Source organism: Flavobacterium sp. PL11 (genome assembly GCF_035985025.1).
Classification (GTDB): Bacteria; Bacteroidota; Bacteroidia; order Flavobacteriales; family Flavobacteriaceae; genus Flavobacterium.
Map to the genome: position 1 here is coordinate 1 of NZ_JAXCIA010000004.1, position 57671 is coordinate 57671.

General features: G+C 33.2%; 48 protein-coding genes and 1 tRNA gene (1 of these 49 running past the window's edge). 17 read left to right on the forward strand and 32 right to left on the reverse strand.

Annotated features, from left to right (window positions below; genetic code table 11):
- Positions 1 to 253 precede the first annotated feature (253 nt).
- The 6 genes from RCH18_RS03150 to ahcY all read right to left on the reverse strand — a co-directional run bounded on the left by RCH18_RS03150 (position 254) and on the right by ahcY (position 3663).
- Positions 254 to 586: a DMT family transporter gene (locus tag RCH18_RS03150; protein ID WP_326935316.1), complete on the reverse strand. Its 333-nt coding sequence runs from the start codon at positions 584 to 586 to the stop codon at positions 254 to 256.
- 113 nt (positions 587 to 699) lie between these two features.
- Positions 700 to 900, reverse strand: a complete 201-nt coding sequence (locus RCH18_RS16120) for a type II toxin-antitoxin system YoeB family toxin (RefSeq protein ID WP_442788141.1) — start codon at positions 898 to 900, stop codon at positions 700 to 702.
- A 62-nt stretch (positions 901 to 962) separates the two neighbouring features.
- Entirely contained in the window at positions 963 to 1187 is a 225-nt protein-coding gene (locus tag RCH18_RS03155; protein WP_326935317.1) for a hypothetical protein, read from the reverse strand.
- A 331-nt stretch (positions 1188 to 1518) separates the two neighbouring features.
- On the reverse strand, positions 1519 to 1761 hold the full coding sequence (locus RCH18_RS03160) for a hypothetical protein (RefSeq protein WP_326935318.1): 243 nt from the start codon (positions 1759 to 1761) through the stop codon (positions 1519 to 1521).
- On the reverse strand, positions 1758 to 2033 hold the full coding sequence (locus tag RCH18_RS03165; RefSeq protein WP_326935319.1) for a hypothetical protein: 276 nt from the start codon (positions 2031 to 2033) through the stop codon (positions 1758 to 1760). The genes RCH18_RS03160 and RCH18_RS03165 overlap by 4 nt, the downstream gene beginning before the upstream one ends.
- A 313-nt stretch (positions 2034 to 2346) precedes the next feature.
- Positions 2347 to 3663: an adenosylhomocysteinase gene (gene ahcY, locus RCH18_RS03170; protein WP_326935320.1), complete on the reverse strand. Its 1317-nt coding sequence runs from the start codon at positions 3661 to 3663 to the stop codon at positions 2347 to 2349.
- A 276-nt stretch (positions 3664 to 3939) separates the two neighbouring features.
- On the opposite strand from ahcY, the gene RCH18_RS03175 reads away from it, so the two are divergent.
- On the forward strand, positions 3940 to 4587 hold the full coding sequence (locus tag RCH18_RS03175; protein ID WP_326935321.1) for a 4'-phosphopantetheinyl transferase family protein: 648 nt from the start codon (positions 3940 to 3942) through the stop codon (positions 4585 to 4587).
- Positions 4588 to 4777: 190 nt separating this feature from the next.
- A complete protein-coding gene (locus RCH18_RS03180; protein WP_326935322.1) occupies positions 4778 to 6148 on the forward strand; it encodes a saccharopine dehydrogenase family protein in 1371 nt (456 codons plus the stop codon).
- Positions 6149 to 6211: 63 nt separating this feature from the next.
- Here RCH18_RS03180 and RCH18_RS03185 read toward each other — a convergent pair whose 3' ends face one another.
- From RCH18_RS03185 to RCH18_RS03195, 3 genes are read right to left on the reverse strand one after another with little or no spacing between them, the layout of a single operon-like run.
- Positions 6212 to 7678 carry a M56 family metallopeptidase gene (locus RCH18_RS03185; RefSeq protein WP_326935323.1) on the reverse strand — a complete coding sequence of 489 codons (1467 nt, stop codon included), beginning with the start codon at positions 7676 to 7678 and terminating at the stop codon, positions 6212 to 6214.
- Positions 7675 to 8049: a BlaI/MecI/CopY family transcriptional regulator gene (locus RCH18_RS03190; protein ID WP_326935324.1), complete on the reverse strand. Its 375-nt coding sequence runs from the start codon at positions 8047 to 8049 to the stop codon at positions 7675 to 7677. Before RCH18_RS03190 ends, RCH18_RS03185 begins: the two co-directional genes overlap by 4 nt.
- A gap of 2 nt (positions 8050 to 8051) precedes the next feature.
- A complete protein-coding gene (locus RCH18_RS03195) occupies positions 8052 to 8480 on the reverse strand; it encodes a hypothetical protein (protein WP_326935325.1) in 429 nt (142 codons plus the stop codon).
- A gap of 618 nt (positions 8481 to 9098) precedes the next feature.
- Here RCH18_RS03195 and RCH18_RS03200 point away from each other — a divergent pair.
- Positions 9099 to 9671 carry a hypothetical protein gene (locus tag RCH18_RS03200; protein WP_326935326.1) on the forward strand — a complete coding sequence of 191 codons (573 nt, stop codon included), beginning with the start codon at positions 9099 to 9101 and terminating at the stop codon, positions 9669 to 9671.
- A 404-nt stretch (positions 9672 to 10075) separates the two neighbouring features.
- On the opposite strand, the gene RCH18_RS03205 is transcribed toward RCH18_RS03200, so the two are convergent.
- A complete protein-coding gene (locus tag RCH18_RS03205; RefSeq protein ID WP_326935327.1) occupies positions 10076 to 11464 on the reverse strand; it encodes a dipeptidase in 1389 nt (462 codons plus the stop codon).
- A gap of 153 nt (positions 11465 to 11617) precedes the next feature.
- Between RCH18_RS03205 and RCH18_RS03210 the strand changes: the two genes are divergently transcribed.
- From RCH18_RS03210 to RCH18_RS03245, 8 genes are all read left to right on the forward strand, one after another.
- Positions 11618 to 11699 (forward strand) — tRNA-Leu (locus RCH18_RS03210).
- Between the two features lie 320 nt (positions 11700 to 12019).
- A complete protein-coding gene (locus RCH18_RS03215) occupies positions 12020 to 13567 on the forward strand; it encodes a type I restriction-modification system subunit M (RefSeq protein ID WP_326935328.1) in 1548 nt (515 codons plus the stop codon).
- 3 nt (positions 13568 to 13570) lie between these two features.
- A complete protein-coding gene (locus tag RCH18_RS03220; RefSeq protein ID WP_326935329.1) occupies positions 13571 to 14614 on the forward strand; it encodes a virulence RhuM family protein in 1044 nt (347 codons plus the stop codon).
- Positions 14611 to 15882, forward strand: a complete 1272-nt coding sequence (locus RCH18_RS03225) for a restriction endonuclease subunit S (RefSeq protein ID WP_326935330.1) — start codon at positions 14611 to 14613, stop codon at positions 15880 to 15882. Before RCH18_RS03220 ends, RCH18_RS03225 begins: the two co-directional genes overlap by 4 nt.
- Positions 15875 to 16750, forward strand: a complete 876-nt coding sequence (gene fic / locus RCH18_RS03230) for a protein adenylyltransferase Fic (protein ID WP_326935331.1) — start codon at positions 15875 to 15877, stop codon at positions 16748 to 16750. Before RCH18_RS03225 ends, fic begins: the two co-directional genes overlap by 8 nt.
- 22 nt (positions 16751 to 16772) lie before the next feature.
- Positions 16773 to 19880: a type I restriction endonuclease subunit R gene (locus RCH18_RS03235; protein ID WP_326935332.1), complete on the forward strand. Its 3108-nt coding sequence runs from the start codon at positions 16773 to 16775 to the stop codon at positions 19878 to 19880.
- 37 nt (positions 19881 to 19917) lie between these two features.
- Positions 19918 to 20385 carry a hypothetical protein gene (locus RCH18_RS03240; RefSeq protein WP_326935333.1) on the forward strand — a complete coding sequence of 156 codons (468 nt, stop codon included), beginning with the start codon at positions 19918 to 19920 and terminating at the stop codon, positions 20383 to 20385.
- Between the two features lie 150 nt (positions 20386 to 20535).
- On the forward strand, positions 20536 to 20706 hold the full coding sequence (locus RCH18_RS03245; RefSeq protein ID WP_326935334.1) for a hypothetical protein: 171 nt from the start codon (positions 20536 to 20538) through the stop codon (positions 20704 to 20706).
- Between the two features lie 1081 nt (positions 20707 to 21787).
- Here RCH18_RS03245 and RCH18_RS03250 read toward each other — a convergent pair.
- From RCH18_RS03250 to RCH18_RS03265, 4 genes are all read right to left on the reverse strand, one after another.
- Positions 21788 to 22102: a helix-turn-helix domain-containing protein gene (locus RCH18_RS03250; RefSeq protein ID WP_326935335.1), complete on the reverse strand. Its 315-nt coding sequence runs from the start codon at positions 22100 to 22102 to the stop codon at positions 21788 to 21790.
- Positions 22084 to 22422 carry a type II toxin-antitoxin system RelE/ParE family toxin gene (locus RCH18_RS03255; RefSeq protein ID WP_326935336.1) on the reverse strand — a complete coding sequence of 113 codons (339 nt, stop codon included), beginning with the start codon at positions 22420 to 22422 and terminating at the stop codon, positions 22084 to 22086. The genes RCH18_RS03250 and RCH18_RS03255 overlap by 19 nt, the downstream gene beginning before the upstream one ends.
- A gap of 495 nt (positions 22423 to 22917) precedes the next feature.
- Entirely contained in the window at positions 22918 to 23100 is a 183-nt protein-coding gene (locus tag RCH18_RS03260) for a hypothetical protein (RefSeq protein ID WP_326935337.1), read from the reverse strand.
- A 1057-nt stretch (positions 23101 to 24157) separates the two neighbouring features.
- Positions 24158 to 25921 carry a DUF885 domain-containing protein gene (locus tag RCH18_RS03265; protein ID WP_326935338.1) on the reverse strand — a complete coding sequence of 588 codons (1764 nt, stop codon included), beginning with the start codon at positions 25919 to 25921 and terminating at the stop codon, positions 24158 to 24160.
- A gap of 176 nt (positions 25922 to 26097) precedes the next feature.
- On the opposite strand from RCH18_RS03265, the gene RCH18_RS03270 reads away from it, so the two are divergent.
- Positions 26098 to 28245 carry a M3 family metallopeptidase gene (locus tag RCH18_RS03270; protein WP_326935339.1) on the forward strand — a complete coding sequence of 716 codons (2148 nt, stop codon included), beginning with the start codon at positions 26098 to 26100 and terminating at the stop codon, positions 28243 to 28245.
- Positions 28246 to 28319: 74 nt separating this feature from the next.
- Here RCH18_RS03270 and RCH18_RS03275 read toward each other — a convergent pair whose 3' ends face one another.
- The 6 genes from RCH18_RS03275 to RCH18_RS03300 all read right to left on the reverse strand — a co-directional run bounded on the left by RCH18_RS03275 (position 28320) and on the right by RCH18_RS03300 (position 33592).
- Positions 28320 to 28682, reverse strand: a complete 363-nt coding sequence (locus tag RCH18_RS03275) for a nuclear transport factor 2 family protein (protein ID WP_326935340.1) — start codon at positions 28680 to 28682, stop codon at positions 28320 to 28322.
- 81 nt (positions 28683 to 28763) lie between these two features.
- Positions 28764 to 29672 (reverse strand): pseudouridine synthase, encoded by a 909-nt coding sequence (locus RCH18_RS03280; RefSeq protein WP_326935341.1) that lies wholly within the window; start codon positions 29670 to 29672, stop codon positions 28764 to 28766.
- A 572-nt stretch (positions 29673 to 30244) separates the two neighbouring features.
- Positions 30245 to 31171 (reverse strand): geranylgeranylglycerol-phosphate geranylgeranyltransferase, encoded by a 927-nt coding sequence (locus RCH18_RS03285; RefSeq protein ID WP_326935342.1) that lies wholly within the window; start codon positions 31169 to 31171, stop codon positions 30245 to 30247.
- Positions 31172 to 31291: 120 nt separating this feature from the next.
- Positions 31292 to 32230: a mevalonate kinase family protein gene (locus RCH18_RS03290; protein WP_326935343.1), complete on the reverse strand. Its 939-nt coding sequence runs from the start codon at positions 32228 to 32230 to the stop codon at positions 31292 to 31294.
- Positions 32231 to 32274: 44 nt separating this feature from the next.
- Positions 32275 to 32469 carry a hypothetical protein gene (locus RCH18_RS03295; RefSeq protein ID WP_326935344.1) on the reverse strand — a complete coding sequence of 65 codons (195 nt, stop codon included), beginning with the start codon at positions 32467 to 32469 and terminating at the stop codon, positions 32275 to 32277.
- Positions 32470 to 32509: 40 nt separating this feature from the next.
- A complete protein-coding gene (locus tag RCH18_RS03300; RefSeq protein WP_326935345.1) occupies positions 32510 to 33592 on the reverse strand; it encodes a diphosphomevalonate/mevalonate 3,5-bisphosphate decarboxylase family protein in 1083 nt (360 codons plus the stop codon).
- A gap of 112 nt (positions 33593 to 33704) precedes the next feature.
- Between RCH18_RS03300 and RCH18_RS03305 the strand changes: the two genes are divergently transcribed.
- Positions 33705 to 34181 (forward strand): TspO/MBR family protein, encoded by a 477-nt coding sequence (locus RCH18_RS03305; protein ID WP_326935346.1) that lies wholly within the window; start codon positions 33705 to 33707, stop codon positions 34179 to 34181.
- 40 nt (positions 34182 to 34221) lie between these two features.
- Here the strand turns inward: RCH18_RS03305 and RCH18_RS03310 are convergent, their stop codons facing one another.
- The 11 genes from RCH18_RS03310 to RCH18_RS03360 form a co-directional block, all read right to left on the reverse strand.
- The gene (locus RCH18_RS03310; protein ID WP_326935347.1) at positions 34222 to 34959 is read right to left on the reverse strand and encodes a hypothetical protein; all 738 of its coding nucleotides are present in this window, start codon (positions 34957 to 34959) and stop codon (positions 34222 to 34224) included.
- Between the two features lie 177 nt (positions 34960 to 35136).
- Entirely contained in the window at positions 35137 to 35412 is a 276-nt protein-coding gene (locus tag RCH18_RS03315; RefSeq protein WP_326935348.1) for a Txe/YoeB family addiction module toxin, read from the reverse strand.
- Entirely contained in the window at positions 35394 to 35615 is a 222-nt protein-coding gene (locus RCH18_RS03320) for a DUF2683 family protein (protein WP_326935349.1), read from the reverse strand. Before RCH18_RS03320 ends, RCH18_RS03315 begins: the two co-directional genes overlap by 19 nt.
- 148 nt (positions 35616 to 35763) lie before the next feature.
- Positions 35764 to 36984, reverse strand: a complete 1221-nt coding sequence (locus RCH18_RS03325; RefSeq protein WP_326935350.1) for an NAD(P)/FAD-dependent oxidoreductase — start codon at positions 36982 to 36984, stop codon at positions 35764 to 35766.
- Entirely contained in the window at positions 36981 to 37658 is a 678-nt protein-coding gene (locus RCH18_RS03330; RefSeq protein WP_326935351.1) for a glycerophosphodiester phosphodiesterase, read from the reverse strand. Before RCH18_RS03330 ends, RCH18_RS03325 begins: the two co-directional genes overlap by 4 nt.
- A 95-nt stretch (positions 37659 to 37753) precedes the next feature.
- Positions 37754 to 39592 carry a glycoside hydrolase family 13 protein gene (locus RCH18_RS03335; protein WP_326935352.1) on the reverse strand — a complete coding sequence of 613 codons (1839 nt, stop codon included), beginning with the start codon at positions 39590 to 39592 and terminating at the stop codon, positions 37754 to 37756.
- A gap of 169 nt (positions 39593 to 39761) precedes the next feature.
- The gene (locus RCH18_RS03340; RefSeq protein WP_326935353.1) at positions 39762 to 41876 is read right to left on the reverse strand and encodes a glycoside hydrolase family 97 protein; all 2115 of its coding nucleotides are present in this window, start codon (positions 41874 to 41876) and stop codon (positions 39762 to 39764) included.
- A 33-nt stretch (positions 41877 to 41909) separates the two neighbouring features.
- Positions 41910 to 44207 carry a glycoside hydrolase family 65 protein gene (locus tag RCH18_RS03345; RefSeq protein ID WP_326935354.1) on the reverse strand — a complete coding sequence of 766 codons (2298 nt, stop codon included), beginning with the start codon at positions 44205 to 44207 and terminating at the stop codon, positions 41910 to 41912.
- Between the two features lie 95 nt (positions 44208 to 44302).
- Positions 44303 to 44962: a beta-phosphoglucomutase gene (pgmB, locus tag RCH18_RS03350; RefSeq protein ID WP_326935355.1), complete on the reverse strand. Its 660-nt coding sequence runs from the start codon at positions 44960 to 44962 to the stop codon at positions 44303 to 44305.
- Complete coding sequence (locus tag RCH18_RS03355; RefSeq protein WP_326935356.1) at positions 44955 to 46484, reverse strand: MFS transporter; 1530 nt, start codon at positions 46482 to 46484, stop codon at positions 44955 to 44957. The genes pgmB and RCH18_RS03355 overlap by 8 nt, the downstream gene beginning before the upstream one ends.
- A gap of 242 nt (positions 46485 to 46726) precedes the next feature.
- The gene (locus RCH18_RS03360) at positions 46727 to 47758 is read right to left on the reverse strand and encodes a LacI family DNA-binding transcriptional regulator (RefSeq protein WP_326935357.1); all 1032 of its coding nucleotides are present in this window, start codon (positions 47756 to 47758) and stop codon (positions 46727 to 46729) included.
- A gap of 233 nt (positions 47759 to 47991) precedes the next feature.
- Here RCH18_RS03360 and RCH18_RS03365 point away from each other — a divergent pair, with 233 nt between their 5' ends.
- The 4 genes from RCH18_RS03365 to RCH18_RS03380 all read left to right on the forward strand — a co-directional run bounded on the left by RCH18_RS03365 (position 47992) and on the right by RCH18_RS03380 (position 56325).
- Entirely contained in the window at positions 47992 to 50967 is a 2976-nt protein-coding gene (locus RCH18_RS03365; RefSeq protein ID WP_326935358.1) for a SusC/RagA family TonB-linked outer membrane protein, read from the forward strand.
- Between the two features lie 34 nt (positions 50968 to 51001).
- Positions 51002 to 52609 (forward strand): RagB/SusD family nutrient uptake outer membrane protein, encoded by a 1608-nt coding sequence (locus RCH18_RS03370; protein WP_326935359.1) that lies wholly within the window; start codon positions 51002 to 51004, stop codon positions 52607 to 52609.
- Positions 52610 to 52631: 22 nt separating this feature from the next.
- Entirely contained in the window at positions 52632 to 53384 is a 753-nt protein-coding gene (locus RCH18_RS03375; protein ID WP_326935360.1) for a SusE domain-containing protein, read from the forward strand.
- Positions 53385 to 53448: 64 nt separating this feature from the next.
- Entirely contained in the window at positions 53449 to 56325 is a 2877-nt protein-coding gene (locus RCH18_RS03380; RefSeq protein WP_326935361.1) for an alpha-amylase family glycosyl hydrolase, read from the forward strand.
- Positions 56326 to 56433: 108 nt separating this feature from the next.
- On the opposite strand, the gene acs is transcribed toward RCH18_RS03380, so the two are convergent.
- On the reverse strand, positions 56434 to 57671 hold the 3' portion of the coding sequence (gene acs, locus RCH18_RS03385) for an acetate--CoA ligase (protein WP_326935362.1). Its footprint extends 670 nt past the window's final position; only the last 1238 of its 1908 coding nucleotides appear in the window; its start codon lies off the right edge, out of view; the stop codon is at positions 56434 to 56436.

The window sequence follows — 57671 nt, forward strand, 5'->3', positions numbered from 1 at the left end:
GGGAAAAGAATTTATTTTCTTTTCTCTCTTTCTGTAAAAATTTAATATACTTGCAACTCTTTTCTCAAAAGTTGCATTTATAAGTTGAATTCAAGAAATTTAATCAACCATATGTTGCATGAGGGATAGCAGCGGCATCCTTTTGTGAAGCTTAAGCGGAACAAAAGATACAGCGCATAGCCCGACCTGAAGGGACATGCCTAAAAGAACCCTCAATAAATATGAAGGAAATCCAGTGTCTAAACTTACTCAATTAATATCCTGTAGTTTTTGAAAAAACATTAATTACGGTAACGCCAATTAAAATTAACGATAATCCGATAATTGCGGGTAAATCTGGAATTTGTTTAAAAAAAATAGCACCAATTATAGTAATTAAAACAATTCCAACTCCAGACCATATTGCATAAGCAATTCCAATTGGAATGGTTCTTATAGCAAAACTCAAAAAGTAAAATGCACCACAATAACCTACAATTGTAATGAGGCTTGGAATCAATTTAGTGAATTCTTCCGATTTTTTTAATGCTGAGGTTGCAATAATCTCGCAGATGATAGCAATACCTAAAAATAAAAAGTTTTTCATATTTCCTGTTTTTTACAAATTTAGGATTTGTTTTGGTATTGCTGATAAAGAAAAACCCTCATATCACTACAAAGGTTCTTAAAATATTAACGTTGTGTTCTAGAATTCAAAGTTTATTTATCATTGTAATGACCCAAGGCAGAAATATTAATTACGACAACTTCTTGGTCAATAATTTCATATCTTAAATGGTCTTTTTTGTTGATTTGTCTCGACCAGACGTTAGTGTCTTTGTATTTAAGTTTTTCAGGCTTACCAATTCCAGTGGTTGGATGAGTTTCTAATTTTAAATGTATTTTTTCGATTTTTGAAATAACTGTTTTCGTACCAGATTATTTTATTTTCGATAAATCAGCAAGTGCTTCTTTACTTATTTCTATTGAATATCTGCCCATATATTTTTGGTATCTACTTTGGTGTAGTTTTCTTCTCTATAAGCAGGTTCTTGAAAATGATCATGATGCTTTTCAAGTCTTTTAATTATCTGAGCATTTGTGATTTCATTGTTTTGCTCAATTACTTCCACATCAAAATCTTTCAAAATTTTTTTGATAATGGCAATTTGAGAAATATCTTTTATGTTAACAGTAAGTGTAGTCATTTTGATGCGTAATAAAGTTACATAGATATAAAATAGTAAAGTTTAGATTTTATAAATTGATTGCTAAAACAAACCTTGCTGATTTGATAGAGAAAATTTTGGCTTTGCTTGAAACTTTTTCATCTTAATTTTTCATTTTTAACTCTCACCAAATCATACACTTTAATTCCATAGGCTATTGCATAATCTGAGAGCTGTGAGTCTGATGTAATAAGGAGTTTGCATGATTTTGCTTGCTCAAGAACCAACGAGTCGGTAAGTCCAATTTCTAAAAAGCTTTCACATTCACTACCCGTTTTTGAATCTAAATAGTTTTCCGAGGTAATTTTAATTATTTCACGTATTCTTTGAATGTAGGCATATTTATAGTTGCAACAAAAGTATTTAATAGATTGTCAACTTCAGTCCAAATATTTGGTAAAACAAGTATTTCTTCAAGGTCTCCAATAACATTTAACAACTCATAAAAATCATCTTCATCATATATAGACGTAGCTTTATGAGTTTCAAATAATTTTGGATCAATAAATCCAATCAACAGAACTATTAAAGCATTAGAGTCAACCAGAATCATGCTTTGTTATCATGCATAAAAAAACTAACCAATTGATTTTCTTCATTAATTTCTAATTTTTTATATATTCTTAGAAATTGAAATTCAGAGGCTAATGCGGCAAAAACTTTAGATGGTTTATTAGTGTTTTCTACTAAATAGGACACAACAATTTCCCATATTTTTTTGTCTTTTAAAAAAACAGCTTGCTCAAGTTTGAAATCAGGGTTTGGAACAGCCGATAAATCTGCTAATTCAGATTCTGCAATTTTTAAAATATCTTTAAGTTTCATGTTATGTAAATTGTTAAAATTGTTTTCAATGTAAAAATAAGCAACTTATTTCATTGATGAGGGATAAACAGGTATTTTTCAAGCGTGAGGGATAGCAGCGGCATCCTTTTGTGTAATCCCGATAACAATCGGGACTACACAAAAGATACAGCCAATAGGTATTATCTTGAGTTCCTAACTTATTTCAATAGATAAAAGTTGTGCAGCGAGGTCACGCCCAAAAACAAAAAACCCTTTCACTATCGGAAGTGAAAGGGTTTGTCTATTTAAAATTTTAGCTAATCACTATTTACTAATGACTATTCACTGAAATCTAATATCTGTAGTATTCTGGCTTGAACGGTCCTGAAACTTCTACACCAATGTAAGCTGCTTGATCGTCACGCAAAGTTTCTAATTCAACGCCTAATTTAGCTAAGTGTAAGAAAGCTACTTTTTCATCTAAATGTTTAGGTAACATATACACATCATTATTGTATGCTGCGCTGTTTTTCCACAATTCGATTTGAGCAAGAGTCTGGTTTGTAAATGAGTTACTCATTACAAAACTTGGGTGACCTGTAGCACAACCTAAGTTTACTAAACGACCTTCAGCAAGAATCAAGATGTCTTTTCCTGCAATAGTATATTTATCAACTTGAGGTTTAATCTCTACTTTAGAAGCACCGTGATTAGTATTTAACCATGACATATCAATTTCGTTGTCAAAGTGTCCAATATTACAAACGATCGTTTTATCTTTCATTTGCTCAAAGTGAGAACCAAGAACGATATCTTTATTTCCAGTTGATGTAATTATAATATCAGCATTACCAACGACTGAGTTTAATTTTTTAACCTCAAAACCATCCATTGCAGCTTGTAGCGCACAGATAGGATCAATTTCAGTAACCGTAACAATAGATCCCGCACCTCTAAAAGAAGCTGCAGTTCCTTTTCCTACGTCGCCATATCCACAAACAACCACTCTTTTACCAGCAAGCATAATATCTGTTGCACGACGAACTGCATCAACAGCACTTTCTTTACAACCGTATTTGTTGTCAAATTTCGATTTAGTAACCGAGTCATTTACATTAATTGCAGGCATTGGTAATGTTCCCGCTTTTACTCTTTCATAAAGTCTATGAACTCCAGTTGTAGTTTCTTCAGATAAACCTTTGATACCACTAATTAATTCTGGGTAACGATCAATAACCATATTAGTCAAATCTCCACCATCATCAAGAATCATGTTCAATGGTTTTCTGTCTTCACCAAAGAACAATGTTTGCTCAATACACCAGTCAAAATCCTCTTCATTCAGTCCCTTCCAAGCGTAAACCTGAATTCCAGCAGCAGCGATTGCAGCAGCAGCTTGATCTTGAGTAGAAAAAATATTACAAGATGACCAAGTAACCTCAGCACCAAGAGCAATTAATGTTTCAATTAGAACGGCAGTTTGGATTGTCATGTGCAAACATCCTGCAATACGAGAACCTGCAAGGGGTTGTTCATCTTTATATTCAGCACGAAGTGCCATTAAACCTGGCATTTCAGCTTCAGCTAATTCAATTTCTTTTCTTCCCCAAGCCGCTAGAGAGATGTCTTTTACTTTGAAAGCCACAAAAGGCATAGTTGTAGTACTCATTTATAGTATATTTGTATTGTAAATTTTTTGCAAAATTACGTAATAAACTTAGGATTTTAAAAGGATTTCTAAATATTTATGAATTGTTTAATTCTGTAAAGTTTTAGAAATCAGTAAAATAATTTTATTTAACTGATAATTTTTAATTTAAGGAGCCATTTCCCGCTTTCCACTATATATTTTATAAAGTTTCCAGCCCTCTGAAGACTGGAAGTTTTATAAAAAGATGCCTCCCGAAGATTTGGGACAATCAGGACAAGGGATCACGATACTAATATGCCATTATTTAAGACAATACCCTTTAGTGCCACCACAAAAATTCTAGTTTGGAAGATTTCTGAATCTTATGAAGAGTTATTTGGAACCATTTCTCTAAACGAAAAAAACAGCATCCGACTTGCATCAATGAAATCCCAAGTACACCAACGTGCTTTTTTGAGTGTTCGCAAATTATTACAACTAGCTGGTTATTCTGATTTTGATTTGTATTACGATGATCTTGGAAAGCCACACTTAAAGGATGGAAAATTTATTTCGATCACCCATTCTCATGATTTTTCAGCAATTATAATTAGCAGTGAAATCGTAGGAATTGATATTGAATTGCAAAGAGATAAAATAATTAAAATTGCCAATAAATTTTGCAATGCTGAATTTCAGTATTTAAATCCGAGTGAGCAACAGGAATTCATTAGAAAACTAACAATCATCTGGGGCGCTAAAGAAGCTATTTTCAAAATTAGAAATGAAAAAGGGATTAGTTTTAAAAATCATATCATAGTCAGATCCTTCGACTTAAAAAGTAAAGAAACTATTGCCGAATTGCATTTTGATAATCTAATAAAGGAATTTAAAATTTATTTTGAAGAATTCCAAGGATTTGGTCTGGTTTACGCATTTTCAGCCGCTACAAGAAATATTTAAATTAAAATAGTCATAGCTTTTATGACTATTGTCCAAAAAAAGTAAGTAAATATTTTTCATTAGAGATATAGATTTCAATCAAGCTCTTTCAGGTTTAATTTATAAAATAGCTCAAGCTTTTAAAATCTTTAGCAGACTGATGTGTTATAAATACAACATTTTTGTATGTTTGTGTTATAAATATCAAAAAATGAGAACAATCCTTATCGTTGGAGCAGGAAGATCAGCATCATCGTTGATTCAATATCTTTTAAATAAATCAAAAGAAGAGAACTTGCATCTTGTTATTGGTGATTTGTCATTGGCCTTAGCCCAAAAAAAAACGAACAATCATTCTAACGCAACGGCTATTGCGATTGATATTTTTGATAAAAATCAGCGACAAGATGCCATCCAAAAAGCAGATATTGTGGTTTCAATGTTGCCCGCTCACTTACATATTGATGTGGCAAGGGATTGTTTAGTTTTTAAAAAGAATTTAGTCACCGCTTCTTATATTAGCGATGAAATGCAGGAGTTAGACGTAGCTGCAAAAGAAAATAATCTTATATTCATGAATGAGATAGGACTTGACCCTGGACTTGATCACATGAGCGCAATGAAAGTGATCAATGCGATTAAAGAAAAAGGTGGTAAAATGATATTGTTTGAGTCATTTTGTGGCGGACTCGTAGCCCCAGAATCAGATACTAATCTTTGGAATTATAAATTTACTTGGGCACCTCGCAACGTGGTTCTTGCGGGTCAAGGTGGTGCGGCAAAGTTTATCCAAGAGGGAACCTATAAATACATTCCATATTGTAATTTATTTCGCAGGACTGAGTTCCTAGATGTGGAAGGTTACGGACGATTTGAGGGTTACTCGAATAGAGATTCATTGAAATATCGTTCTGTCTATGGACTGGATGATGTGCTCACTTTATATAGAGGTACAATCAGGAAAGTGGGTTTTTCTAAGGCGTGGAATATGTTTGTACAGCTTGGTATGACTGATGATAGTTATGTGATGGAAAATTCAGAAACGATGAGTTACAGAAATTTTGTTAACTCCTTTTTGCCTTACCATCCTACAGATAGTGTTGAAATCAAAACACGCTTGATTTTAAAAATCGATCAGGATGATATTATGTGGGACAAACTTTTAGAACTAGACCTTTTCAATCGCGATAAAATTGTGGGTTTAAAGAATGCGACGCCTGCGCAAATGCTGGAAAAAATATTAAGTGATAGTTGGACCTTACAACCAGAAGACAAAGATATGATTGTGATGTATCATAAATTTGGTTATGAAATAAATGGAGAAAAAAAACAAATTGATTCAAAAATGGTTTGTATTGGCGAGGATCAAACCTATACTGCTATGGCCAAAACCGTAGGTTTACCAGTGGCAATGGCAACTTTATTGATATTAAATGGTAAAATAAAAACAGCTGGTGTTCAAAGACCTATTCTTAAAGAAATTTATGTACCCATTTTAAAAGAGTTAGAACAATATGGAGTCGTTTTTAAGGAGCAAACGATGTCCTATTTAGGATATAATCCAGATAAAAGTAGTAGTTAGAATTTTCTTAGTTATTGTAGTTTTTTTTAAAATCCGCTTCTTTTTCGAAGCGGATTTTTTTTTCTAGTTACTAGACTGTACTGTGATTGGTAAACTATACATAACTCGTACGGGTTCGTTATTTACTTTTCCTGGGATCCATTTTGGACTTAATTTAATTACTCTAATCGCTTCTTCTCCCGTCCCGTATCCAATGTCTCTAATAGACCTTACGTTAGTTATGCTGCCGTCTTTTTCTATTATAAAGGTGATGTAAATTTTTCCTTTAAGATTTTTAGGATTTTCGGGAGCTTTAAAATTTAGACCTACAAACTTGTAAAACTCCTCTATACCATTTGGAAAGTCAGGTCTTTCACTAATTTCACTCGTGTTGTAAATTTCACCGTCAGCTTTTTTTATTTTTTTATTTTCTGGACTAAAAACATCTACTTCAATTATGGCAGCAGCTCCTTTTTGTAATTCAGCTATAAGTTCTTCGTTTGTTGGTAAACGCTTATTTTTTGATATGATTGAAGGTACCGCTCTCTGTTCAAGCACCGTTAATTCGTCATATTTTTTATCTTTTACAATCTTTCCACTTTCATCTTTTATTTTAAAAGTAGTTTTCTCGTAATATTTATTAAATATTCCTTCTGATTTTTTAGCGGTGCTTGCTTGCTTTTTAGTCGTTTCTTGCGCTACAACTTTAGTACAAATTGTAAATACTAAAGCTATTAAAACAGGAACTAATAATCCCTTTTTTAATATTGCGCTTGCCGTTGAGGTGGTTTTTGTCATCATAATTAATCTTTTTTTAGTTACTGAATAGTTTAAATTACTGGCCAAGCAATAAGTTGGGTTTGCATTCGCTTTTGAGAGTAACAAATTTTGGTAAAACGAAACATTGTTATATGATTGTACGACTTTCTCGTCAGCAAGAAATTCGTGGTTGAGTTGAATGGCGCTTTTATAAAAAATGAAGATAGGGTTAAACCAAAAAATAACTTTTAAAGTTTCAATAAATAATATATCCAATGTATGTTTTTGCGTTACATGAATTAATTCATGCGTGTACAATTCATCTTCTATCTCTCTGTTCTTATAAGCAGTTTCGTAAACAAAAATATTATTTAGAAAGGTGTAGGGAAGTGTTTTTTCTCCGATCAATGCCAGCTGTGCACTCTTATGTTTAATAGTTACCGCAGATTTTGCTTTTAAATGTAATTTGAATATGTTTCTAATAAATCGAAATAATAAAATAGAAGTAACAAATCCGTAAATATTATACAGCGCAATTAGCCAGTAATTTGTAGATTCTGTAATACTGGTAGCAATTCCATTTTCATTAACAAATAGATTTTGCAAAGATGCTTTTGTTGTAATTTCTTGAATTATTTCTATGGTTAGAAATGGAATTGATAATGAAAAAACTACGGCAAATAAAAGGTAAAATCGATTAAATTGATGGATTTTTTCGTTTTCTAGTACTAAATGATAAACAACAAGTAGCACAATTAATGAAACGGTTGATTTAATTAAAAAGTCTATCATTTTTTCTTGTTTTGAATGGCACGATCTACTATTTTTTTGAGCTCTTGTAATTCTTTTTCTGACAGATTCGTTTCTGTAGTAAAGAAGGAAGCAAACTGCGAAGCGGAATCGTTAAAGAAATTCTTTATTAATCCGTTGACGTGTTTAGAGAAATAAACTGTTTTTAAAACCAGTGGATAATATTCTCTTGAGTTCCCATATTCAGTGTAAGCGACATAATCCTTATCAATCATTCTTTTAAGCAAGGTGGCAACTGTCGTTGTTTTGGGTTTTGGCTCTGGATATGCCTGTAGTAAATCTTTCATAAAAGCTTTCTCAAGTTTCCAGAGATGTTCCATCAATTGTTCTTCGGCGTTCGTGAGTTGTTGCATTGTTATTTTTTTAGTTTGGTTTCAGAAACAAGTTTGCCTTTGTCATAAAATCGTTTCATTATTAATTTCCCTTTTTCATTATAAAAATTCCAGTTACCGTTGTAATACCAGTGATCATATTTCGCACTACTATCGAAAACTGTTTTTCCTTTCGCTTGAATCTTGCCGTTTTCAAAATAAATTCGAGTGTAGCACTGATTGCCTTTGTAATTTTCTTTTTTTATTAATTTAGAATCTTTGTAGTGCCTCCATTTTTTTACGGGATCATCATTTATATAGTGTCCAAAAGATTTATAAATGGAACTATCTTGAGTATATTTTTCTATCCAATAACCTTCTCTTTTCTTATTTATTTTTTGATTTGGCACACTAGTTTTACAAGCAGTTACACTCAAAATCATCAAACTTAAAACAATCAAAACTTTTCTCATTAAGACTTTTGTTCTACAAATTATAACATTGCTCTACAAATGTAGAGATATTTTATTGATTTGCAAATTTATTTTAAGATAATTGATAATGAATTTTTTAACTCAAAACAAATTGTATTAAAATTTATAGGTGTAGTATCTAATACATATTATCGTGCAGTGCTTTTTATATAAAGTTGTTTTAAATTAGATTTTTAGCGATAAGAATAATTATTTATTAGAAATTCAGGATCAAAAAAACCAGAGTATTAACATAATCTAATTTATTATTAAGTATTAATTGCTGTCAAGCTGAATAAAGCACAAGGGACAAAAGTTAGTGGTTAGAAAGCATTTACCACGATAAAAAACGATATTAAATATTTTAGGTTACAAAAGAAAATATAAAGTTATAAGTCGGGAATTATTCTTTTTTAAAGAAATTAAAAGAAAATTATTTTGTTTTAGTATCGAAAAAAACATAGAAACAGAGACCGTTATGAATGTTCATTTCTTAATAATGACACTGTTTTTTATGACAGAATTAAAACTTTCATTTATTAAAAAACAATGATTGATGGTTAGTACGTAAATAACTTGAATTGAACTAAATTTGCTCGAATAATAATTAAAAACATCATGAACACTAAAATATTATTAATTGTATTTGCATTCTTTGGTTTCCAGTTGGCAATTGCACAAGAGACCAAAACGGTTGTTATTGATTCCATGAGTGTGGTTTCTGTTGATTTGGTACAGCAGAAAATGCTTAATAAACAAGCCAATAAAGAGAAAGATGCGGCTGCAAAAGCATTGAAAGATGCTGAAAAAGATCGAAAAAAAGCGCAAAAAGAATTAGACAAGGCAGAAAAAAGCCGCGAGAGAGCAGAAAAAGAAAGAGCCAAAGCAGAAAAAGTGCGGGATAAAGCCCAAAAAGAAAAAGAAAAAGCGGTTAGAAAAATAGAAAAAGAGCAGAAAAAAATCGCGAAAGCAGACAAATCAGTCGAAAAATTAAATAGTAAAATTGGCAAAGCTGAGAAAGACTATACTAAAATGCAAGCCAAATTAGACAAGTCCGTTGCAAAAGGGAAACTTTCAGAGGTCGACATTCAAAAAGGGAATATCAAAATTTCTAAGAAGCAACTTCAAATAAAAGAGTTAGAAGCTGATCTAATTAAAGCAAAAGAGAAGTTAGAAAAACTTCAAAAGTAATATACTAATCCTCAGCTTCGGTTGGGGATTTTTTTTGGATTTTTCGCAAATCAAAAACTGTTTTATAATTATAAAATTTTATTGAATCTAAAGCACCCGCGTAAGGCTTGCAGTGGAAATCCTTTGTATGCGTAGGAACGGAGCATAAAAAGATTACTTCATTATAATTTTATTTTAATTTTGGTATTCAGTGTATTTCATTTTCAGCGGAAAACCTGACCTTGTTACTAGCAGAATCGTGAGTTTTGCTGGAAAGTGCTGCAACAAGGGAACGCCCAATTAAAAAATCCGATTATTATAGAAGTGCGTTTTCCTGAAAAGTATTGCAACAAGGGAACGCCCAAATAAAAAATCCGTTTATTCAATTAAGAACAAACGGACTTTTAATACATATTTGATAATTTCTATTTACTCAATTCCACAAAATATTTATAAAACAACGGAATGGTTTCGATTCCTTTTAGGTAATTGAATATCCCAAAATGCTCGTTTGGCGAGTGAATAGCGTCACTGTCTAAGCCAAATCCCATTAAGATTGTTTTGCTTTTTAGTTCTTTCTCGAACAACGCCACAATAGGAATACTGCCGCCAGAACGCACTGGAATTGCCGGCACGCCAAAGGTTTCTGTATAAGCCATATTAGCCGCTTTATAACCAATACTGTCAATAGGAGTTACGTATCCTTGCCCGCCGTGATGCGGTTTTACTTTTACGGTAACGCCAGCAGGAGCGAGGCTGGTGAAATGTTTTGTGAACAGTTCAGTGATGTGTTCCCATTCTTGATTGGGTACTAAACGCATTGATATTTTGGCAAAAGCTTTGCTAGCGATAACTGTTTTTGCACCTTCGCCAGTGTAACCACCCCAAATTCCGTTTACATCAAGCGTAGGACGAATAGAGTTTCGCTCATTAGTCACATAGCCTTTTTCGCCATAAATGTCATTTAGGTCAAGTGCTTTTTTATAATTTTCTAAGTTGAAAGGCGCTTTGGCCATTTCAGCTCTTTCTTCTAGCGATAAATCTTCGACATTATCATAGAACCCTGGAATGGTAATGTGATTGTTTTCATCATGCAGTGACGCAATCATTTTGGCCAAAATATTGATTGGATTCGCAACTGCACCACCGTATAAACCCGAGTGTAAATCACGGTTTGGCCCAGTAACTTCTACTTCTACATAACTTAGTCCACGAAGACCTGTTGTGATAGACGGCTGCTGATTAGAGATCATTCCGGTATCTGAAATTAAAATCACATCATTTTTAAGCTTCTCCACATTGTTTTCAACGAAAGTTTTCAGGTTTACACTTCCTACTTCTTCTTCACCTTCAATCATAAACTTCACATTACACGGCAAAGTATTGCTTTGAATCATATACTCAAAAGCTTTTATGTGCATATACATTTGGCCTTTATCATCGCAGGCACCACGAGCAAAAATCGCTCCTTCAGGATGAATTTCGGTTTTTTTAATTACGGGTTCGAATGGAGGAGAAGTCCAAAGTTCGATAGGATCTGGTGGTTGAACGTCATAATGACCGTACACAAGAACTGTGGGTAAACTTGGATCTATTATTTTTTCACCGTACACAATAGGATAACCTGCGGTCTCGCAAATTTCGACATGGTCGCATCCTGCTTTTTCTAAACTTGCTTTTACGGCATCGGCGGTGTCGATAACATCTTGGCAATACGCTGTGTCGGCGCTTACAGATGGGATTTTTAATAATTCAATTAATTCGTTTATAAAACGATCTTTATGTTGTTGAACGTACGATTTTATAGTATCCATTGGTTTTTTTTTATAATTTCAAAAGTACAAAAAAGAGAATGAATATTTTTATAAAAATTTCTTTGTAGAGTCGAACTTATGTTTATCTTTGCACCCACAAACACTAGTTCAATGAACACCGCTTTTTCAATAAGAGCACAGTGAATTAATTGAGCGGATATGGTGAAATTGGTAGACATGCCAGACTTAGGATCTGGTGCCGCAAGGCGTGTAGGTTCGAGTCCTATTATCCGCACTAAAACCCTAACTATCATATAGTTAGGGTTTTTTGTTTTAAGAATTGCCCAACCGTTGCCCAACCGGTTGAGAAAAGGGATGAAACGTAGAATAATTTAACCGCTATTTCTCAAAAGAAAGGGGCTTCTTAATTGGTTCGCCTTTTGTGTTTTATTTGAAAAAAAATAATATCTCAAACTCATATCTTTTTTTTTTACTCATTTCCTCCTTTCATCTTAGGTTTACGGTTATACTCATTTTCTTACCAGACCTTTTTTGTATGTTTGTTTAAATTAGAGACCATTAAAATTAACCCAATAGAATTACACAAATAAAATAATGACAAGCACAGCACAAAGAGCAGAATTACAAGCAAAAATATGGAGAATAGCCAACGAAGTACGCGGCTCAGTAGATGGATGGGATTTCAAACATTTTGTTTTAGGAGCACTTTTCTACCGATTTATAAGTGAAAATTTTACAAAATATATTGAGGGTGGTGATGAAAGTGTAGATTACGCCAATTTTGCAGATGATCAAATAGCAGCAGAAATAAAAGACGATGCGATAAAAACAAAAGGGTATTTTATCTATCCTAGTCAACTTTTTGCAAATGTCACTAAAACGGCTAATACCAATCCAAACCTGAACACCGATTTAAAAACTATTTTTAATGCTATTGAAAGTTCAGCGAATGGCTATCCATCAGAACAAGATATAAAAGGATTGTTTGCCGATTTTGACACTACAAGTTCACGATTAGGAAATACAGTTGAAAACAAAAATAGCCGTTTAGCAGCAGTGATAAAAGGCGTAGAAGAACTAAATTTCGGAAATTTTGAAGACAACGAAATTGACCTTTTTGGGGATGCCTATGAATTTTTAATCTCCAATTACGCAGCTAATGCTGGTAAATCAGGAGGTGAATTTTTTACACCACAACATGTATCGAAATTGATTGCACAGTTGGCAATGCACAAGCAAACCACTGTAAATAAAATTTATGACCCTGCAGCAGGTTCTGGTTCTTTACTCCTACAAGCCAAAAAACATTTTGATAATCACATTATCGAAGATGGTTTTTATGGCCAAGAAATAAACCACACCACCTATAACTTGGCGCGTATGAACATGTTTTTACACAACATCAATTACGATAAGTTTCATATTGTACTGGGAGACACGCTAAAAGACCCGCAATTAGGCGATGAAAAACCCTTTGATGCAATTGTATCCAATCCTCCCTATTCGGTAAAATGGATTGGAGATGAAGACCCAACATTAATCAACGACGACCGTTTTGCTCCTGCTGGGGTATTAGCACCAAAATCAAAAGCAGATTTTGCCTTTGTGCTTCATGCATTGCATTATCTATCTCCAAAAGGAAGAGCTGCATTGGTTTGTTTTCCCGGTATTTTTTACCGTGGTGGTGCCGAACAAAAAATTAGAAAATACTTAATAGATAATAACTTTGTAGAAACCATTATATCCGTAGCTCCCAATTTGTTTTATGGAACTACTATAGCGGTTACACTTTTGGTACTTTCTAAACATAAGACAGATACTACCACGCAATTTATCGATGCCAGCGGCGAAGATTTCTTCAAAAAGGTAACCAACAACAATATGATGAGTGATGTACATATTGAAAAAATAATGGACTTATTTGATCGTAAAGAAGATGTGCCTCATGTTGCCATTTCTATCGACAATGCAAAGATTGGGGAAAACGATTACAACCTATCGGTGAGTTCTTATATAGAAGCAAAAGACAATCGTGAAAAGATTGACATTACCGAATTGAATAAGGAAGTTGCCAAAACAGTAAAAAAAATTGATAAGCTGCGTGTGGATATTGATGCCATTATAAACGAAATAGAAAGCTAAATCATGGACGAGAAGAAAACAAATAGCAAATCAATTAGTAGATCTTCTGCTGCAGAATACTTAACATTTATTGCTGCCACAGGAGATGGAGGTGTAGATGTTATTTATGCAGATGAAAACATTTGGCTGTCACAAAAAATGATGGGCATTTTGTATGATGTAAATACACGCACCGTAAATGAGCACTTAAAGCATATTTTTGCCGATAATGAAGTGGATGAAAATTCAGTTGTCCGGAATTTCCGGATAACTGCCACCGATGGAAAAAATTACCAAACCAAACACTACAACCTCTCTGCAATTATTGCCGTAGGTTACAAGGTAAACTCTGAACGAGCCGTATTATTTAGAAAATGGGCAACGCAAATTGTAAAAGAATTTACAATTAAAGGTTTTGCTATGGATGATGAACGTTTAAAAAATGACGGTACCATTCTGGGTAAAAAATACTTTGAAGAACAGCTACAACGAATAAGAGAAATTCGAATAAGCGAACGAAAATTCTATCAAAAAATAACCGATATATACGCCACAGCAATTGACTATGACGTAACTGCCAAAGCAACCCAACGCTTTTTTGCCACCGTACAAAACAAATTACATTGGGCAATTCACGGCAATACTGCAGCAGAACTCATTGTAAACAGAGCCAACCATCAAAAAGAAAACATGGGTTTAGCTACTTGGAAGGATGCACCAAGGGGTAAAATTCAAAAATTTGATGTTGCTGTTGCTAAAAATTATTTATCCGAAAAAGAGATGCAACAACTACAGCGTTTGGTTTCTGCTTATTTGGACCTTGCCGAAGATATGGCTTTGAGACAAATTCCGCTAACTATGGAAGATTGGGAAACGCGCTTGAACAGATTTATAGAAGCAACTGATAGAGAAATACTCCAAAATGCAGGCAAAGTAACGGCAGAAATTGCCAAAGCACATGCCGAGACCGAATTTGAAAAATATAGAATCGTACAAGACAACTTGTTTGAAAGTGATTTTGACAGAATGCTTAATAAACAATTACCTAACAAAGAAGATCAGGCATGAGTTATTTAGATAAATTATTAGAAGGTGTTGAGGTGGAATGGAAACCGCTGGGAGATGTGGCTGACTATGTTCGTGGTCTTACATATAACAAAAATAACGAAAGTGGAGATAATTCGGGTTATAGAGTAATTAGAGCAAATAATATAACTCTTTCAAGACATACAATAAATTTTGAAAATATTAAATATATAAAATCTGACACTAAAGTTAAAGAAAGTCAGAAACTCTTTAAAAATGATATTTTAATTAGTGCAGCAAGTGGTAGTCGTGAACATGTAGGTAAAGTTGCTTATATTTTTGAAGATTTAGAATATTTTTTTGGAGGATTTATGGGCGTCGTAAGAAGCTCAGTACAAATAAATTCACGTTTTTTGTTTCATATTTTGACTAGCAGTATTTTTCAAAAATATTTAGATGAAATGCTTAATAGTTCTACTATTAATAATTTAAGTTCATCTGTTATGAATGCATTCTTAATACCCATTCCATGTCCAGAAAATCCTAAAAAATCACTCGAAATACAACAAAAAATAGTTGCCATTCTCGATTCATTTGCGGAGCTTACAGCGGAGCTTACAGCGGAGCTTACAGCGGAGCTTACAGCACGAAAAACGCAATATAGTTATTATCGAGAGAAATTGTACTACTTCGATGAAAAGGAGGTGCAACATCTACCTATGGGAGATGAAAATAATGGTAAGTTTATTCGTGGCGGTGGTTTGCAGAAAAAAGACTTTACTGAAACAGGAGTTGGTTGTATTCATTATGGTCAAGTTTATACTTACTATGGAACGTACACTGATAAAACCAAATCATTTGTTTCGAAGGAATTTGCAAAGAAAGCAAGAATGGCAAAATATGGAGATTTGGTCATAGCAACCACTAGTGAAAATGATGAAGATGTATGTAAAGCAGTTGCTTGGTTAGGTCATGAAGATATAGCGGTAAGTAGTGATGCTTGTTTTTATAGACATAATTTGAATCCTAAATACGTTACTTATTTTTTTCAAACAGAACAATTTCAAAAGCAAAAAAGACAATTTATAACTGGGACAAAAGTAAGACGTGTAAATGCCGATGATTTAGCTAAAATTAAAATTCCAGTGCCATCTAAAGAAGAACAAGAACGTATCGTTTCCATTCTAGACAAATTTGACACCCTTACTACTTCTATCAGCGAAGGTTTGCCAAAAGAAATAGAACAAAGAAAACAGCAATATGAGTATTATAGAGATTTGTTATTAACGTTCAAACAGCAAAATGTCTAAAATTTCTATACGTTTTTTTGATGATCGCGAAGTGCGAGCCGTTTGGGATGATGAAAATGCCAAATGGTGGTTTAGCGTGTTAGATATTGTAGCGGTTTTAAGAAACCAAGAAGATTACACTAAAAACCGAAACTATTGGAAATACCTAAAAGCTAAACTAAAGAAAGAAAATAGTGAGTTGGTTAGTGACACTACCCAACTGAAATTAGTAGCTAACGATGGCAAGCGATATGCAACAGATATGCTCGACTATGAAGGTATAATAGCCTTGGGGAAACAATTCCCTAGCAAAACCGCCAACAGATTTATCAATTGGTTTACTTATAGCCCAGAAAGTATAGATGGCAAAAGCAAAACCAAGGCGTATGCCTTATTTGAAACCAGTTTTGTAGAGAGTCTTGAAGTAGGAACAGCCAAAGGTTTACAACAAATACACGCTTATTTATTTGGGGGATTATATGATTTTGCTGGACAATTACGAACTAAAAATATTTCAAAAGGAGGATATAGATTTGAATATGCACACTATCTAAATAGTACTTTGCTAAAAATTGACGCTATGCCCGAAACCAATTTTAATGAAATTGTAGAAAAATATGTGGCTATGAACAAAGCACACCCATTTATGGAAGGCAACGGCAGAAGTACCCGAATTTGGCTAGACTTGATATTGAAAAAACAAGAAAAAAAATGCATCGATTGGAGCAAAATAAGCAAAACCAATTATATGAATGCAATGATTATAAGTTCGGTAGATAGCAGCGTTTTAAACGCACTACTTAAGACAGCAATTACCACTGACATTAACAGCAGAGAAATGTATATAAAAGGCATCGATTATTCATATTATTATGAAGAAAATGAATAATCAAACTAAATAATTAATAGAAATGAAAGAATACACCACTATAGCAGAATCAAACAACTTCATTGTTTTAGATAAATTTACCAAATATTTAGAGGTCAATGAAGCTCCTGCAAGTTATCAAACAGAAGCGGCTTTAGAACAGGAATTCATCCAAGATTTAATCAATCAAGGATATGAAAACCCTACTAACCTTACTACCCTACAAGCCATGTTAGCTAATGTAAGAGTACAATTGCAAGCGCTAAATAATATGGAGTTTTCTAACAATGAATGGGCTCGTTTTGTAGAAGAGTATTTAGACAGACCAAGTGATAATACGGTTGATAAAACAAGAAAGTTGCATGAAAATTATATCTACGATTTTGTTTTTGATGATGGACGTATCCAAAACATTTATTTAGTAGATAAAAGGAATATTGTTCGAAATAAAGTACAAGTAATTTCACAATTCGAACAAAAAGGAACTCATTCTAATCGCTATGATGTAACCGTTTTAGTAAATGGTTTACCGTTGGTGCAAATAGAATTAAAAAAACGTGGAGTCGCGATCCGTGAAGCATTCAATCAAGTGCATCGCTATAGCAAAGAAAGTTTTAATAGTGAGAACTCCCTTTTTAAGTATTTGCAAGTATTTGTAATAACTAATGGAACGGACAGTCGTTATTTTGCTAACACTGTGAAACGCGATAAAAACAGTTTCGATTTTACAATGAACTGGGCTAAGTCGGATAATTCCTTGATTAAAGATTTGAAAGATTTCACAGCAACTTTTTTTCAAAAACATACGTTGTTAAATGTACTACTCACCTACTCCGTTTTTGATACAAGTGATACCTTGCTAATAATGCGACCGTATCAAATCGCTGCAACCGAGAGAATGTTATGGAAAATAGAAAGTTCCTTTAATACTAAAAAATGGTCAGATAGAGAAAGCGGAGGCTACATTTGGCATACAACAGGTTCTGGTAAAACTCTCACTAGTTTTAAAGCGGCTAGACTAGCCACAAATCTAAATTTTATTGATAAAGTTTTCTTTGTAGTAGACCGTAAGGATTTAGATTTTCAAACTATGAAAGAGTACCAACGCTTTTCTCCTGATAGCGTAAACGGTTCTGATAGTACGGCTGGTTTAAAAAGAAATATTGAAAAAGACGACAATAAAATTATCGTTACAACTATTCAGAAGCTAAACCACTTAATGAAAAGCGAAAGTGATTTAGCTATTTATCAAAAACAAGTGGTATTTATATTTGATGAAGCACACCGTTCTCAATTTGGTGAAGCGCAAAAGAACCTGAATAAAAAATTCAAAAAGTTCTATCAATTTGGTTTTACAGGAACTCCTATTTTTCCTGAAAATGCCTTAGGTGCAGAAACAACAGCAAGTGTATTTGGTCGTGAATTACATTCCTATGTTATTACGGATGCCATTAGAGATGAAAAAGTACTAAAATTCAAGGTAGATTATAACAATGTACAACCTAAGTTTAAAAGCTTTGAAACAGAAGTTGATGAGAAAAAATTAACGGCTGCAGAAAACACAAAAGCATTACTTCATCCGGCTCGTATCAAAGAAGTTTCTCAATACATTCTAAAAAATTACAGAATAAAAACACACAGAAGTCACGCAGGAAACACAGGCTTTAATGCCATGTTTGCCGTAAGTAGTGTTGCAGCGGCTAAATGTTATTATGAAGAACTAAACCGTCTTCAAAAAGATACTGAAAAGCCATTGAAAATTGCAACGATATTTTCTTTCGCCGCCAATGAAGAGCAGAGTGCTGCTGGTGAAATACCTGAAGAAAACTTTGAGCCATCGGCGATGGATAGTAGTGCCAAAGAATTTTTAACAGCAGCAATAAAAGACTATAACGCCATGTTTAAAACTAGTTTTGGCGTGGAAAGTAACGAATTTCAAAACTACTATCGTGATCTTGCCAAACGGGTTAAAAGCAAAGAAATCGATTTGATTATAGTAGTAGGTATGTTTCTTACTGGATTTGATGCACCAACATTGAATACCTTATTTGTAGATAAGAATTTACGTTACCATGGTTTAATGCAAGCTTTTTCTCGTACCAACCGTATATATGATGCTACAAAAACCTTTGGAAACATTATTACTTTCAGAGATTTAGAAATGGCTACTATCGATGCCATCACATTATTTGGAGATAAAAACACTAAAAATGTAGTACTCGAAAAGAGCTACAAAGAATATTTAGAGGGCTTTACGGACATTGCCACAGGAGAAGCAAGAAGAGGTTTTATGGATGTGGTAAAGGAATTAAATGAAAAGTTCCCAAAACCAGACGAAATAGAAACAGAAAAAGACAAGAAAGAATTCTCTAAACTATTTGGTGAGTACTTGCGTGTAGAAAACATATTGCAGAATTACGATGAATTCAACAATCTCAAAGCACTTCAAACGATAAATTCAGAGGACGTTGAAGCTCTTGAAGCATTTAAAGAAGCTAACTTTGTAACAGACGAAGAATTAGCGACGATGCAAAAGATTAGTTTGCTACCTGAACGAACAATTCAAGATTATCGCTCAACTTATAACGACATACGTGATTGGTTAAGACGCGAGAAAAATGGTGCAGCATCAGAAGAGTCAACTATTGATTGGGACGACGTAGTTTTTGAAATAGACCTTCTTAAATCTCAAGAAATAAACTTGGACTATATCCTTGAATTGATTTTTGAGCACAAGAAAAAGAACAAAGACAAAGCCACCTTGATAGAAGAAGTCCGCAGGGTAATTCGAGCAAGTATTGGCAATAGAGCCAAAGAAAGTTTAGTGGTAGATTTTATTAATGAAACCGACCTTGAAACCATTCAAGATAAAGCGAATGTTATAGATGCTTTCTTCAAATATGCACAAGAAAAGCAGAAAAAAGAGGCCACGGAATTAATTGCAGATGAAAACTTAAATGAAGAGGCAACAAAGAGGTACATAGCGACATCATTAAAACGTGAATTTGCAAGTGAAAATGGTACGGAATTAAATGCTATTTTACCTAAAATGAGTCCTTTAAATCCGCAATATTTAACAAAAAAACAAAGTGTTTTTCAAAAAATCAGTGCCTTTATAGAGAAGTTTAAAGGTGTGGGTGGTCAAATATAAAATCTTTATTCTAAAATTTTAAAATTGAATGCAAACTATGAACACACAAGAAATAGTAGTTAATCTTTGGTTTATCGTAGATATTGGTACGAACTTATGCTATACTTGGAGCATAAAACCTTATGCTTTATTTGGTACAGATGATCAAAAACTAAAAATATTACAAGTTCTAGCACAGTCAGACTATATTACGGTTTCTCAACGAAAATTGCCAAGTAATTATGTTTTGGTAGTAGGAAATGAAAAACTAACTGGCGTTGTAGAAGCCAGCCAAATTCAAAATGTTTTTGAGGGAAATGTTGATTATTTCATTACAGAAATTGAAAAAGATTTAGTTATAAGTGGTAATACTTTTTCTAACACAATGCAAAAAATTGAATTAAAACTTCCAAATAATCCAATTTACGTAAGTACCATCATTGCAGAAAACGATCAAGGTGAAACAAGACCTTTAACCTCTGAGGCAAACAAAAAATGGTATGAAGAGGAATGTTTGAGAATGTAAGCTCTTAAAATTTAATAATTGTTAACTTATTTTTGGACAGACCAGAAGTAAGACAAGCCTGTTGCAATGGAGGAAGCATTAACCTAGATCCAATGATTGAGAAACTCAAAAAATTGGAATAAAGAAGTTCAAAATTAAACACAAAAACAAATGCGAAAAAAAACGTATCCTCAAAAAAAAGAAACGCTTAGTATTGTTACTCCGCCGAACGAAACTTATAACGGCAAAGTGATAGCATTGGTGGTAGCTACAACTGCAGGAGAATTTGACCAGTCCGGCAAATTATTGAAAATATCCAATTCAAAAGGAAAAAAAACCTAAATTTCACACTGATGAAAAAACTAATAGATCTTAGCAGCGGTCAGATAAAGAAAAAACACCATCTATATCAACAGGAAAAAGTTTGCCGATTTCTACAGTGGATGCGATAGAGTAACTATTATTAAAGAATCAAGATATTTGTCTGGATTACGGAGGCTGATTGTGGATAGTAAAAAAATTGTAGTTAGTTGCATGTTGGAGATGGAATACAGTTTTTTCGGGCCGGTGTGGTCGCGGGGAAACGCAAATGTAAAGGGCAGGGGGGTATAAGGTGTCGATGATGCCCAAAGTTTTTACCTTTTTTCGGTCAGCGCCCGCGTATCCCTTTTCTTTCTTACTACTTCGGTGAGCAATCCTATCAAGAACACATTGTGCGTGTGTAACTTGCTTATAAGGTATGGATTGTGTGCAGTGAATACAAGATATTTCCCGACATGTTCCCTACATAGTGGTCCAAGTACCCATCCTCCTTGCGATGTTTACAACCTGACTGTTGGAGTGCAGTGTTTTAAACTCATGAAAGTACAAATTTACCAGAACCCAGTTTTTCTTTCCTTAAACATTCGAGTGTATGTTTCGGAAACTCAGAGAAACAATATACCTATTCTTCAAACCAAGACTTATAAACGTGTTGTTGGTTTAGTTCTTATTGTTATATATATATAATTTATATAATTTTCCTTTACGATAGACGAAATTGTTTAATAATTTTTTCAATACTAGTGCAGTTATTTTTTTTCATACCAAAGACGAGTTCAATATGTAAAGCTTTTGTGCACTAGTACTCATTTACTTAATTTTTATTATCACAAGTCTTATATTACTAAACCATTATTCATACCATCTAGAAAGGCATTAGTAAAATCACTATTACTTTGTATCATGTCATCAGCATTATTGAATCCTAATATTTTTGCTACACTATCAGAGCTGTAATAGATTTGATTTGTTGTTTTGTCTTTTTTTATACTTACTTCTATTCCTTGAAAGTAATCAATGTAGTAATCGTAATGTGAATCTGTGTTTATTAATTCCCTTTGTTTATTATTAATGTATAGTAATAATTTTCTATTTCTGTTCTTTACTGAACTTGCAAAGTCAATCCTAAAGCATTGATTATTTGCACGAAATTCGAGATTTGTAAATCGGTTTTACCTTGTTCAATTTTTGCAATATAGGCTCTTTCTTTACCTATTTGGTCAGCTAATTGTTGTTGTGTTAAATGTTTTTCTTTGCGTTTTTCTTTTATCAATTCGCCGTAATAATAAGAAAGTGCCTTTGCATTAAATTCCTCACGCTCGGGAGTTCCCTGTTTACCGTGTTGATTATCTATATAATCATTCATTGTAGGTAGTTCCTTTTTTATTCTTTCTAAATCTAGTTTTGGTCTTGCCATTTTTCTAATATTTTGATTGCTAACTTTATTTGTTTGTTGTAGTCCTTTGTCGATTTTTTCATAAACCCATTTAGAAATAAAATAGTTCTACTTTGAGTTATGTTGTCGCGGTCAACTGTAAAAATAATAATTCGATATTCGTTATTAACTTGTACTCGTACTTCGTAAAAATCGGTATTGATTAATTTCTTTGCTACTTTGGTATTAATTACCGTTTGAGTTGTTATTACATTAGATAGATACGAAATTTTATCTTTTGTTTGTTGGTCTGCATTTTCTAGAAATTCCGAAAATTCATTGGTTATAAATATTGTCCTCATTATTATTGTTTTACAAATGTAATTAATTCGTTACTAATTCAAATATTATTTCTGTTTTTTTAAACACTTTTTTTCACAACTCTCATTTGTGGTTCTTTGTCTTTGTGTAGCTCTTCATAGAACTTTTTGAGTAAATCGGCAATGCTGTCTTTATCTTCTCTTTTTTTTATATAAATCAAAAACACACTTTCTTTTGAATGTGTAGTTATGTTTATTAAAATCAGTATTGGTATTTGTTTATAATAATTCGTTGCAAAGGAATGTCTAAAATAATGCGAATTAATTAAATCATACTTTGGATAAAAACCCAATTTTTTACGGTTGATTTTAGTTCCCTTAATAATATTAACTATTCCTGCCAGTTTACAAACTACTTTTGTAATTTCGTTTAATCTTTGATGCGGTATTTTTTTAGGAAAGTTATTTAAAACTAATTCCGTTTCGTAAGGCGAAGAAACTCCAACTGTTGCACTTTTATTTATTTTCTCTCTAAAATTATATAATATAAATACTTTTGCCGTTATATCGATTGTTTTCGGTTGTTTTGTTTACCAAATCGTCACCAAATTTTCTTATTGCATAATCTAACAAAATCCAGTTTCGAGTGTTGTCTAATGTTTTGGTGGTTATTGACAAACGGTTGGTTAATTCGGGATTTTCTTTTTTAAATTTATACAATTGTTCCTGATTAGTAAAATCGGCGTTTTTGATTTGTTCTAGTTCATCAAAAGGTAATGTCTGAATATAACGGTTGTTATCGGTTTCTCCAAGGTGTTGAATTTTTTAGAGCGGGGTTTAATGTCGATTTCGTTTCTTTCTGTATCAATATAAACGGTTTTAATATCTCTAATTGTTTGCCTGAACAGTTTTTAGTATTATCGAGCGAGTTCGTAAACTTATCTACAAGGGGTTTTGTAATTCCGATAAAATGGATTAGTTTTTTTATGCTCTTTTGGTATTCTAAAATTATGTTTATAAATAAAGTGCCGTTTTTAATACTACTCTTACTCGATCCAATTTTAAAGCCGCCGTTGGATGTTATTTTACGAGTGTTTCCTTTATCAATGATTTATCAAATATAATTTACTAACAAACTGTTGTCTATTTTTTCTAAGCGATTAAAACATTCATTAATTCTTGCTTCTAACCAATAGGAGCCTATTAAAATGCCTTTGCCTAAATTGGTGTTGAGGTTGTTAGAAATAAAAGAATCCAATGTTTTGATGTCATTTGTTAATAATCTTATTTCGGTAGTATTTCTTTGTTTGGGCACATTGGTTTATAGGCTCCAATCTTTGGGAATTATTGCAAATCCTGTGTTTAATTCAATAATATTTGTTCTATTTAGTGAAGGTCTTACTTTGATAGGTACGTTTTTGTTGACCTTACTTCAAAATCTGAATTGTACTTATGCCATATTTTGAACATTTTGAAGAATTCTAAGATACGTAATAAAGTAATACGCTTCTCAAACTTGCTCAACCGTTGCCCATTCAAAGTTAAATTCTATTTCATTCAATCTTAGTGAATTTTATAAAATAAATTAATCATTGTTAAGTGTTTATTTTATTTATATTGTTGCTTATTTATTTAATGTTTTTAAGGAATTGTAAAGAAGAACAAATTGAATAGGTAGTTGAGAAGTTTACCCCGTTTTCTATCGTGGAGTCAAATAATCCGCACAAAAAAAGCTTTCGCTACAGCGAAAGCTTTTTTTATACTTATACTCTAAAACTTATTTCCCCTCAATCCACGCATTTATTTTCTTCTCTAACAATGCTAACGGCATTACTCCAGATTCGAGTACTTTTTCATGGAATTTCTTAATGTCAAATTTAGTTCCCATTTTAGCTTTTGCTTTTTTGCGTAATTCGATAATTTTAAGTTGACCAATTTTGTATGATAACGCTTGTCCTGGAATGGCCATGTAGCGCTCAATTTCGGGGATTATGCTGGCTTCACTCTCCGCTTCATTAGCTAATGAATATTTAATCGCTTGTTCTCTAGTCCAGCCTTTTGAATGCAATCCCGTATCTACCACTAACCGAATTGCTCTGTGCATTTCATTACCCAGCATCCCAAAATACTGATACGGATCTTGGTATAATCCAAGTTCTTTCCCTAAACTTTCTGTGTATAATGCCCAACCTTCACCATAAGCACCAAACCAATTGAATTTTCTAAAATCAGGCAAACTTTCATTCTCTTGTTGCAGTGAAATTTGGAAATGATGTCCGGGAATCGCCTCATGCAAAAACAAATCTTCGTCTCCATACATATTATAGTTAGCCACATCTGGAATAGGAACATAAAAAATACCAGGACGCGTTCCGTCTTTCAATCCAGGATTGTATTCAGCACTAGCCGTTTTTTCTCTAAAAGCTTCCGTTCTTCTAATTTCAAATTTGGTTACAGGCTGCAATGAAAATAATTTATCTACATTTGGTTTAATTCGAGTATAAATGCTATCAAAATTTGCGATAACTTGTTCTGGTTTCGTAAATGGCTTTAATTCCTTTTTGTTTCGCACTTCTTCAAAGAATTCTAATAAAGTTCCTTTGAAACCAACTTGCGTTTTTACTTTTTCCATCTCGGCGTTTAGACGTGCTACTTCTTGTAGTCCTAATTCGTGAATAGCTTCGGGAGTCATTTCTGTAGTAGTCCACTGTTTAACGTAAGTTGCATAAAGCTGTTTGCCAAAAGGTAAACTTCCTATTCCGCTTGTCGCTCGCGAAGCTGGCAGGTATTCTTTAGTCAAAAAATCAGCCATTTTCTGGTATTGCGGAATCAATTTATTGGTAATTGTTGCAGTATATTTTTTGGTTAAATCTTCCTTCATGCTCTCTGGAAAGGAAGCAGGCATTAATTTTATAGCCGAATAAAATAAATTATCTTGAATGTTGGGAGTTGCCATTTCTGCAAACTGTGGAATCAACCTTACTGTTAACGCCCTTGGTAAGACTACACCTTTATCCAGTCCTTTTTTCATATACACCATTGCCGAATCAATCCAGACGGCGTATTTATCCATTCTGCTAAGGAAGTTAGCATAATCTTTTTCGGTTTTAAAAGGTTGTGCACTTGTTCCTCCAGCTAATTGTCCCATAGTGAGATGTGTTCCCCAAAATTGATGGATTGGAATTAGATTTGAAGGTTGCTTTAATAAATCTTTGCCAATTTCAACTTCCCATTTTATGATTTCGTAACTGTTTTTTTCTTCTTCTGTTAAATCTTCAAAAACAACATTTTGCAATGCAGTTTGGTATTTATCAAAAAAAGCGGATTGCGATTTTCTATAACTGTCTGTCATTTCAAACTGCAATTGATCGTTGTACTGATTTTGACCACTTTGAGTTGCGCCTAATGGATCGAGTGCATTTTTATCGTCAAAATAATTTTTAGTCAATGTGCTAAAATCTTCTTTTTTTTCTTCTGTTTTGCAACTTACAAACAGCATGGCAGAGATAAGCGTAAAAAGAAAAATGGTTGTTTTTATCATGATATAGATTTGTTATTTATAAAGCTAAATTATTGTTTTTTTTTGATCTTTATCGGACGATTACTTGTTCTTTTGATAAATCGATTTTTTTTATCATAAAATTTAGTTAACTCCTTGCTGTGATTCTTATTTTAAAATGATTTCGTCTAAATTTAGCATCTTAATTAAACATCTAAATGAGAAAAAAATCCTTTTTCATTTTGTTAGTTATGGGTAACATGCTAACAATTGAAGCGCAAGAGAAAAAAGAAAATATTACCATGAATCCATTTTTTCAGCCGTATGACACGCCTTTTAAAGTGCCTCCTTTTGACAAAATCAAAAACGAACATTTTAAGCCTGCTATTCTAGAAGGAATTAGTAAACATGAGGCTGAAATTGCTGCTATTGCAAATAATTCTCAAGCTCCTACTTTTGACAATACGATTCTTGCGATGGAAAATGCAGGAACATTGCTAAGTGATGTAAATGTGGTTTTTTCCAATTTAAATTCGGCAAATACCAACAAAGAGATTCAAAACATTGCTAAAGAAGTAGCGCCAAACCTTTCTGCACACAGAGATAATATTTACTTGAATGAGAAATTATTTGGCAAAGTAAAAGCACTTTGGGATAAAAAGGAAAGTTTAGGCTTGAATTTGGAACAAGCAAAAATTTTAGACAACGCGTACAAAGACTTCGTGCGAAGTGGTGCTAATTTATCGAACACGGATAAGGAGATATTGCGTAAAATAAACGGAACGCTCTCGCTTAGCAGTTTAAAATATGGGCAAAATATATTGGCGGAGACCAATAAATATGAGTTGATCATTGATGCTAAGAAAGATTTAGCTGGCTTACCAGAAGGTTTGATTGAAGCCGCTGCCGCTGATGCTAAGGCAAAAGGCAAAGAGGGGAAATGGGTTTTTACACTTTCTAATTCTAGCGTTATGCCATTTTTGCAATACAGCTCTAACAGGGCGTTGCGCCAACAAATTTGGGATGCATACCAAACTAGAGGTAATCACGATGATGCTTTTGACAACAAAAAAAATGTAATAGAATTAGCTAATCTTCGTGGGCAAAAAGCGCGCTTGCTAGGGTATACTTCACATTCGACGTATGTGCTAGAAGAATCAATGGCCAAGACACCGCAAAATGTGAACAAATTATTGAATGATTTGTGGAAACCAGCTTTAGAAATTGCTAAAACGGAAGCCGCTGACATTCAAAAAATGATGGCAAAAGATGGTATAAAAGGCGCAGTTCAACCCTATGACTGGCGTTATTATACTGAGAAAATTAGAAAGCAACGTTTTGATCTTGACGAAGAAGAATTAAAGCCTTACTTCAGTTTAGATAATGTGAGAAAAGGAGTTTTTCAGGTGACAGAAAACTTATATGGTATAAAAATCAACGAATTAACGAATGTTCCAAAATACCATGAAGACGCCACAGTTTGGGAAGTAACCGAAAAAGACGGTACGCATCTAGGTGTGTTGTATATGGATTTTCATCCTCGTGAGTCTAAGCGTGGTGGTGCTTGGATGACGTCCTACCGAACCCAGAAAACTGTTGATGGTAAACGTATTGCTCCAGTTATTTCTATTGTTTGTAATTTCACTAAGCCATCAGCAAATGCTCCGGCACTTTTAACTTTTGACGAAGTGACGACTTACTTCCATGAGTTTGGACATGCCTTACACGGGTTGTTGTCTAATGTAACTTATAGAAGTTTAGCAGGAACAAGCGTTCCTAGAGACTTTGTTGAGCTTCCTTCGCAAATTATGGAAAATTGGGCTGCTGAACCTGAAGTATTAAAGCTATATGCCAAGCATTATAAAACAGGAGCAGTTATCCCGGAAGCTTTGGTTAATAAATTGAAAAAGGCAGGTACTTTTGATCAAGGTTTTACAACCACAGAATATCTTGCAGCTTCGTTGTTAGATTTAGAATACCATTCTCAAACCAAGGATATCACGGTTGATGCAAACGTTTTTGAAAAGGCAGCACTTAAAAAAATTGGTTTGATTGAATCGATCATTCCGCGATACCGCAGTACGTATTTTAGTCATATCTTTTCAGGAGGTTACTCCTCTGGATACTACAGTTATATCTGGTCAGGTGTTTTAGATACAGATGCTTTTGAAGCGTTTAAAACAACAAGTTTATTCAATCCAGAAAAAGCCAAATTGTTTCGTGAAAACGTGCTAGAGAAAGGTGGAACCGAGGATCCGATGGTTTTATACAAACGTTTCCGAGGTGCTGAACCAAGTATCGAACCACTGTTAAGAAAACGGGGCTTAGATAAAAAGGAAAAGCCGCTCAAAAAAGTAAAAGGATAAATTCTATCAAAAAAATAAAACCCTAGAACAATTGATAGTGTTCTAGGGTTTTTTCATTACAATAAAAAGTATTTTTATCCCTGGTAAATCCTCGACGCAATAATTTTATCTTCTCTAATATCTAGCACTTCTGCTATTTGTAAATCGTCTTCGCCTTCCGCAGATCTCGTATATTCCAAAAACACACGATCTCCATTAGCAGTAACTGATTTTACTTTGTAATTCAAGCTTGGTATACGCTCAAAAGCATCTTGCCACCATTGTCGTAATGCTTGTTTGCCAGTAATAAAACCGTTTGTTTCTGGTTTTAATGACTTTAGTTTCGGATTAAAATGCACAGCGTCTTCATCATATAAAGACAACAGTTTTTCTAATTCCTTATTATTGAAAGTATCAAACCACTTAAAAGCAATTGATTGTAATTTTTCTGGAGTCATAGTTTTATTGGTTTAATTAAAATAAAAAATCCCATTCCGTAGTAACGAAAGGGATTTGTTTATATTCGTTTAAAGTTCGGTTTATACGTTCTTCAAATTAATAATTTCTTGATCAGTCAGTAATCGCCACGTTCCACGAGGCAAATTCTTTTTAGTTAAGCCAGCAAAAGAAACACGGTCAATTCTCAGTACATCATAATCAAAATTCTCAAAGATGCTACGAACTACTTTCACATTAGCAGATCTTAATTGCAGTCCAATTTCGCTTTTTGCTTCTCCGTCAATATAACTTATATCTTCAACAAATACGCGGTGGCCATCAAGAGTTAATCCTTTGTTTATTTTTTCTAAATCCTCAAATTTTAAATTTTTATCTAAAGAAACTTGGTAGATTTTAGATGATTTCTGACTTGGCAAGGTAAACTTCCGAATCATATCAGTGTCGTTTGTAAACAATAATAATCCAGTGGTATTCTTATCCATTCTTCCTATTGCACCAATTTTGGCGGTAGTAGAACCTCTAACTAATTCCAATACATTGCGATATTCTTGGCCTTCGTCCATCGCCGTTGTAAAGTTCTTAGGTTTGTTTAGTAAGATATATACTTTTTTCTCTGGTGTCAGAGTCGCTCCGTCAAAGTTGACTACATCGCCTGGTTTTACCATATATCCCATTTCGGTTACTGGAATTCCGTTTACTTTCACGGTTCCTGACTGAATATAAATATCAGCATCACGACGCGAACACGCACCGGAGTTAGCTATGTATTTGTTCAAACGAATTTCGTCTTTTACTTTTGGTCTTTTAGCCGCTTGGTTTGGCTTTTTTTCTACTTTATCAGTAACAACTTCTGCAACTTTAGTATTTACTTTTACTTTTTTTGGCCCCTGTGCCCGTTTTTGCATCGCAGGTTTTGGCTTGTTAGAACTTGGTCTTGAACTATTTGCTCTAGCACCACTTCCTTTACTATTGCCTTGCTTATTATTCATAATATTCCTTAATTTGCGCAAATGTACTATTTATATAATTGATAATCAATAAGTGAGGGTCATAAAACGCTAACTGTCTAATTGATAAGGATATTTATTAATTAATTTTCTTTTTTTGGAGCTAAATACTTTGTCATTTTGATTCGCCGGGTATTCGCTTCTAAGGCTGATAGACAATATAATTTTTAAGGCTTACCGCATTTTAAAAGCTGTAAGCTTTGTAATAAGCATCGCAAAAACTAGAAACTTAGCTTCCAGACATTTAAAATTTTTCGCTTAATAAAACTAATAATTTTTTAAAGCTTCTGGCTTTTTGAAGGCTGGAAGCTTTGTCACAAGCATTATAAAAAACTGGAAAGTTAACTTCCAAAATTTTTAAAACGTTAATCCTTTTAAAACTAATAACTTTTTAAAGCTTTTAGTCTTTTGAAGGCTGGAATCTTTGTAAAGAGCTAGAAGCATAAAAAAGAATATTACGCGAATTGTTGGGACAATTAATTTGGTGGTGTATTAATAACATTAACCTTTTTTATATGCAGATGTTGATTTTTAAAGCCTTTGTTTTAATCTCGTCAAATCGTCAATAATAAGCTTTTTCCATGCCATAATACCGCTGGATCAATTAAGACAATACAAAAAACGCCTGAAACAATCAAAAACTTTAATACATTATGAAGTAAGAGAAATTGAGATTTACTATTGGATTTCCATAAATAGAGCAGAAAAAATATTAGGATAATTAAACAGCAGTAAAAATAAATTGCCATAAAGCCAATATCTGATATTTCAATTATAACATAGACTGGTAAAACAGTCAAGATAGTCAAAATAGTGATAATTTGCTTTGAAACTAATTCTCCATAAACTATTGGGATCGTTTTATAATCATTTACTAAATCACCTCTTAAGTTTTCTAAATCCTTAATCATCTCCCGTACAAGTAATAATAGAAATAGAAAAGTGGCATGCGCAAAAATTGAAGCTAGCTGTCTCTTATAATTTTCAATATCTTCAAATGGGATTCGAGTATAAAAATAAAGCAGTATAGCAAAAAAAGGTAGTACTGCTAAAAATGCCGCCATAAGGTTTCCTATTAATGGGTACTTCTTAACTTTATGAGAGTAAAACCAAATAAAAAAGATGTATCCAGAAAAAAATAAAAATACGCGCCATGACACAAAAAGCGCCATAATTGAAACTATAAAATTAAGCGTAAAATAAACGTTTAATTTGGTTTTCTGACTAATTAAACGGTCTAACATTGACTTCTCAGGGCGATTAATTAAATCTTTTTGAGAATCATAAAAGCTATTGATTATATAACCCGATGCAATTGTTAAAGAAGAAGCGAAAACTAAAATAAACAAATTAAAATCCAGTAACACTTCAAGTGCTCCTTTATCTGGCGACAAAATAAAAATGGAGGATAAATAGAGCGCTAGAATAATAATAGGAATATTATAGCCTCTAACTACTGAGAACAAACTTGCAATTTTCATTAAAAGAAGTTTCTGCTTTCTGTTCATTTCAAATATTGTTCACTACAATGGTACTAAGTCACAAAGTATTTTTTTAGTTGAGATTCGCGGTCGTTATGGAAATAGATGTTATTTAAAAATTTAAAACTTATATACTACCTCAAGCTTATAATCAGATAAAGAGGCTTTTGCTTTTTCTAAATCTTCAGTAAAACCTAGAATGTATCCGCCACCGCCAGAGCCACATAATTTTAAATAATAATCGTTGCTATCAATTCCTTGTTGCCAAATCCCATGAAATTGTTCTGGAATCATAGGTTTGAAGTTGTTTAAAACTACTTTAGATAGTTTCTTGGTATTCATAAACAATGATTTCATATCTCCACCAAGGAAGTTTTCAACGCAAGCGTCAGTATATTTAACAAATTGGTTTTTTAACATAGCACGAAAACCTTTGTCTTTTAAGTTTTCCATAAATATGTTTACCATTGGTGCAGTTTCACCCACAATACCTGAATCTAGCAAGAAAACCGCGCCTTTTCCATCAAAACTTTGTGTTGGAATTCCTGTTGCTTCAATATTATCTTTAGAATTGATCAAGATTGGGATACTCAAATAACTATTCAATGGATCTAAACCTGAACTTTTTCCGTGGAAAAAACTTTCCATTTGAGAAAATATAGTTTTTAACTTTAATAATTTTTCACGAGTTAGATTCTCTAAAACAGTAATTTTATGATAAGCGTATTTATCATAAATAGCAGCTACTAAGGCGCCACTACTACCCACACCATAACCTTGAGGAATACTAGAATCAAAGTACATTCCAGTTTCAACATCACTTTTTAATTGGGCTAAATCAAAAGTTACTAACTCAGGTTGATCATTTTGTAAAGTTTCTAAATAAGTTACAAAACGTTTCAAATGACCATTAGATTTAATAGCTTCTTCTGAAGGATTTTCATCTCTCTTTAAAGCGCCATTATAAAAATTATAAGGAATTGAAAGCCCTTTTGAGTCGCGAATGATTCCGTATTCTCCAAAGAGTAATATTTTTGAGTAAAATAAAGGTCCTTTCATATAATAATTTGAATGATCAATTTGGGTTGGCAAGTGTACGATTTTTATAATTCTACTGAGTCACCACGATTTGCTTCGTGAATTCTAATTTCAATTTTTTCTTGTTCTTCGGCTGATAACTGCGTCCAGACTTCTTTTTTCTGCATACTAAAGATACTTTTTATGGCCTCTATTATTGTCTTGTCTTCAGTCTCTAATAATAATCTAATCAATTCCAACTTTTCTGATTGAATATCCATGATTTCAGCTCTTTAAAAAATAAAGATAGCTAAAAAAAAATTAAATCAATACAGCACCTTTCCCAATTTGATCGCAAAGATACTGACCATTTTGGCAATAGCCAACTAATTCGTTCTGAATAAATTGTAATACTTCCTCTTTATCCTTATTTGGATACAATACATGTACATTTGCACCAGCATCTAGTGTAAAACAAATAGGTGTTTTTGTCTCTTTTCTAAATTTCCAAATCGCATTAATAATTTCTAAAGTATTTGGTTTCATCAATATAAAATAAGGCATTGAAGTCATCATCATTGCGTGTAAAGTCAACGCTTCGCTTTCAACAACTTTAATAAATTCCTTTAAATCTCCAGTTTCAAAAATGGTAATTAGTTTGTCTAAATTTTCATGTGCTTGTGCAAATCGCCTTTCTGCAAAAGGATGATTGTGCATAAGCTCATGACCTATAGTGCTAGAAACTTGTTTTTCGCCTTTATCAACCAGCAAAATAGTATCTTGATAATTAATAAAATTCTCATGAATAGGACGAGAAAATTCTACTCCAAATAGATCTGAACTTCCCGCAATATTGTGATGATTTCCCCAGACTACAATTTGACCTTTCACGCTTCGGCAGGCGCTTCCAGAACCCAATCGCGCTAATAATGATGCTTTTTGGTAAAAATAATCATCGGTCATTTCAGGGTTTAATGCTTTTTCTAAACTCATTAAATTCATGGCAAGAGCCGCCATTCCTGATGCCGAAGAGGCAATTCCTGAACTGTGAGGAAACGTGTTTTCAGTGTCAATTGTAAAGTGGTACTCTTTTAAAAAAGGCAAGTATATTTCTACTCGTTCAAAAAATTTCTTGATTTTAGGCTTGAAATCTTCTTTAGGTTGACCTTCAAAAAGCAAGTCAAATGAGAAATAATCTCGATCAGCTTTTTTGGCGAAAGCCAACTTGGTATTCGTTTTACAATTATTCAAAGTAAAGCTGACTGAAGGATTAGCAGGAATTTGATTGTCTTTTTTTCCCCAATATTTTACAAGCGCAATATTACTGGGTGCGCTCCACTGAAAATTACCTTGATCAACAGAATGTTTGTATTTAGACGGAATAAAATCGTTTACTGAAATCATGAATTGAAAATTTGTGTAAAGATACTTTTTTTGGTGTATTTGTTTATTTGTTTATATGGTTAATCGTTCAAAAGATTTGAGTAAATTTGGCATATATAGTAAAAGTATCAAAATGAACAAAATCACTAGAATATTGGTCGTTGTAGTTACCTGTCTTGTCGTAGGTTATTTTTCAGGAATGGTAACACAATCTTCAATTACGACTTGGTATCCTACTTTAATCAAGCCAAGTTTTAATCCACCCAATTGGATTTTCGCACCCGTCTGGAGTACGTTGTATGTTATGATTGGTGTTGCAGCAGGATTAGTTTGGAATAGAATAGAGGAAGAGCGTGAACTTGTAAAAAAGGCGTTAATATTCTTTGCAATTCAACTGGCTCTAAATGCATTATGGTCTTATTTGTTTTTTGGATTAAAAAATCCGATGCTTGCTGGACTAGAAATAATTGTTTTATGGCTGATGATTTATGAAACCTATATTCAATTTTCTAAAATTAATAAAATTGCAGGTTATTTATTTATTCCTTACCTCGCTTGGGTGAGTTTTGCTGCGGTGTTGAATGGAAGTATTTGGTGGTTGAATAGGTAGTGTTCAGTGCTCAGTGCTGCGTGACTAATTTTGAATTATTTTAAAGCTTTTTAAATTCTACATTTTTGGTAGTCAAAAAATCCATCACTGATAGAACATTTGCGTTTTCTGTAATCAATTTTGATTTGGGATCGGCATCACAAAATTGAAGAAAGAGATCAATTTGTTCCCTTTTTAAATGTAGCGTTTCAAGAAAAAATTTATTGTCACAACTACTTCTCGCTAAAGTTTTGAAATCAATTTGTGGAAGTTCTTTTTTGATGACGTCTTTTTCTTTTTTAAACAATTTTATAATCATCCCGCCGATTCGCATTAGATTCATTCCATTTTCAATTCCTCCCGCATACACGCCCAGGACTTTTGGCTTACTTGCGGCTTTATCTAATGCCATTTCATCTAGTTTTCCTTCTTCCCATTTTGCATCTTTACTCAGTTTAATAGAAGGTATTTTTGTGACTATCACCTCGTTTAATTCTTCAGGTTTTAAAGTTAAATAAACAATTAAATTATTAGTTTCAATAGTTTTTTGACTTACTGTAATTTTTTTGATATCATGATTTCTGGAAATAAAAATGAGTTCATCTCCTGTTTTTGCAAAAATAGAAAAAGCTCCAAATTCATTTGTGAGTACAACATGTTTTGAGTTATAATTGGCAATTTCAACTTTAGTAAGCGGCAATTGTTCGCATAAAATGCTGCCATTTATTAATTGCTCCGTTTGTGAGTAAGTTGTGTGAATTACGATAAAGAATAAGAATACGAGTAATTTTACTTTCATTTAAGTGTAATTAATTGAAAGTAAATGTATTATTAAGGTCTAAACAAATATTTAATAAATACTTAAATTCTCGTTAATTTTAAAATAATGTTTCTGCCAAATTTATAATAATGGTATTTATAGTCTTTTGCAAAAACCTAATTTTGATCTTTTTAACTATTGGTTCTGGGTTTGAACTTATTCATACTGACCCATTGCTGATACTACAAAAACAGTAACAATATTTTCTTGTATTTGATAAATTAATCTATCTTTTTTATTAATTCTTCTAGACCAGTAATCTTTTAATTCATATTTTAATTCTTCTGGATTTCCAGTACCGTATTGGGGATGCTCTTGTAACTCATTAAGTATTTTTAATATTTTTTTTATCGAAGAAATTGCGCCAGATTTTTTATGATTTAATAAATCTTTTTCAGCAGTTGGCTTGATGATTACTTTATACTTTCCCATAGGCTTTCAGCATTTACCATTAGCTTACCTTTTTCAGTGCCTGCTTTTTTAATCTTGGCAACAAACTCAGGATTATAAGGACTTTTTTCTTGCGTCTCAATAAGTACTATTTCTGTAGAATTTTCAGAAAACACACGAGCCATTTCTAAGAACGCTTTGCCTTTTTTAGTGTTTTCATTTATTTTTAATGTTATCGTTGTCATAACCTGTTTTTTACAAATTTACATAAACTTTCAATCTGATAAGGCGGTATGTTTAAGTATTAATTGTAAGTTCTTTTTTTAATTTTTGGATAAGTACTTTATTATTTATTATAAGTTACCCACTAACTTTTTTATGAATCTTTAATAGTTAAATCCCGTTCGCCACAATAAACCCGCTAGTCCACGCATTCTGGAAATTATAGCCACCAGTAATCGCATCAATATTGACAATTTCACCAGCAAAATATAGATTATTATGCAGTTTACTGGCCATGGTCTTGAAGTTGATTTCTTTTAAATCTATCCCGCCTGCAGTTACAAATTCTTCTTTAAACGTACTTTTTCCATTTACTTGGAAAGTGCCGTTTGTGAGTTGGCTCGCCAAGTTTTGCAATTGTAATTTCGACAAATCAGCCCATTTTGTCTCGGTTTCAATTCCCGAAGCGAGTACTAAACTTTCCCATAATCTATTGGTTAACTCGAAAGGAGACTTCTTAGAAACCGATTTTTTAGCGTGTTCTTGCTTTAATTCTTTTAGTTTTTTCTCAACCTCTTCTTTGTCAGCGTCATTAAGCCAATTCACGAAAATGGTAAATTGATAATTCTTGTCATGCAGGATTCGGGCTCCCCAAGCAGAGAGCTTCAAAATTGCTGGTCCACTCATTCCCCAATGTGTAATGAGTAATGCTCCGGTTGATGTAAGTTTACTGTCTTTTACTTTTACAGTTACTTGTGCAGCAACGCCAGGAAGTTCCTTTATTCTAGAATCTTTGATATTAAAAGTGAAAAGAGAAGGAACAGGTTTAACAATTGCATGACCAAAAGTTTGCAACATCTCCCATATTTTAGGATTGCTGCCTGTGGCCAAAATCAATTTCTCAGCAAGATATTTTTCTGTTTGGGTCTCAATTTTCCATAACTTTTCATTGTCAATGTCGATATTGAAAATAGATTGGACACTTTGCCCAGTTAATACTGCAATTCCTAATTTCTGGGTTGCTTGCATAAAACAATCAATAATAGTTTGAGAGGAATTTGAAACGGGAAACATACGTCCGTCAGATTCAATTTTAAGTTTAACGCCATGATTTTCAAACCATTCGATGGTATCGCCAGAGCCAAATTGATGAAATGGACCCCGTAATTCTTTTTCACCTCTCGGATAAAACTTTACTAATTCTTTAGGTTCAAAACAAGCGTGTGTAACATTGCATCGCCCACCACCAGAAATGCGTACTTTTTGAAGTACATCGGCACCTCGTTCTAAAATAGCTACTTTTAATTTTGGATTTTTTTCCACAATATTTATTGCCGTAAAAAATCCTGCTGCGCCACCACCAACTATTATTATATCAAAAGTTTGATTCATATTCTATCTGGAAAATCAGTTATGATTCCGTTTACGTTATAGCTTTTTATTTTTTTTATGTCTCTAGTTTCGTTGACAGTCCAAGGGAAAATTTGTAATCCTTTAGCCTGTATTTGCGCTGTGTTTTCTTTAGTTAATAGAAGAAAATATGGATGAATGGATTTAGCTTGAATAAATTTGGCGAAAGCCAGTGCCAAATCTAAATTAGTTTCTGTCAGTACACCTATGGGTATTTCATCATTTAAAAACGCTACTTGTTGCAACGCATTCCAATCAAAACTAGAAACGAGAAAATCATCGTATTTCCAATTCTTATTTTTAACATATTCTTCTATTACAGTAACGACTGGATCAGTAACTTGATAACTTTTTAGTTCGATATTTATAAAGCACTTTTTGTCTATTAAATTTAATACTTCTCTTAAAGTAGGAATCGTTTCTTGTCCATTAATCAAAAATCTTTTCAATGCGAGCAATGTAAAAGAGCTAATTGAACCTTTACCATTAGTCAATCGATCTAAAGTATCATCATGGAAAACCACGATTTCATTATCAGCGCTTAGATGTACGTCAAGTTCAATTCCGTCAACATGCATATCTAATGCTTTTTGGAATGAGATTAAGCTATTTTCAATTTCATACCCTTTTGCACCACGATGACCAATTTTAAGCATGCTACTAATTTTTTTGCAAAGGTAACTAAATAAAAAAGCACAAACCAGAAACGATTTATGCTTTGAATTATATTAAAATTGTAATATAATTATCCTTAATTTAATTCTAAGATAAGTGCTGATTTACCTTCAATTGAAATTCCATTAACTAATATGAAAGTTTCTTTGCTTAAAGCTTCCGCTGCGGTTTTATGATTGCCAATGTTTTCTTTAAAGCGCTGTGTTTTGATGTCTTGTTTCTCCAAATTGTTATTGATAATTACCATTACGGTTTTGTTGGTATTATGTCTAAAATATATGTAAACATTATTTTCAGGGATATAATGCGTCATCTTACCAAAATGAACAGTTGGATTTGTTTTTCTCCACTGCAAAAGTTTTGAAGTAAAATCAAAATATTCATTTTGTTGTTTTGTCCGTCCTTCTTTGGTGAAAGCATTATTTGCATCTCCGTCCCAACCGCCTGGGAAATCTAAACGAATACCGCCATCTCCTTCACTTTTATCTCCTTTCATCCCAATTTCGCTACCATAATATAACTGTGGAATGCCTCTTGTTGTAGCAAGTAAGGTTAATGCCATTTGGTATTTTTTAAAATCATTTTTATAGATTTCATTAAATCTTCCAGTATCATGATTTTCTAAAAAGGTTAATAAATTGTTAGTATTGGGATATAAAAAATCATTTGTAAAGTTTTCATAAACTTTAATCATACCAGTATCCCATGATGGTTTGTCTTCATTGAAAACAGTTCCCAACGCATCATGTAAAGTAAAGTCCATTACGCTAGGTAAGTAGGAATTATAACTTTGAATAGCGCTAATTGGGCTATCTTTTTGCCAGTACGATATTTGTGCTTGATCGTGCATCCATATTTCGCCAACAATATTGAAATTAGGATATTCATTGGTGATCGCCTTTGTCCATTTTGCAATAGCAATTTTATCGTTATAGGAATAAGTATCAACACGGAATCCATCTAAATTTGCGTATTCAATCCACCAAATCGCATTTTGTGTAAGATAATTTAATACTAAAGGATTCGATTGGTTCAAATCAGGCATTGATGGCACAAACCATCCATCCATACAATTTTCAGCATCGATTGCTGAGGCATTCGTGTCAAATTGCGTTGTCATTCTATAATTAGATTGTGAGTATCCAGGAAACTGATGTACCCAATCGTAAGTGGGTAAATCTTTATACATCCAGTGCTCTGCACCCCAGTGATTCGTAACGTAATCCTTAATTAATTTCATGTTTCGCTTTTTCAATTCAGCGGAAAGACGGACATAATCCTCGTTTGTTCCAAAACGCGGATCAATTTTATACACATCAGATTGACCATAAGTATGATAGGAAAATGTTTTATCATTGTCCTCGCACATTGGAGTACTCCAAAGCGCTGTTACTCCCAGTTCCTCAAGATAATCAAGATTTTTTAGTATTCCTTTTATGTCCCCGCCGTGACGCCCGCCTGAAAGTGTGCGATTTACTTTTTCAGTCACCGTAGGGTCGCTATCATTTTTTGTGTCTCCGTTAGCAAAACGATCTGGCATCAAAAGATACATAACGTCTGAAGCGTCAAAACTTTTACGTAAAGCAGAGTTTTCAATTCTCTTTTTTAGACTATATTTTTTTGTAAAAGCAACTTTATTTTTGTTTTTAAATGTAAATAAAAGTTCAGATGCTGGAATGTCTTTAGTGTCTATTGTGACAAAAATATAATTTGGATTTTCTGTTTTATGCACATTCTTAATTACAATACTGTTTGAGACAGAAACCTCGTTTTGTGCAATATTTTTTCCATAAAACATAATTTGTAATTCGGGATTTTGCATATCAGCGTACCAAAAAGGCGGTTCTGTTCGCTGTAATTGAGCACTTACATTAGTAGTGAGTAGTAAAATAAACATGATTATTATACTTCTCATATAAATTCCTTTACTAAAGGACCTAATTTTTATATTCATAATATGAAATTATTTAAATCTAATAATAGAGTTGTTTTAAAGTTTTTTAGAATTTCAATAGAAATAGTTTGTTCAACTAAAATTCAAAGACAACTAACGAATTTTAAAACCATTAGTTGTCTTTACTTTTTTATTTAGTTTCTATAATACTAATAGCATAACCGCCACCAGGAGCCGATAATTGCGACAATTTCGACTTATTAGTCACATTAATTTTTCTGATTTTGTAGGCTTGTGAATTCGTTTTGTAATGTGCGTCTTTTGCATCAGCATAAATGGTTGCTGTATATTTTTTGCCTTTATCTAAGAAATCAAAATTGATATTAGAGGTACGGCTATTATACCCATTTACATTTCCTACAAACCAATTGTTAGTTCCTTTTGCCTTACGTGCAACGGTGATATAATCGCCAGGTTCAGCTTCTAAATATTTACTTTCGTCCCAGTCAATAGCCACATCTTTAATAAATTGAAAAGCATCTGGAAATTGATTGTAATGTTCTATTAAATCGGCCGCCATTTGCAATGGACTATACATGGTAACATAAAGCGCTAATTGATTTGCAATAGTACTGTTTACATGTGATTTATTTTCAGGATTTAATTTACTCATATCCATTTCAAAAATTCCAGGCGTATAATCCATTGGGCCACCAATCAATCTTGTAAACGGTAATATGGTAACATGATTTCCATTATTTCCTCCAAAGGCTTGATATTCTGTACCTCTAGCGGACTCGTTACCGATTAAATTAGGATACGTTCGTGCAATTCCAGTAGGGCGAACGGCTTCGTGTGCGTTAATCATAATTTTATATTCAGCTGCTTTCTCAAGTGCATATTGATAATGGTTAACTACCCATTGATTATAATGATTTTCGCCATTTGGTAATATTGCACCCACATAACCGCTTTTTACTGCATCATAACCATTGTCTTTCATAAATTGATATGCTTTATCCATGTGGCGTTCGTAATTGCGAACTGATCCCGAAGTTTCATGGTGCATCATCATCTTTACTCCTTTTTCTTTAGCGTAAGCATGAATTCCTTTGACATCAAAATCAGGGTATGGCGTTACAAAATCAAATACATAATCCTTTGAATGTCCAAACCAGTCTTCCCAACCTTCATTCCAACCTTCTACCAAAACAGCATCAAAACCATGTTTAGCTGCAAAATCGATATAATCTTTAACATGTGCGGTATTAGCGCCATGAGTTCCATTAGGTTTTACTTTAGTATAATCAGTAATTCCCAGTTGTACTGAAGGCAATTCATTAGTGTATGACCATGAGCTTTTTCCAGTAATCATTTCCCACCACACGCCTATGTATTTTACTGGTTTTATCCAAGAAGTGTCTTCAATTTTACAGGGATCATTAAGATTCAAAGTCATTTTTGATGCTAAAATTTCTCTTGCGTCATCGCTTACAATTATAGTTCTCCATGGTGAATGGTTAGGTGCTTGCATATGACCTTTATCACCAACTGCATCAGGCGTTAGCCAAGATTCGAAAATCATGTTTTTATCATCAAGATTTAAATGCATACAGGAGTAATTGATCAAAGCGGCTTCATGTAAGTTAATATATAAACCATTAGATGATTTCATCATTAATGAAGTTTGAACTCCCGTAGGTGAAAAAGATTTTTGAGAAACATTTGATGTATAAGCTTTTTCGGCCAGACCTCTAATTTCTGATAATTTAGATTGTGTATAATCATACTCTTGAGTATCATAATCTCCAGGAATCCAGAAAGCGGTGTGATCACCAGCCATAGCAAACTGAGTTTTCTCCTCTTTGATTACAAAGTAAGTAAGATTTTTTTGGGATGGAAATTCATAACGGAAACCCAATCCATCGTTAAATAATCGAAAGCGAATAATAATTTGACGATCTGTTTCTTTTTGATTTAGTGTTACTGCTAATTCATTATAATGATTGCGTATTGTACGTACTTCGCCCCAAACTGGTTGCCAAGTTTCGTCAAAAGTGCTTGTTTTTGTATCGACAACTGTAAAATCATTTAGCAATGATTGTTTGTCGTTTTTTAATTCTAATCCAAGCTTACTAGATTTTATTACTTCCTTATTTTTATAGTTAAGTTTGTAACTTGGCGTTCCATCTTTGAGTAAAGAGAATTCCATTGTAAAATTTCCTTCAGGAGATTTTAGTTGTTGCGCTGTTATATTGCCACAAATCATCAACAAAAAGAGAGCGGTGAAAATTAAATTTCTCATAGTTTTTATTTTAAAAATAGTATTATTCATCTTTTATAATTTTTCATCTTTAATAGCCATCATTGGTTTTCCATTAACCACAATATCTAAATTAGTATCTCCATTTACTAAAAATTTAGTTTCGTTGTGCGTAACGACAACTTTCAATATATGGTTTCTAAAATTGATTTTGAAAGAATAACCTTCCCATTGCTTAGGAATTTTTGGAGAAAAATGAAGTTTGTCATCTTTGATTCTCATTCCACCAAATCCTTCTACAATACTCATCCATGTTCCCGCCATCGAGGTAATATGACAACCTTCCTCTACTTCTTTATTATAATCATCTAGGTCTAGGCGAGAAGTTCTTAAATAAAAGGTATATGCCATATCCATTTTATCTAATAAAGCCGCCTGAATAGAATGAACGCATGGCGAAAGGGAACTTTCATGAACCGTAAGAGATTCGTAAAACTCAAAATTATTTTTTAATTCTTCTTTTGAAAAATGATCTTCAAAGAAATAAAAACACTGTAAAACATCAGCTTGTTTTATATATGGTGAACGCAAGATACGATCCCAAGACCATTTTTGATTTATAGGACGTTGACTTTTATCTAAGTCAGCTACACGAACTAACTCTTTGTCTAAGAAACCATCTTGTTGTAAATAGACATTATGTTCCTCTGAAAATGGGAAGTACATATTATTTGAAACTTTTTTCCAAGATTGCAATTCAGCGTCTGTGATTTTTACTTTTTCGGTAATTCTTTTATGATCCAAAGGATATTCTAGAGATACTTTTTGGATTTGATCATACGTATATTCTAAACACCACTTTGCAATATAATTAGTGTAGAAATTATTATTTACGTTGTTCTCATATTCATTAGGACCTGTAACTCCCAGAATTACATATTGATTCAAATTAGTAGAAAAGTTCGCTCTTTGATGCCAAAAACGGGCGATAGCGATTAAAACTTCTAATCCTTTGTCAGGAATATAGCTATAGTCGCCAGTATATCTATAAAAATTATAGATAGCAAAAGCAATAGCGCCATTTCTATGAATCTCTTCAAAAGTAATTTCCCATTCGTTATGACATTCTTCGCCGTTCATTGTCACCATGGGATATAAAGCTGCGCCATTAGAAAAGCCTAATTTTGTCGCATTTTCTATTGCTTTATCTAATTGATTATAGCGGTAAGTCAATAGGTTCCGAGCCACATCTTGATCTTTAGTAGCCATATAAAATGGTATGCAATATGCCTCAGTGTCCCAGTAGGTTGATCCACCGTATTTTTCGCCTGTAAATCCTTTTGGTCCAATGTTTAAACGAGAATCCTTACCTAAATAAGTTTGGTTCAGCTGAAAAATATTAAAGCGGATTCCTTGTTGTGCTTTTATATCGCCATCGATTGTAATATCTGACATTTCCCAAATTTTAGCCCAAGCATCAATTTGATCTTGTAGCATTTTACTATATCCCACTGCTAAAGCGGATTGGATTACTTTTTCGGCAGCAGTAATCGTGTTGTCATGATTTAAAGAAACCGTATAACCCCCAATTTTTTGAATCGATGATTTTTGGCCTTGAGCCACAATTACATCATAACTAAATTGAATTTTATCATTTTTAGTGTCAATATTTGAAGGCGAAATAGAAGTTTTTTCACCATTAGCTAAAATAGTGTTGTGCATAAAAGTTGTTACCTTAAAATGCGTTTTAAAAGTTTGAGCAGTTATAAAAGCTTCATTTCCTGATTTTTTTAAATCAAGTATTTCCCAGAATTTTTCTTCCCAGTTTGCATCTTCATTAGTGACACCTGCATCTATATATGGTTTATAAACGATCTTAGAATCCTTGTTTAAAGGAATTATTTCATAATTTATTGCCCCAACTTCATCTAAATTTAATGATAGAAAACGGCGTACATTAACTGAAATTTCAGTGCTATTTTTCAACCTAGCCTTGAAAGAACGGCTGTACCAACCTTCTTTCATGTTTAACTCACGACGAAAATTGCTAACTGATAAACAAGTATTCAAATCCAGTTTTTCGCCATTGATTTCTATATCGATTCCTATCCAGTTAGGTGCATTTAAGACTTTAGCAAAATATTCTGGGTAACCATTTTTCCACCAGCCAACTTTAGTTTTATCTGGATAATAAATTCCGGCAATATAACTTCCTTGAAACGTTTCTCCAGTATAATTTTCTTCAAAATTAGCGCGTTGCCCCATGGCACCATTGCCAATGCTAAACAAGCTTTCAGATGATTTGACGCGTTCAGCATCAAAGCCTTCTTCGATGATGCTCCAATTATCTGGTTTTATATAATCTTGATTCATTTTCTTTTGTTTAAAGTTTAAAGTTTAAAGTTGAATTCAAAACTTCAAAACCTTTATAATTATACTTATTTTTCTAACTACTTTCTTTTTACAGATTAAGGGGCTTTTATCAAATCTTCTATAAATTCTTGACTTATCTTTGTAAAATCTTTAAAAATAAACTTTGCTTGATGCAAAACAGTTTTGTCACCAATACCAATACTAGTCATCTTAGCAATATTAGCAGCTTGAATACCCGCAACTGAATCTTCAAAAACAATAGCATTTTCAGGTTTTATATTTAACAATTGAGCGGCTATAAGGAAAACTTCAGGATCTGGCTTGGCATTAGTCACATCGTTTCCATCAACTATCGCATCAAAATAAGAGAGAATTCCAGTTTTTTCTAAAATAGGTCTAGCGTTTTTACTGGCTGAGCCTAATGCTATGGGTTGGTTATGATCTTTTAGAAATTGTAAAACTTCAAATACTGCTGGAAGAATTTCGCTTGAATCCATATCAACAAGCTGCGATAAATAGTCTTCGTTTTTTTGAAGTAGCCATTTATTTTTATCTTGTTGTGACACTTCTTTTCTACCTAATTCTAAAATGATATCGAGAGACCGTACACGGCTAACTCCTTTCAGAAGTTCGTTATTTTCCTCTGTAAATTCGATTCCAAGTTGATCAGCAATTTTTTTCCATGCTAAGAAATGATATTTAGCGGTGTCAACTATTACTCCGTCTAAATCGAATATAAATCCTTTACTACTCATTTAATTTAATTTTTGAATTATCAGAAATGGTGAGCGCGATTATTCCAGCAATAATCATTGAAGCTCCACCAATTAAGAGTGCATAAATAGGTTCACTATTAAAAAAGGTAGCAATTAAAAACCCTAAAATTGATGCGGCTACAAGTTGAGGGATTACTATAAAAAAGTTAAAAACACCCATATAATAACCCATTTTATTTGCTGGTAACGATCCTGACAACATCGCATACGGAATAGATAAAATACTAGCCCAAGCAATTCCTACTCCTATCATAGGTAGCCATTCCATTGTAAATGCGGTGGGTTCTTTTATGAAATAAATAGAAACAAGTCCAACTCCACCGCAAACTAGTGCTACAAAATGCGTGAATTTAGTGCTAGTATATTTAGCTAATATAGGTAGCAAAAAAGAAGCAATGGCAGCTATTAAATTATAATTAGCAAACATTTCACCTACTTGATTTGCACCAGTGTTATAAGCTACAGATGTAGTGTCAGTAGTGCCATAAATATGTTGTGTAACGGCAAGTGTTGTATAAATCCACATAGAAAACAATGCAAACCAAGAAAAAAATTGTACCCAAGCTAGTTGTTTCATGATTTTTGGCATCAACTGAAAATCATTCATAATGGTTACAAATCCATTAGTGGTATGATTTGCTCTTTGTAACATCCCAGAAATTAACATAGCTATTCCGCCTACGCCAATTAAACCTAGCGATAGAACGTATAAATCTTTTTTCAAATCATAATGAAAAATGGCAAATGAAAACAAAACACTGATTACAATAAATAGAATTCCTTTTGATAAGTGTGACTTTGCATTAGTAGCAAACCAATCCTGAGAATGTTCTTCTTTTATAAAGGCATTTTCGTTGTGTTTTTCAAAAGCGGCTAGTTCTTCTGGCGAATACTCTTTTGAACGAATTACTGTCCATAGAACGGTAAGAAGGAAAACAACCCCACCCAAATAAAATGAATATTTTACTGAATCAGGAATAATGCCTAATGGCGCAGTATTTTCAACACCGTAATAAGTAAATATCAAAGGCAGTTTTGACGCAAAGTAAGCACCAATACCTATAAAGAAACTTTGCATTGCAAATCCGGCAGTACGTTGCTTTTCTGGCAAATTATCTCCAACAAATGCTCTAAAAGGTTCCATAGAAACATTAATAGAGGCGTCCATAATCCAAAGCATCCCTGCAGCAAACCATAACACTGGAGAATTTGGCATAATGAATAATGCGGCCGATGCTAAAATTGCACCAATTAAAAAATAGGGTTTTCTACGTCCTAGTTTATTCCAAGTTCGATCTGAAAAATAACCTATAATAGGTTGAATAATTAATCCAGTCAATGGTGCAGCAACCCATAAAATGGGAATGTCATCAATATTAGCACCAAGAGTTTGAAATATTCTACTGACATTTGAATTTTGCAGTGCAAAACCCATTTGAATTCCCAGAAATCCGAAACTCATGTTCCAAATTTGCCAGAAACTTAACTGACGCTTTTCCATTATCGTAATTTAAAATTAATACGATAAGCGCTATGCTTATCAAAACTTGCCTTATTTTCGAAGTAAAAGTCATAGCTTTGAACTGTAAATATAAAAAGATATTTTAATTTTATGTTTTTTACAAATGTATATTAAATAACTTTTTTCACTACAAGGTTGTAGTAAAATATTACATAAGAAAATATAGATGAATATATTGCTTTTTGAAAGAACTGTAGCAGCTTATTTTTCATCAATATGTTCTAATGGTTATAATAAGTAGACTCTCTTTCAATCAAATGAGTTTCTATTACTTCAGTTGTGTAATTTTCATTTTCATATTCTTCTTCGCTCTCTAACCTCTCAATTAACATTTTTGCCGCTTTATTTCCCATTTTTATTCCGCTTTGACTAACGGTTGATATAGTAGGGGTGGAGTATTTTGAAATAATTCCATCAGTAAAAGCAATTACAGCCAAATCATTTGGGACATTTAAGCCTATTTTAGCTGCTGTTTTTATGATCGTAACAGCAAATAACTCATTCACTGCAAAAACTGCATCAATGGCTTTGTCTTCTAATAATTTTCCTATCGTTATTTCGCAGGTGTCAATATCTTCGATTTTTATAATCAAGTTTTCATTAAATGGGATATCATTGTCCAATAGCGCTTTAGTATAACCATCAGTGCGAAGTTTACCTACACTTACATAATCAACGGTGGTTACTAATGCTATTTTTTTACGCCCTTTATCAATAAGGCTTTGTACCGCTTCATACGCAGCTGCTTTATCGTCAATAATCACTTTATCACATAGAATTTCGTTAGTTACTCGATCAAACATTACCACAGGCATCCCTTGATTGATGACTTCTGTAATATGATGAAAATCACCTTTAAACTGAGTCTCTTTAGATAATGACATTATAAAACCATCTATACTTCCATTAGCAAGCATTTCCATATTTAATACTTCTTTGTCAAAAGAATCATCTGATAGGCAAATAATCACACTATAGCCATTTTCATTGGCAACCTGCTCAATTCCATTGATTACTGTCGAAAAAAAATGGTGTACGATTTCAGGAATTATAATTCCTATGGTTTTAGTTTTTCTATTTTTTAAACTAAGCGCAATATTATTAGGTTTGTAATTATAAAATTTGGCGAAAGCCTGTACCTTTAATCTCGTCTCTTCGCCTATTTCTGCACTATTTCTAAGTGATTTAGAAACGGTAGATATAGATACGTCTAATTCCTTTGCAATTTGTTTAAGCGTAATCTTTCTTTTCATAATAAATTGGGGTGAAAACTGATTTCGTAATAAAGATAAATTTTTTTTTCATAATTGGTAATAAAACGTACTAAAATCTAAATATTTCAACAAGTTTTCAACACTATTACGTTTTCGTTAGTGGTAGTAAATTTCATCATGTTGAATAACATATAATTTAACTAAATTTAACTTTCGAAGTAGAAGTTAAGCCTGAAAAGTGATTGAAAATTAAATTAAATTAAACAAAAAGTATGAAAACAATTTATAAGAAGTTGTTAATTTTAGTACTGCTACTCCCTTTTAGTGTTCTAGCTCAGAATATTGTAAGTGGAACTGTCTTAGATAAAGTATCGGGACAATCAATTCCTGGAGTGAATGTGAATGTACAAGGAACGCCCAATGGCGTTTCTACTGATTTTGACGGAAAATACCAACTGGGAAATTTAAAAAATGGTGATAAAATCGTTTTTTCTTTTATTGGTTACACTACAATTATTGTTGATTATTCTTCTCAAAAGTTAATTAATGTATCTCTTGAAGAAGATGCAAATCAATTAAAAGAAGTAATAATTCAAGTGGGTTACGGAACGGTAAAGAAAAAGGATGCTACAGGATCTGTTTCTCAAATCGCGGAAAAAGATTTTAATAAAGGGATTAATGTAACTCCTGAAAGTTTAATTAGTGGTCGTATTGCTGGAGTAAATGTTACTGGAGGAGGAGCTCCAGGAGCTAAAGCAGATATTCGTATTCGAGGTGGGTCATCGTTAAATGCTTCAAATGAGCCTTTAATAATTTTAGATGGTTTGCCATTAAGTAACGCTGTTCCATCTGGAGCAACTAGTATTCTATCAACGATTGACCCAAATGATATTGAATCATTTACCGTTCTTAAAGATGCATCAGCTGCAGCGATTTACGGATCTAGAGCCGCTAATGGTGTTATTGTTATTACCACTAAAAAAGGTAGCAAAGGGCGAGTAAAAGTTAATTTTAGTTCTCAAGTAGGTATCAATACAGTGGCTAATACTATAGATGTCTTAAGTGCAGATCAAATTCGCACCGTAGTAAATGAAAAAGGTTCTGCCGCTCAAAAAGCATTATTAGGGAAATCGTCAACCAACTGGCAAGATGAAATTTTTCATACTGCGTTGACAACTAACAATAATATTTCAGTTAGTGGTGCATTGTTTAATAAATTACCAGTACGTCTCTCAGTAGCTAACACAGATAATCCTGGTATTTTAAGAAACACTTCTTTCGAAAGAACTACAACATCAGTTTCTATCAATCCAGTTTTATTTGATAATCATTTGAAGATTGATATTAGTGGGAATTTATCATTTGGAAAAAATAGATTTCAAGATGAAGGTGCCGTTATTGGTAGTGCTATTGGGTTTGACCCAACTCAATCCGTTTATAAGACTAACTCACGTTATGGTGGATATTATGAGTGGCTTGAATCTAATGGGAATTTACCATTATTACCAGCTAGAAATCCTGTAGCAAGATTAAATCAAGATGAGCGTAGAGCTACTTCAACAAGAAAGTGGGGAAATGTAAGATTAGATTATAAATTACATTTCTTTGAAGACCTAAAAACTGTTGTAGAAGCAGGCATTGATAGATTTGATAGTAGTGGATTTTCTGAAGTGAGTACAAATAGTGTTTTGGGTTTTCAACCAAAATCATTTACTGATGCAGGTTATGTAAACTTGGGGAATTATTCTAATTATACTGACGCACTTCAAAACAAAAACTTAAATGCTTATCTTAATTATACCAAAGATTTTGACAAAATTAAGGTGGATGTAACGGCGGGTTATAACTATCAATTATTTCAAAAAGAGAGATTTGAGTCAGGAGAATTGAGACAGCCTAACCCTAAGCAGGATGTAGCAACGGATCCAGATATCAACTTACAATCCTACTTTGGAAGATTAAATTTAGGATATGATAGCAGATATCTACTTACTTTAAATTATCGTAGAGATGGTACTTCACGTTTTTCTAAAGATAACAGATGGGGTAACTTTGCAGGAGCTGCATTAGCATGGAATATTTCAGAAGAAGCTTTCTTAAAGGATAATAATACTGTATCAAATTTAAAATTAAGAGTGGGTTATGGTACAACGGGTCAGCAAGATATATCGGCTCAATACGATTATCTTAGACGTGTAACATTAGGTACTATTAGTTCCCAATATATTTTTGGCAATACAGTTTATTCGACTGCAAGACCTGAAGGGTATAATGAGAATATTAAGTGGGAGGAACTTGCTGAGATGAATGTAGGTTTAGATTATGGATTTTTTAATAATAGAGTAACAGGATCTATCAACTATTTTGATAAGGAATCTACTGATTTATTAGCAGATATCGCTGTTCCTGATGGAGCTAATATTAGAAATCAAGGTTTCTTTAACGTAGGTAGTGTAAGAACAAAAGGAGTAGAATTTAGTATCGAATCAGATATTGTTAAAAATGAAAACTTGACTTGGAATGTAGCGTTCAATACTACTTTTATCGATCAAAAAATATCTAATCTAGGAATAACAGTTCCAGGTTTCCAAGGTTATTTAGCCGGTGATAATATAGCAGGAGGTAGTGGAAATAAAATACAAATTAATACGGTAGGATTTACACCTAATTCATTTTTAGTGTTTGAGCAATTATACGACAGCAATAAAAGACCAATACAAGGGGCGTATGCGGATAGAAATCAAGATGGAAAGATCGATGCCGGTGATCGTTATAGATATCACAAACCAGCTTCTGACTACACTTTTGGATTATTCTCTAGTTTAAACTATAAAAAGTTTGATCTTACTATGAATTGGAGAGCTAGTTTAGGGAATTATATTTTTGATAATGTAAGCTCTAACTTAGGATACTTAGACGCTGGATTAAGAAGACAAACTGACTTGTCTAATATAAGTTCTGATTATTACAATACTGGTTTTACATTTGAAGATAATGGTACGCAGCGTTATTTATCAAATTACTTCGTTAAAGATGCTTCTTTTATAAAACTAGATAATATTACTGTAGGATACACTTTTGACAAGACTTTATTAAAATCTGCTTCATTACGATTTACAGCAGGAGTGCAAAATGTTCTTATTTTAACTAAATACAATGGCTTAGATCCAGAAAGATTTAATGGGATTGATAATAATGTGTACCCAAGAGCTAGAACAATTTTACTTGGAGTAAATGTAAATCTGTAAAAGAACACTGAAAACAAATTTAAAATTTAACAAAATGAAAAAATCATTTAAATTGATATCTTATTTTTTTCTAATTATTTTAGGAATAAATATGACGCTTGTATCGTGTACGGATGACTTAGATGTTACTCCTGGAGATGATGATGAGTTTTTATCTGAAGCTTTTTTCCAAGATCCAGCATCTTATAAACAAGTTTTAGCAAAATTATATGCTGGTTTGTATGTAGGAGGAAATGATGGAGATGGAACTGCGGATATTGCTGGAATAGGAGGAGACTTTAGTAGTTATTTGCGTTTGCTATTTGTAACTCAAGAATTAACAACGGATGAAGCAATTATAGCTTGGGCTGATGGTACTTTACCAACAATGAATGCGCAAACTTGGTCGCCCGCTAATGAGTTTTTAGAAGGAACTTTTTCAAGAGCTTTTTATCATATTAGCGTTGCTAATGAGTTTTTAAGACAAACAACAGATGATAAATTAGCAGCAAGAAATGTTGACTCAAATCTAAAAGCTGAAATAGCTAAATTTAGAGCTGAAGCTCGTTTTTTAAGAGCTTTTTCATATTATAACCTAATGGATTTATTTGGAAATGTTCCTATCACTACTGAAAATGATCCAGTTGGTTTCTTTTATCCAGAACAAAAAACTAGAGCAGAAGTATTTGCTTATATCGAATCGGAATTAAAGGATTTAGACAATAGTCTTGCTGCTTCGAAAACCAATGAATACGGTAGAGTTGATAAAACAGCCGCTAAATTCTTATTAGCTAAAATTTATTTAAATGCGAAAGTATATACGGGTACGGCTAAATACAATGAAGCTACAGTAGTCCTAAAAGATATAATTGATAAGTCAGCTTATACCTTTGCAAATATTCCTTATTCTTATTTGTTTTCAGCTGATAATAACCGAAATGGTGCTCAAAATGAAGTTATTTTCCCAATTGTAAGTGATGGTAATGCCATTAGAGCAACTGGTGGTGGAATGAGTTTTATTATGCATGCTTCAATAGGAGGTAGTTTAGACGCTGCTTCACGAGGCATGGACGGTGGATGGCAAGGCATTAGAGCTCGTAGAGAGTTTGTTAATTTGTTTCCAGATGTAAATGCAATTGCTGACAAGCGTGGTACATTTTACACAGATGGTCAAACCTTAGAAATTAACAATGTAGGGGTTTTTACTAATGGATACGCTGTAACTAAATATATAAATAAAAACTCAGATGGTACTTCAGCGCAAAGGAATGATATTCCTGATACTGATTTTCCAGTCTACAGATTATCAGACGCTTACTTGATGTATGCTGAATGTGCTGTAAGAGGTGCTACTGGTGCAGATATCACTACAGCTGTAGGATATATAAATAAGTTAAGAACAAGAGCTAATGCACAATTAGTGTTATCATCAAATCTAACCTTAGACTTTATTTTAGATGAAAGAGCAAGAGAGTTATTTTGGGAATGTCATCGACGAACTGATTTAATCCGTTTTGGAAAATTCACTGGAGGCACTAAAGTTTGGCAGTGGAAAGGCGGTTCAATCAATGGAAACGCTACTGAATCGTATAGAGATTTGATGCCTATTCCTGCTAGAAATATTCAAGCCAATCCTACATTAAAACAAAATCCTGGATATTAATTAACTTTAAAAAATTATAAAAATGAAAAATATACACAAAATATTAATTGCATTTGTAGCAGTGTTTGCAGTTTCTTGTAATGCTGATGATGTTGAAGACAGACCGATGATAGAAGCAGCTACTGCTCCTGTATTATTAACCCCTAAATCAGATTTTAGTATTGTATTGAGCAATGCTAATGCAACGAATGCTGCAACTACATTTGTTTGGGATGATGCTCAATATAAAGGCACTACTACTGTTGTAAACTACAGTTTAGAAATGGCAAAAGCAGGTACTAACTTTGCTTCAGCTGTTGTAGTTGCTACAACTACTGATAAGTTTAAAAGTTTTACTGTTGGAGATCTTAATGCTGCCGCTTTAGATGCTGGTTTTGCACCTTTTGTATCTTCTAAAATTGATGTTCGTGTAAAATCGTCAGTAGGAGGAGTTGGTTCATTACCGCAAATGTCTAATTTTTTCACTATTGCAGTAACTCCATATCCAGCATGGCCAAACTGGGGAATTATAGGATCGGCAACTCCAAATGGTTGGGATGACCCTGATACCAATTTAGATTATAGTTTAAGTACTAAAAAATATTCGTACACAGGCCCATTAAAAGCAGGAGAAATCAAATTTAGATTAGATGATGCTTGGACAACTAATTATGGAGATGATGGCAATGATTTAACTTTAGATGCAGGTGGAGCTAATATTCCTATTACCTCAGCAGGTAATTATAGTGTTGTTATCGATTTTAATGCTAAAACATACACTATTAAGAAAAATTAAATTTTTTAATGATAAGGGCTGTCCGCGGATGGCCCTTTTTTTATTCACTTAAAATAATTGCATTATGAAAAAAATTTTACCTTTTTTATTGTGTTTCATTTCAACGGTGGTTTCTGCGCAAGTCCAAAACCTTGCAAGCTCGATCAGTCCAAACCCATTTGAAGAAACAACTTCTATAACCATTACTGTAAATGGCAATTCGGTAAACGAATCAGTTTGGGGAATCAGTGATAATTCCTTGTATTTATGGACTTGGTCTTTTGATAGTAATGATTTAAATAGTGTTGATTGCCCAACAAATGGGAGCTGGTCATCTTCAAACGAAGCTAATAAGTTTACCTACAATTCGATTTCAGATACCTATACTAAAACTTTTACACCAACCACTTTTTATAATAGAAACGGGATTGGAAAAATAGGCTATTTAATCAAAGTTAAAAATGGTGCTGGTGACAAAAAATCACAAGATTTTGTATCTGAAGTTGGACTTTTTCAAGTTACTTTAAATTCACCTACTGAAAATAGCGCGACTATTATAGCATCTGGTGGTAGTTTGACGATCGCTGCGACGAATACTAGTGGAAATGCAATTTATAATTTAAAATCAAATGGTTCTACTATAAATAACAATAATGCTACAGCAAATTATAGTTATACACAAACCAATATTATAGCAAACCAAAATTATGAATTAGAAGTTACACAAGGTAGTATTACAATAATTAAAAAGTTTTCTGCTATTGTTAATCCAGTGACAATTTCAGCTGTTATGCCTAGCGGAATGGTTGATGGAATCAACTATAATATTGCTGATGCAACTAAAGCTACTTTGGTACTAGATGCGCCACTCAAAGATTTTGTTTATGTTGCAGGAAGTTTTAATTTATGGCAGCCTAACGTAAATTACGCAATGAAAAAAGATCCAAGTTCAGGAAAATTCTGGTTGGAGCTTACGGGACTTACCTCTGGCGTAAATTATACTTATCAATATTGGGTGGTCGATGCAACGCCAGTGGCAAACTCGCCCTCATTAGTAAAAACAGCTGATCCCTATTCTACTTTAGTTTTATCGCCAAATGAAGATGCGGGGATACCTGCCACTACTTATCCTAACCTACCTGTATATCCGGTGGGACAAGATAAGGAAGTGACTGTGTTACAAACTGGACAAGCGGCCTACGCTTGGAGTACGGCTACAACAAATTTTGTAAAGCCGCAAAAAGAAAAATTAGTTGTTTATGAACTTTTAGTACGAGATTTTGATGCCTCAAGAAATTATCAAAGTATTATTGACCGAATTGATTATTTCAAGAATTTGAAAATAAATGCAATCCAGTTAATGCCCGTAATGGAATTTGAAGGCAATGAAAGTTGGGGATATAACACTTCATTTCACATGGCTTTAGATAAATTCTACGGCACTTCAAGCAAGTTAAAAGAATTAGTTGACGTATGCCATCAAAACGGAATTGCAGTAATTCTTGATGTCGCTTTAAATCACGCTTTTGGTCGAAATCCAATGGTAAGAATGTGGATGAATGACGCTGATGGTGACGGTTACGGATCTCCGTCTATTGAAAACCCATACTTTAATACGGTTGCAAAACATAGTTATAATGTTGGCGAAGATTTTAATCATCAATTACCGGGAACTCAAAATTATGTAAAAAGAGTAATTCAACATTGGATTCAAGAATATAAAATTGATGGATTTCGTTGGGATTTGACTAAAGGCTTTACACAAAATTGTACTGCAAGTAATGAGAGTTGTACAAATGGTTATCAGCAAGACAGAGTAGATGTTTTAAAACAATATGCTGATTATTCTTGGAGCTTGGATCCTACTCATTATGTTATTTTTGAGCATTTAGGCACAAACAATGAGGAACAACAGTGGGCTAATCATAGAATTGGAGAAACACCAAGCAAAGGAATTATGATGTGGGGTAAACTAACTGATCCTTATAATGAGTTGTCTATGGGTTATCCTGGGAATATTTCAGGAATGACAAGTACAAGTCGTGGCTTTACAGCCAAAAGATTAATGGGTTATGCCGAAAGTCATGATGAGGAACGCTTGCTTTATAAAAACCTGCAATTTGGCAACAGTAACAATAGCAGTCATAATGTAAAAAATTTAGAGGTTTCATTATCTCGAATGTCAGCAATTGGGGCCGTTTCTTTATTAATTCCAGGTCCAAAAATGATTTGGCAATTTGGAGAATTAGGATGGGAATATTCTATTTTCACTTGTGCTGATGGAAGTGTAAATACACCATCAGATGCTACTGCTGGAGATTGTAAATTAGATACTAAACCACAGCCGCAATGGGTGAATAATTGGCTTGGCAACAGCAATAGAAATAAAATTTACACTGATTGGTCTAAAATGATTAGTATGAAAACTACTGAGCCTGTTTTTTTAGGAGATGCAACGATTGCGAGTGGATCTTCTTTGTTACAAACGATTAAAATAACGAATCCATCATTATCAGGTGCACAGCTTAAAGATGTTTTAATACTAGCTAATTTTGATGTGAATACCGCATCAGTTCCTACTGGTTTCCCTTATCCAGGTACTTGGTATAATTTAATGGATAATACTTCAATTAATGTCAGTGATGTATCAAGTCCTATTAGTGTTGAAGCTGGTGGATATAGAATTTATGGAAATAAAACTGCTGCCTTAGCTATTGCTAGTTATGAGGACGTAGCCACTATACAACTTTATCCCAACCCAGCAGCTGATTACCTGATGCTAAATGAATCGACTACCAAATTAGAAATTTTCTCTATAAGTGGTCAATTGGTTAAAAGTTTTAATGCAAATCAGGCAGCAGGATATCAATTTCCAATAAGCAATTTAGCGAAAGGACTTTATATTGTAAAAGTAGTAGATGAAAATAATAATAGTAAAGTGTTGAAATTTTTAAAAAACTAAAACGAAATTTAAAAATAATAAAGCTGCATAGAAATATGCAGCTTTTTTTATTAAAAAAAAACTGCTCGATTACTGAAGCAGTTTTTCACTACAATTAAAAACCAAAAATTAAATTTTCCCGTCTTTAATTTCATCTACAATTTCAGGATTTAATAATGTTGAGGTATCACCAAAATTAGAATAATCTCCTTCTGCAATTTTTCTTAAAATTCTACGCATAATTTTTCCCGAACGTGTTTTTGGTAATCCAGACACAAATTGAATTTTGTCTAGTTTGGCTATAGGTCCTATATGATTTGAAATTTGTTGATTGATTTCCTTCATTAGATTTTCTCTATCGCGATATTCTCCAGTTTCTTTTAGAATTACAAAACCGTATAAAGCATTTCCTTTTACATCATGTGGGAACCCCACAATAGCTGATTCCGCAACTGCTGGATGCTCGTTAATCGCATCTTCAATAGGAGCCGTTCCTAAATTATGACCAGAAACAATTACAACATCATCTACACGTCCTGTGATTCTATAATATCCTACTTCATCACGCAAAGCGCCGTCACCCGTAAAGTATTTGCCTGGAAAGGCAGAAAAATAAGTTTCTTTATAACGCTCATGATCTCCCCAAATCGTTCTAGCAATTCCTGGCCAAGGAAATTTGATACAGAGACTTCCAGTAGTTTGATTTCCCTCTATTTCATTTCGTTTTTCATCCATTAATACAGGTTGTATTCCTGGTAAGGGTAGCGATGCATACGTTGGTTTTGTTGGTGTTACAAAGGCTAGAGGCGAAATTAAAATTCCTCCTGTTTCTGTTTGCCACCACGTATCAACTAGTGGACATCTTTTTCCTCCTACGTGGTCATTATACCAGTGCCAAGCTTCTTCATTGATAGGCTCGCCAACAGACCCAATAACTTTCAAGGAAGCTAGCGGATATTTTTGAACATATTCTAAGTTTTCTTTTGCCAAAGCGCGAATTGCAGTTGGAGCCGTATAAAACTGCGTTACTTTATGTTTTTCTATGGTTTCCCAAAAACGGCTAAAATCAGGATACGAAGGCACGCCTTCAAAAATTACAGTCGTAGCACCATTTAACAACGGGCCATATAAAATATAGGAGTGTCCCGTTATCCAACCAATATCAGCGGTACACCAAAAAATATCGTTCTCTTCATAATTAAACACGTTCTTAAAGGTGTAAGCGGCATAAACCATATATCCCGCCGTAGTATGTACCATTCCTTTTGGTTTTCCAGTAGAGCCTGAAGTGTAAAGAATAAACAACGGATCTTCAGCATCCATAATTTCAGCTGCATTATTATCTGATGCTTGGTCTAAAAGAGGCT

Bases quoted from the DNA above. Each gene is read 5' to 3' on its own strand.
- RCH18_RS03150 (WP_326935316.1), bottom strand. From the start codon at position 586: ATGAAAAACTTTTTATTTTTAGGTATTGCTATCATCTGCGAGATTATT.
- RCH18_RS03155 (WP_326935317.1), bottom strand. From the start codon at position 1,187: ATGACTACACTTACTGTTAACATAAAAGATATTTCTCAAATTGCCATT.
- RCH18_RS03160 (WP_326935318.1), bottom strand. From the start codon at position 1,761: ATGATTCTGGTTGACTCTAATGCTTTAATAGTTCTGTTGATTGGATTT.
- RCH18_RS03165 (WP_326935319.1), bottom strand. From the start codon at position 2,033: ATGAAACTTAAAGATATTTTAAAAATTGCAGAATCTGAATTAGCAGAT.
- ahcY (WP_326935320.1), bottom strand. From the start codon at position 3,663: ATGAGTACTACAACTATGCCTTTTGTGGCTTTCAAAGTAAAAGACATC.
- RCH18_RS03175 (WP_326935321.1), top strand. From the start codon at position 3,940: ATGCCATTATTTAAGACAATACCCTTTAGTGCCACCACAAAAATTCTA.
- RCH18_RS03180 (WP_326935322.1), top strand. From the start codon at position 4,778: ATGAGAACAATCCTTATCGTTGGAGCAGGAAGATCAGCATCATCGTTG.
- RCH18_RS03185 (WP_326935323.1), bottom strand. From the start codon at position 7,678: ATGATAGACTTTTTAATTAAATCAACCGTTTCATTAATTGTGCTACTT.
- RCH18_RS03190 (WP_326935324.1), bottom strand. From the start codon at position 8,049: ATGCAACAACTCACGAACGCCGAAGAACAATTGATGGAACATCTCTGG.
- RCH18_RS03195 (WP_326935325.1), bottom strand. From the start codon at position 8,480: ATGAGAAAAGTTTTGATTGTTTTAAGTTTGATGATTTTGAGTGTAACT.
- RCH18_RS03200 (WP_326935326.1), top strand. From the start codon at position 9,099: ATGAACACTAAAATATTATTAATTGTATTTGCATTCTTTGGTTTCCAG.
- RCH18_RS03205 (WP_326935327.1), bottom strand. From the start codon at position 11,464: ATGGATACTATAAAATCGTACGTTCAACAACATAAAGATCGTTTTATA.
- RCH18_RS03215 (WP_326935328.1), top strand. From the start codon at position 12,020: ATGACAAGCACAGCACAAAGAGCAGAATTACAAGCAAAAATATGGAGA.
- RCH18_RS03220 (WP_326935329.1), top strand. From the start codon at position 13,571: ATGGACGAGAAGAAAACAAATAGCAAATCAATTAGTAGATCTTCTGCT.
- RCH18_RS03225 (WP_326935330.1), top strand. From the start codon at position 14,611: ATGAGTTATTTAGATAAATTATTAGAAGGTGTTGAGGTGGAATGGAAA.
- fic (WP_326935331.1), top strand. From the start codon at position 15,875: ATGTCTAAAATTTCTATACGTTTTTTTGATGATCGCGAAGTGCGAGCC.
- RCH18_RS03235 (WP_326935332.1), top strand. From the start codon at position 16,773: ATGAAAGAATACACCACTATAGCAGAATCAAACAACTTCATTGTTTTA.
- RCH18_RS03240 (WP_326935333.1), top strand. From the start codon at position 19,918: ATGAACACACAAGAAATAGTAGTTAATCTTTGGTTTATCGTAGATATT.
- RCH18_RS03245 (WP_326935334.1), top strand. From the start codon at position 20,536: ATGCGAAAAAAAACGTATCCTCAAAAAAAAGAAACGCTTAGTATTGTT.
- RCH18_RS03250 (WP_326935335.1), bottom strand. From the start codon at position 22,102: ATGGCAAGACCAAAACTAGATTTAGAAAGAATAAAAAAGGAACTACCT.
- RCH18_RS03255 (WP_326935336.1), bottom strand. From the start codon at position 22,422: ATGAGGACAATATTTATAACCAATGAATTTTCGGAATTTCTAGAAAAT.
- RCH18_RS03265 (WP_326935338.1), bottom strand. From the start codon at position 25,921: ATGATAAAAACAACCATTTTTCTTTTTACGCTTATCTCTGCCATGCTG.
- RCH18_RS03270 (WP_326935339.1), top strand. From the start codon at position 26,098: ATGAGAAAAAAATCCTTTTTCATTTTGTTAGTTATGGGTAACATGCTA.
- RCH18_RS03275 (WP_326935340.1), bottom strand. From the start codon at position 28,682: ATGACTCCAGAAAAATTACAATCAATTGCTTTTAAGTGGTTTGATACT.
- RCH18_RS03280 (WP_326935341.1), bottom strand. From the start codon at position 29,672: ATGAATAATAAGCAAGGCAATAGTAAAGGAAGTGGTGCTAGAGCAAAT.
- RCH18_RS03285 (WP_326935342.1), bottom strand. From the start codon at position 31,171: ATGAAAATTGCAAGTTTGTTCTCAGTAGTTAGAGGCTATAATATTCCT.
- RCH18_RS03290 (WP_326935343.1), bottom strand. From the start codon at position 32,230: ATGAAAGGACCTTTATTTTACTCAAAAATATTACTCTTTGGAGAATAC.
- RCH18_RS03295 (WP_326935344.1), bottom strand. From the start codon at position 32,469: ATGGATATTCAATCAGAAAAGTTGGAATTGATTAGATTATTATTAGAG.
- RCH18_RS03300 (WP_326935345.1), bottom strand. From the start codon at position 33,592: ATGATTTCAGTAAACGATTTTATTCCGTCTAAATACAAACATTCTGTT.
- RCH18_RS03305 (WP_326935346.1), top strand. From the start codon at position 33,705: ATGAACAAAATCACTAGAATATTGGTCGTTGTAGTTACCTGTCTTGTC.
- RCH18_RS03310 (WP_326935347.1), bottom strand. From the start codon at position 34,959: ATGAAAGTAAAATTACTCGTATTCTTATTCTTTATCGTAATTCACACA.
- RCH18_RS03315 (WP_326935348.1), bottom strand. From the start codon at position 35,412: ATGGGAAAGTATAAAGTAATCATCAAGCCAACTGCTGAAAAAGATTTA.
- RCH18_RS03320 (WP_326935349.1), bottom strand. From the start codon at position 35,615: ATGACAACGATAACATTAAAAATAAATGAAAACACTAAAAAAGGCAAA.
- RCH18_RS03325 (WP_326935350.1), bottom strand. From the start codon at position 36,984: ATGAATCAAACTTTTGATATAATAATAGTTGGTGGTGGCGCAGCAGGA.
- RCH18_RS03330 (WP_326935351.1), bottom strand. From the start codon at position 37,658: ATGCTTAAAATTGGTCATCGTGGTGCAAAAGGGTATGAAATTGAAAAT.
- RCH18_RS03335 (WP_326935352.1), bottom strand. From the start codon at position 39,592: ATGAGAAGTATAATAATCATGTTTATTTTACTACTCACTACTAATGTA.
- RCH18_RS03340 (WP_326935353.1), bottom strand. From the start codon at position 41,876: ATGAGAAATTTAATTTTCACCGCTCTCTTTTTGTTGATGATTTGTGGC.
- RCH18_RS03345 (WP_326935354.1), bottom strand. From the start codon at position 44,207: ATGAATCAAGATTATATAAAACCAGATAATTGGAGCATCATCGAAGAA.
- pgmB (WP_326935355.1), bottom strand. From the start codon at position 44,962: ATGAGTAGTAAAGGATTTATATTCGATTTAGACGGAGTAATAGTTGAC.
- RCH18_RS03355 (WP_326935356.1), bottom strand. From the start codon at position 46,484: ATGGAAAAGCGTCAGTTAAGTTTCTGGCAAATTTGGAACATGAGTTTC.
- RCH18_RS03360 (WP_326935357.1), bottom strand. From the start codon at position 47,758: ATGAAAAGAAAGATTACGCTTAAACAAATTGCAAAGGAATTAGACGTA.
- RCH18_RS03365 (WP_326935358.1), top strand. From the start codon at position 47,992: ATGAAAACAATTTATAAGAAGTTGTTAATTTTAGTACTGCTACTCCCT.
- RCH18_RS03370 (WP_326935359.1), top strand. From the start codon at position 51,002: ATGAAAAAATCATTTAAATTGATATCTTATTTTTTTCTAATTATTTTA.
- RCH18_RS03375 (WP_326935360.1), top strand. From the start codon at position 52,632: ATGAAAAATATACACAAAATATTAATTGCATTTGTAGCAGTGTTTGCA.
- RCH18_RS03380 (WP_326935361.1), top strand. From the start codon at position 53,449: ATGAAAAAAATTTTACCTTTTTTATTGTGTTTCATTTCAACGGTGGTT.